This is a genomic window from Cerasibacillus sp. (assembly GCF_036516575.1).
In the GTDB taxonomy this organism is placed as follows: domain Bacteria; phylum Bacillota; class Bacilli; order Bacillales; family Amphibacillaceae; genus Cerasibacillus.
The window spans coordinates 1-57,671 of sequence record NZ_DATBTY010000034.1 but is presented as its reverse complement, the minus strand read 5'-3'; the positions used below and the strand labels follow the sequence as shown (position 1 = coordinate 57,671).

Genomic DNA, 57,671 nt, shown 5'->3' with positions numbered 1-57,671 from the left:
CAGCTTTATCTTCTGTTGCAATTAATACGCCGGAATGCTCTGTAATCACACCGTTCTCATCAAATGTGACATCTAATTTCCCTAAATTCTCTGCGTATTGTCCTGCTTGAACGATAACAGTTGGTTCTTTACCTTCAATAACAGTTGGCTCAGTTAATTTCGTATGGGAATGACCGCCAACAATAATATCGATTCCTTCTACTTGTTCAGCAAGGACTAAATCATTTCCGACTGCTGGGTTACTGTCATAACCTAGATGTGTGACGGCAATAATTTTATTAATACCGACTTCTTCAAATTGCTTTACAGCTTCTTTAGCTTCTGCTATATAATTGAGAAATTGTACTTGTACAGCACTGGAAATCGCTGGCGTATCTTCTGTTGTCAAACCGAGAATACCAATTTTTTCTCCATCAATTTCTTTAACGATACTGTGATATGTTTTTCCGCCTTCTGGATTTTCGACGAATTTTCCTGGATTCTCAACGAGGCTTACCATATAAGGATCGCTTGAAAAGTCTAAGTTCGTCCCTAGTAATGGGAAATTTGCTCCTGCTACAAATTCCGCTAATGATTTATGACCACCTTCACTAGAACCTCTATCAAACTCATGGTTTCCATAAACCATCGCATCAAAGCCCATCAGGTTCATAAGGGCTAAGTCTGCTTGTCCACTAAATTCATTGAAGTAAAGCGTTCCTGAAAACACATCCCCTGCATGTAAAAGTACTGTGTTTTCTTTTTCAGCGCGAACTTGTTTAATGGCTGTCAACATCTTTGGTAATGCTTCAACATGTGCATGGGTATCGTTCATATGCATGACCGTTAAGTCAAACTCATTTGCCCCAGCTTCTTCTGCTAATGCATGAAGAGGCATGAACGATACAATGAGTAAAATCGACAATAGTAGATTGAGAGATGCTTGATAAATCTTGTTTTTCCTCACGAATGTTCCTCCTTGTTTTTATTATCCCTACTTCAGTCTAGCAAAGCTGTATTAAACAAAAGTCAATAGAGTGTAAAATCTGTGTTAACTTTCTTAAAATTATCATGATTATTTTTATATTTCAAGGCAATTTGGAGTGTTTTCTTATGATTCGAAATAAAGGTGTTTTTGTACTAGGACTATAGAAGTAGATATATAGATTGGAAATTAACGGCTCCATCTGTCACGTGAAGAAGTGAACGGTTCAAAGAAAAAATCGCACAATCTCAGATGCAAAATTGCGCGATTACTAGAATAAGCATATCTAATGTAGGCTATTTACTTCTTCGTTAAGAGTGCCGGGGCAGATTCATCGATGGAACTGATTTCGACATCCTTATAGTAATATTTGACTATCTCATCATAGGTTTTGCCTTCCTTTGCCATCCCATTTGCACCGTATTGACTCATACCGACCCCATGCCCGAATCCTTTTGTTTTAAAAATGAGATAGTCGCCTTTTTGCGTAACGGTGAAATCATTGGATCGTAAGTCGAGTCGTTCACGAACATCGCGACCAGTCAATGTTTTTTCGCCGATTTTCAAGTTTTTTACACGTTGGCTCTTTGTTCGGGTTACTGTAATCGGGAGGGGTGTTCCCAGTTGTAAAGGAATATCTAATAAACGCGATACTTCTTGAATTGAGATTGTTTTTTGGTCTAAAAATTTGGGGGAGTCTTTATCCCATGGACTTTTAACACTTCTCAAATATGGAAGTTTATTATCCCAGTAGTCTTCTGAATTCTCGGTGTAGCCGTTACTTGTGGAAAAATAGGCTGGAAAAATAGGTGTTTCATTATAAGTTAAAATTTTTCCTCGCGTTGCTTGAACAGCTTCATTAATTTTACTCATTTTTTCATGATAGGTGTCACCCCATCTCTCCCTTAGTTCTGTTTCATCTTGAAACACTTGGTCCGATGTCGTATCGGTTACATCCGCTTCTGATTGGTTATGTAACATTTGATTAACGACATATGTTCTTGCGGTGAGTGACTGAGCTTTTAGTGCTTCGAGTTCAAATTCTGCGGGCATTTCACTCGCGACGACATGTGAGACATATGTTTCTAACGGGATATTCTCAATATCTTTAGTCTGTTTACGCATGACAGAAACGGTGATGGCGTCTGCTTCACTATTTTTTATTGGTTTTATCTCAATATCTTCTTTAGCAGGTGTCACTTGCTCTTTTGATTGTGATGGTATGACAATGATTGTAGGGATGATGAGCACGATGGCAATAATACATAAAAACGCAAGAACAGGCATGAATGTAAATAAACGATTTGGCTTCGGACGTAGACTACGAATCTTTTTCGACTTTTTTGGTGACCATTGTTTCAATTTGTTCTCCTCCTTGTTTCGATTTTTCATTCAGTATGGTAGTAGCTCTATTATCTTTACTATTTAATGTATACAGATAGGACATTTAATAGAACAATTTTCTTGGAATTCGTCTCTTCCATATAGATGATTTCTAAAACTTAACTGTCTGTTGTTATTGAGGTATGTAATGGCATTACCCTTTAATTGGCACAAAAAAAGACGCCTGATTAGTCAACATTATCTAATCAGCGCCTCAACATATATTCTATTAAAAAAAATCATCAACTCTGCTTAATCATAACAAGTAAAGCACGATTTAAGCGAAGTTTTATCAGACAACGCTAAAATCCTTATCGTTACCTGTCTGTCCCTGAATCTTTACTTTAGGTCCATTTTCATTATATAAATGACAAGCGACAAAATGATTCGGTTTAGCTTCTTGCCAAGTCGGTGCTTTTTGAGCGCAAATATCCATCGCAACAGGGCAACGCGTACGAAATACACATCCACTTGGTGGGTCAATCGGACTCGGTAATTCACCCTCAAGGATGATGCGTTCGCGTTTTTCTTCAATGTCTGGGTCTGGTATTGGAATGGCTGATAAGAGTGCTTTTGTATACGGATGTAATGGGTCATCATATAATGTATGGCTTTCGGTTAATTCGACAAGATGACCGAGATACATCACACCAATACGGTCTGAGATATGTTTAACCATCGACAAGTCATGTGCGATAAACAGAAATGTGAGCCCTTTTTCCGTTTGTAAGTTTTTAAGGAGATTAACGACCTGGGCTTGTACGGATACATCTAAGGCGGAAATCGGTTCATCAGCAATAATAAATTCAGGGTCTAATGCTAAAGCGCGGGCAATCCCGATGCGTTGGCGTTGTCCGCCACTAAATTCATGGGGATAGCGATTAGCATGATTGCGGTTTAAACCGACTTCTTCAAGTAGTTGATCCACCCGTTCGTTTTGTTTGCGTTTATCCTTATACATTTGATGTACTTCCATCGGTTCTGAAATGATTTCTCGTACGGTTAACCGAGGATTGAGTGATGCGTATGGATCTTGGAAAATCATTTGCATTTCACTATACAGTGTTAATTTTTCCCGTTCATTTAATGCATGCACATTTTTTCCTTTAAACATGACATGACCTGCAGTTTTGTTGTATAACCCCATAATCGTTCGGCCGATTGTTGATTTACCACAACCTGATTCACCGACTAAGCCAAATGTTTCTCCTTTATATACATGGAATGTGATATCATCAACGGCTTTTAATAGTTTGCCTCGGTCCATTGGGAAGTATTTTTTTACATGATTGACTTGTAAAATTTTTTCTCGATGTATGTAATCGGACATATTATTCACCTATTCTGTTTATATTTCTATAAAATGAAAACAAGGAGATTGTCAAAAGTAAGACAATCCCTTGTTTTGCGTATTAATTTTTATCAGCATATTTTAAGTCAAGATAGCCCACTGGATGACGGATAAGCCCTGTGACACCATCGGCTTCTAATGCGACGATGTTATAGTAACGAATTGGCATGGCGATCATTTCGTCAGCAAGCATTTTTTCTGCTTCATGTAAATACTTCCAACGCTTTTCTTCATCGGCTTCTGTTTTTCCTTTTTGGATGAGTTCATCGTATTCTTTGCTAGAAAAACCTGTCCGGTTCATGTATGAGTCGGTTATAAAGCTTTCTAGGAAGTTGACTGGGTCACTATAGTCATTGATAAATGAACTTCTTGAAAATTGAAGCTCTAGATTCATCTGTGCTTCTGAAAAGACGTTCCATTCTTGATTTTCTAGTTTAACTTCAACGTCCAAATGTTCGCTGAGCATATTTTGGACCGTTTCAGCGACCGCTTTGTTTGTATCACTCGTGTTATAGCTTAACGTAATTTCTGGTAATTCATCATATCCTTCTTCTTTCATACCTTCTTCTATTAGTTGCTTCGCTTTGTCTGCATCAAATGTCACAAGATCACCATTTCCTTCTCGGAAGTCTTTTCCGTCTGGACCGGTAAACCCAGGTGATACAAAACCATAAGCTGGTTTGACACCATTTTTGACAACAAATTCAGCAATTTCATCACGATTCACAGCATATGCAAATGCTTGGCGAATTTTTTTGTTTTGGAATGGCTCTTTTTCAATATTAAATCGGTAAAATTCTAATCCACCTTGGTCACCGATATAGACATTATCCCCACCAATGAGTTCATCAGATAGTTCTGCTGGTATGCCAGTGACATCTAATTCACCACTAACGAACATTTGATATGGTGTATTTTCATCATTGACCATTGCCCAATGTATTTTATCTAGTTTCACAACATCTTTATCCCAATAGTGGTCATTCTTTACGAAGACCATTTCTTCTTCATGTTTCCATGATTCAAATGCGAACGGTCCATTTGATACAAATGAATCTGCTTCAGCATGCCACTTCGGATTTTCTTCGGCTACTTTATGGTTAATTGGGAAGAAGGCTGGATTCGTTAATAAGTCTAGGAAAAACCCTGTCGGTGCTGTTAACACAACTTCTAACGTTTTCTCATCTTTCGCGCTTACCAACACATCATCTGCTGAACCTTTTCCATCGTTATACGCTTCAGCCCCTTCAATAAAGTAAGCTAGGAATGCGGCTGGTGATGCGGTATCTGGATCTAACATATGCTTCCATGCGAATGCAAAGTCTTCCGCTACAACAGGGTCACCATTCGACCATTTCGCATCTTCACGAATATGGAAGGTATATGTTTTACCATCTTCTGAGATATCCCATTTTTCAGCGGTTGCGGCTTGAGGTTGGGAATCTTCATCGAGGCGTGTTAATCCTTCCATTAAGTTGTTTAATGGTGTCCATGATACCGAGTCAAACCCGATTGACGGGTCTAATGATTTCGGTTCTGTACCGTTGTTCAAGCGGAGTACCTTTTCCCCTTGTTCATCGTTTTTTCCTTCGTTATCATCTTTCTTACCGTCGTCTGTCTGTTTTGGCTTATCTGGTTCACCAGAATCTGTGGCTGTTGTACACGCTCCTAAACCGAAAGTCAACACAACTGCTAATAAAAGAAGTACCCATTTCTTCATTATGATTTCCCCCTTTGTTTATTCATTGGCCATCATAGCCAATAATGGTTTTGCGCGTTCATCTTGAAGCCAGCAATTCACGGTATGTGAATCGGTACGCTTCGTCTGAACAGGAAATACTTTATTACACACCTCCATGGCATATGGACATCTTGCTGCAAACGGACATCCAATTGGAGGTGAGAATAAATCTGGTGGTGTGCCATCAATTGGTTCGAGTTTTTCGCCTGCTAAATCGAGGCGTGGCACAGAACGGAGTAACCCTTTCGTATATGGGTGTTGTGGGTGATAAAAAATATCCCGTTTTTCCCCGGTTTCAATCATCTTACCAGCGTACATGACTGCAATGCGATCCGCTATTTTAGCAACAACACCTAAGTCATGGGTAATTAATATAATCGATACACCTGTTGCTTTTTGAATTTTTTCAAACAACTCAAGAATTTGCGCTTGAATCGTAACATCAAGTGCTGTCGTCGGTTCATCGGCAATGAGAAGTTCTGGTTCACATATAAGTGCCATTGCGATGACGATACGCTGTCTCATCCCACCACTAAATTGGTGTGGATACTGTTTTAAACGTTCTTTTGGATTCGGTATCCCGACAATTTCCATCATTTCGAGTGCTTTTTCAGTTGCCTTTTCTTTTGAAATGTTTTGATGTTGGCGTAACCCTTCTGTTAGCTGTGTCCCTATCGTTAGCGTTGGGTTTAGCGCTGTCATCGGGTCTTGGAAAATCATCGATATATCAACACCACGGATGGAGCGCATCTTTTTTTCTGAGAGCTTTGTTAAATCAACGCCTTTAAAATAAATATTACCGGCTGTTATTTTTCCAGGTGGATTGGGGATTAAGCGCATGATTGCGTTAGAGGTGACGCTTTTCCCACAGCCTGATTCCCCAACAATCGCTAATGTTTCACCTTTATTTAAATGAAAATCAACACCACGCACCGCTTTTACAGTACCACCATAAGTTGAAAAGGTGACATGGAGGTTGTTTACTTTTAGAATAGGATCTTCTGTTTTCGTCATGGTGCCACCTACTTTCTTAATTTCGGATCAAGAGCGTCTTGTAGCCCATCCCCTAATACATTAAATGCAAACATTGTAAATGATATGAAAAATGCTGGGAAAAATAAGGTCCACCAATTCCCTGATAGAATAGCACCTAATGAATCGTTTGCCATCACACCCCAGCTCGCATATGGTGCTTGAATACCTAATCCTAAAAAGCTAAGGAAGGCTTCGGCGAATATAGCTGATGGAACTGTGAGTGTCATTTGGACGATGATGGGGCCCATTGTATTTGGTAATAAATGTCTTCGTATAATACGAGATGTCTTCGTCCCATACGATTGTGAAGCCATCACAAATTCATAGTTTTTAATTTGTAAGACTTGACCTCTTACAATTCGCGCCATTCCGACCCAGCCTGTAACAGTTAAGGCGATAATAATCGTTGTTAAACTTGGGCCTAAGACGACGAGTAATAAGATAACGACTAATAAGTAAGGTAGGCCGTATAGAATTTCAATAATACGCATCATGATGTTATCTGTACGACCGCCTTTATATCCAGAAATACCACCGTAGACAATGCCGATGACAACATCGATGAGCGCTGCCATTAAACCGACAAACAAGGAAATCCGCGCACCAAACCATGTGCGAGTGAAGACATCACGCCCTAAAGCATCTGTTCCAAACCAATGTTTTTTTGATGGTGGTTGATACTGATTTGGTAAATCTGCTTGGTTCACTTCATACGGTGAAAAGATTGGACCGAAGATGGCCATAAAGCCTAATAAAATAAGGAAAATTAATCCAAGCATCGCGAGTTTATTTTTTAATAGACGGCGCCAAGTATCTTGCCAATATGATAATGATGGTCTGGAGACGGCTTCGGCTTTTGCTTTATCTTGTTTGACTGGTTTAAACCAAGAATCAGGTATATTGTTTGTTGTAATGGCTTGTTTGTTTGCTTGATTCACTTTATTCACCGTCCTTCTGATGTACTTTAATTCGTGGATCTAATAGGCCGTAAACGATGTCAACGAGGAACAACATAACGATTAAAAAGGCACTATAAAAGACAGTCGTCCCCATTATGACGGGATAGTCACGGTGGTTAATACTTTCCACGAAATATTTACCCATACCTGGGATGGCGAATATTTTTTCAATCACAAATGTACCGGTCAAAATACCTGCTAATAATGTCCCCATTATGGTTACAACAGGCATGAGGGCATTTCTTAACGCGTGTTTAAAGATTATTTTCCATGGTGATAACCCTTTGGCTCGTGCCATTTTAATATAATCTTGTGTAAGAACATCGAGCATGGTTGATCGTGTTAATCGTGCGATAATCGCCATTGGACCTGTTGCCAGAGCAATGACTGGAAGAACCATATATTCTGGTCCTGCCCAAGTTGCAACGGGTAGAAGTTCCCTTTCAACGGCTAGTTTTTGGATAAGTAATGTTGCTAAAATAAAGTTCGGAATCGATATCCCTAATACAGCGATTCCCATTGCTAAATAGTCGATGATTCCGTTATGCCTTAAAGCGGCCAAAATGCCGAGGATAATTCCCGATATAACAGCGACAAAAATCGTGACGATTCCTAGTTCAAAAGAAATCGGAAAGCCTCGACCTAGTAAATCATTGACCGTTTGATTTGGCTGTGATATTGAAGGGCCAAAGTCCAAAGTCACGATTGATTTTATGTATAGTAAATATTGAATATGGTACGGTTGGTCTAAGTTATAATGTTTTTCTAAGTTTGCTTGTACCGTTTCATTGGACGATTGTTCACTGTTAAATGGTGAACCTGGAATGGATACCATCAGTACAAATGTTAAAGTAACGATAATCCATAAGGTGATGAGCATAATGAGCAATCGTTTTAACGTGTATCGTAACATATTTCCCCACTCCTAATGATGTCGTAATTTTAGAGCGTATGTTGTTTTTTGAAATCGAATTGGTTTGTTAGGGATACGCATGATTTTTTGTTTTGAATTGTGATCGTGTGATATCCCTAGCGCAGTGCCTTTTCGGTTTTGGCTCTATATTGGTGCCGTACCCGTTTTTGACATGTAATTGTTCGGCTCTAAATTGGTGCTGTGCCTCATTGTCTTTCGTATGATGATGCGTGCTTTGTATTCTGTGCGGGTCTTATACTTTTTGCAGATATTGATAAATCGATTCTCCTACTTCCATCAAATATGTTTTTGCCGTAAAGTCATTCATATTCTTTGATAAAGCAGTAGCGATTAGTTGACGGTTCCCTACATAAAATATTCCCACATCGTGACGGACTTTCGTTATATTGCCTGTTTTATTAGCAAGTTGCCATTTCGGAATGGCACCAACTATATTTGTTTCTTGTGGCGATGGCAGTTTGCCCCGAAAACCATCTTTAATCTGCTGCTTTTTCATGATTTCAATCATTTGTTCACAGGCGTGCTCGGAAACGAGTGCTCCTTGAGCAAGCTGTTTTAGTAAATGTGACACATCCTGAGCTGTTAAATGGTTAGTCCCAATGCGATTCACAGGGACTATCATTAATTTGTTATAACACGCACTTTGATTCATCTCCATTCGTCTCATTGTTTCCTGGATATAGTTGATATTTAACAGATCGATTAATATATTGGTTGCTGTGTTATCACTTTGGATAATCATGAGTGTAATCAAGTCATTAATCGTCATATTTGTACCTGGTGTCATATGTTGCAAAACACCACTCCCACCAACAAGGTCATCTTGCAATAATTGATATGTATCACTTAGGCGTATAATTTTATCTTCTGCCGCTTGAAATGCTGCGACCATAATTGGCAGTTTAATAATACTTGCTGCTGGAAATTGTTCCTGCTCATTGTATGTCCATTTTTCTTTCGTTTGTAAATCTTCAAGAACGATGCCCCACACTCCATCAGAATCCTTGATGATTTTTTCGATTTGTTGAGTTAATGCTCTCATTGCTTTCCCCTTAATTAACTTTGAGTTTTGTATTTCTGTTACAACCGCATCTTTCGTAAGCGGTTTCATAATTACTCTAAAAAAATACTTCCTGTCCTAAATAAGATTTCTAATTTTCTATCAATAATACCATATAATTTAATAAAAATAAAGCTTAAAATGGGAATTGTTTTTATTATGTTATGTTTTGGAAATATTCGCTTATAAAATTGAGTGAACTTCGCTTTTGAACGCTCAATGCGGTGTCTCGTGGCGATTTTCTACGGCGAGAGGCTGTATTGAAGCTTCAATGCGGTGTCTCATGGCGTTTTTCTACGGCGAGAGGTTGTATTGAAGCTTCAATGCGATGTCTCATAGCGACTTTCTACGGCGAGAGGCTGTATTGAAGCTTCAATGCGGTGTCTCACGAAGATCTCTGTACGCGAGAGCATCTATTGAACGCTCAATGCGGTGCCTCACGAAGATCTCTGTACGCGAGAGCATCTATTGAACGCTTAATGCGGTGTCTCATGAAGATTTCTGCGGGCGAAAGCATCTATTGAACGCTCAATGCGGTGCCTCACGAAGATCTCTGTGCGCGAGAGCATCTATTGAACGCTCAATGCGGTGCCTCACGAAGATCTCTGTGCGCGAGAGCATGCATTGAACGCTTAATGCGGTGTCTCACGAAGATTTCTGTGCGCGAGAGCATCTATTGAACGCTCAATGCGGTGCCTCACGAAGATTTCTGTGCGCGAGAGCATCTATTGAACGCTCAATACGGTGTCTCACGAAGATTTCTGTGCGCGAGAGCATGCATTGAACGCTTAATGCGGTGTCTCATGAAGATTTCTGCGGGCGAGAGCATGCATTGAACACTTAATGCGGTGCCTCACGAAGATCTCTGTGCGCGAGAGCATGCGTTGAACGCTTAATGCGGTGTCTCATGAAGATTTCTGCGGGCGAGAGCATCTATTGAACGCTCAATGCGGTGCCTCACGACGATCTCTGTGCGCGAGAGCATGCATTGAACACTTAATGCGGTGTCTCATGAAAATTTCTGCGGGCGAGAGCATGCATTGAACACTTAATGCGGTGTCTCATGAAGATTTCTGCGGGCGAGAGCATGCATTGAACGCTTAATGCGGTGTCTCATGAAGATTTCTGCGGGCGAGAGCATCTATTGAACGCTCAATACGGTGTCTCACGAGGTTTTCAGGGAACGAGAGCATACATTGACGATTCACCAAAATATTAATATTAGTCCAAGAGTCCAATAGCTGTGGGGAGTGTACGACATGGCATAGCGAAGAAACTAAGAAGCACAAAAAGGGCTGCCACAATTAAATTTACCAATTTGTGGTAGCCCTTCTGCCTATCTCTTTCCTTATTCTACTTTCAGTTCGGTTAAAAAGCATCTACTTGTACTGTAATGCCATACGCGCATTTTTTCAGATTTCATAAAAAGCACATTTATGGTGCCACAAAACACTTCTATTATGATTCTGCGACGATTTTTGGTGTAACAGCTTTGACGACTTTACGATCATCTACTCGGACGATATCTGCACCGAGCGCTGACAGTTTTTCTACAAAATCAACATAGCCGCGATCAAGATGCTTCAGTTCTGTTACTCGTGTGTAGTTTTCGGCAGCGAGACCTGCTAAAATTAAAGCTGCTGCTGCACGAAGATCTGTTGCCGCTACTTCTGCTCCTTGGAGCTTACTTGGTCCTTCGATAATGACACTACGGCCTTCTATTTTCATTTGTGCGTTCATGCGTCTGAATTCTTCTACGTGCATAAAACGATTTTCAAATACGGTTTCGGTAATGACACTTGTTCCCTCTGCACAGAGCATTAATGCCATCATCTGTGATTGCATATCTGTTGGAAATCCTGGATATGGCAATGTCTTGATATCTGTTGCCTTAAGTTGGCCTGTACCGATGACTTGGATGCCATTATCTTTTTCATGAACTGTGACACCCATTTCGCGAAGCTTTGCGATAACTGGACGCAAGTGTTCACTCATTGCATTCTCAACAAAAACATTTCCTCCAGTGATTGCCGCTGCAACCATAAACGTACCGGCTTCGATACGATCAGGAATAACGGTATGTTCAGCACCGTGTAGTTCTTCTACACCATCAATGCGTATCGTTTCGGTTCCAGCTCCAACAATTTTGGCACCCATTTTATTGAGGAAATTTGCCAGGTCAATGATTTCTGGCTCTTTCGCACAGTTTTCAATAATGGTTTGACCTTCAGCCAATGCGGCTGCCATAATAATATTTTCTGTTGCACCAACGCTCGGCATGTCTAAATATATTTTAGCTCCTTTAAGTCGCCCATCAACTTTAGCTTCGACATAGCCGTTTCCAACATGGATTTCGGCACCCATTGCTTCAAAGCCTTTTAAATGCAAGTCAATTGGACGTGAGCCAATGGCACAACCTCCAGGCATTGCCACTTTTGCATGACCATAGCGTGACAATAATGGTCCGAGCACAAGGACAGATGCACGCATTTGTCGGACATATTCGAACGGCGCTTCTGTAAGCAACCGTTTTGATGCATCTACGGTTACCGTATTATTTTCAAATGTAACATCTGCATGTAAATTACGTAAAACCTCATTTATTGTATATACATCAGCTAATACAGGAACCCCATGAATGATACTTGTTCCTTTACTAGGTAGTAAGCTTGCTGCAAGTACAGGTAGTACTGCGTTTTTTGCCCCTTCTACTTTGACGGTACCATTTAATACTTTTCCGCCTTTTACAATGATTTTTTCCATATGTCAAGTCTCCTTCAGATCCAGTTTCACTATAATCATATTCAAATTTAAAGTTAGGTGTTCCAATGACACTTATTCATTTATTTCAGTTTTTTTAGCTTACCCGTACAATCGAATTTAAAACGCTGTAGAACAGCATTTTTCGACACTGATTTAAGTCTTTTTTTTATTAGAAAAGTGGTAGCCTTTTAATCATATGTAATTAAAATAAACATTTGCTAAACAGAATTTAGTTTATTCCATATAAAAAAGCAATCACGTCTCATTATAGCATTACTTAAGGTTGTCAGACAAGCTAATTTGCTTTGTTTGAACATTTGTAAACAATCGTTAAAATAAATGTCATAATTCATATCATATACCATAATTGTCTACAATTTCTATACAAAAATGGTTTCATTTTAGTTACAACTGAATGAAGTAAATACATATGTTTAAAATAAATAAATCAGATCTCCTGACCAATGTAAAAACTCTAAAAAGAAGCGACTTACTGCAGTACCAATCGCTATGGCGATAAATAAGAGGAAAATTCGTGCTTCAAAGACACGTCCTTTACGAACGAGCGGATCAAATTTAACTGCTTGCATAACCCGCCACGTTATTAATATAAATAATAAATGTGATACCATACTCATGATTGCTGTTTGACCGATTGAAAACATTATTATTTCTCCTATCCTTTAGTAATAACATAATTGTACTTTGCCATTACTCGATGCATTTGTCAAAGAATGTGTTAAGGAATGCTTGTCAAAAGAAGATGAAGGAATAATTAATAACCGTCGATGATTTATATGTATTAAATTATTTTGTCGATATTTCCCGGGTAATATTACATTTTAAATTATTTATTTCCGACAAATAATGTCATGAATTTAAGAATAATAGATTTTATATGTATTATTAAAATAAAAGAACTCCCGCATTAAGCGAGAGTCCTGTTATTATTTTTGAGCTACTCGTAATCTGTTCATCGCTCGTTTGAGTGATAATTCAGCCCTTTGGAAATCAACATGGTCTTGTTTGGACTGAAGGCGGTCTTCGGCACGCTTTTTTGCTCTTTCAGCACGAACAACATCAATATCTGCTGCTTTCTCTGCTGATTGAGCAAGGATTGTAACTTTATCTGGGCGCACTTCGAGAAAGCCACCATTTACTGCGACGAATTCGGTATCGTTGCCACTTTTTAGACGGACTTCGCCTATATCGAGTGGTGTCACTAATGGTATATGCTGTGGTAGTATACCGATTTCACCATTTTCAGCTTTACAGACAACCATTTCAAAATTGTCTTCCAAAACTGGGCCATCAGGAGTAACAACACTCACTTCTAGTGTTTTCAATGAAACCCCTCCTTAGACAGGCAAGAGTCCAGAAAGATGATACAACATCTTTCTGGGGCAGTCATCGGTTCCCATCATGGGCCAATAATTAGCCTTTCCGCCCTATATCAAAACTTATTGTTCCATTTGCTTTGCTTTTTCTACAACTTCTTCAATACGACCAACGAGACGGAATGCATCTTCTGGTAAGTGGTCATATTTACCTTCAAGAATTTCTTTGAATCCTTGAACGGTTTCTTTAACCGGTACATAAGATCCTGGCTGACCAGTAAACTGTTCAGCAACATGGAAATTCTGAGATAAGAAGAACTGAATTCGACGTGCACGTGCAACCGTTAATTTATCTTCATCAGATAATTCGTCCATACCAAGGATGGCAATAATATCTTGAAGCTCACGATAACGTTGTAGTGTACGTTGAACAGCTGTTGCGACTTCATAGTGCTCTTCACCAACAATTTCAGGGTCTAATGCACGTGAGCTAGACTCAAGTGGATCAACCGCTGGATAAATACCTTGCTCAGAAAGTTTACGATCAAGGTTTGTTGTTGCGTCTAAGTGTGCGAAAGTTGTTGCTGGAGCTGGGTCCGTATAGTCATCCGCTGGTACATAAATCGCTTGGATTGATGTAACAGAACCTTTGTTTGTAGATGTAATACGTTCTTGCAATTGACCCATCTCTGTTGCAAGTGTTGGCTGATAACCAACCGCAGAAGGCATACGGCCGAGTAGAGCTGATACCTCTGAACCTGCCTGTGTGAAACGGAAGATGTTATCAATAAATAAGAGCACGTCTTGGCCTTCTTCATCACGGAAATACTCAGCCATTGTTAGACCTGTTAGGGCAACACGCATACGTGCACCAGGTGGTTCGTTCATTTGACCGAAAACCATCGCTGTTTTTTCGATAACACCGGAATCCTTCATTTCAAAATAAAGGTCGTTTCCTTCACGTGTACGCTCTCCAACACCAGCGAATACAGAGATACCACCGTGTTCTTGAGCAATGTTGTTAATTAATTCCTGAATAAGAACGGTTTTACCAACACCCGCACCACCGAATAGTCCGATCTTTCCACCTTTAATATATGGTGCTAATAAGTCAACAACTTTAATTCCTGTTTCAAGAATAGTTGTTTCAGTTGTTAACTCTTCAAATTTTGGTGATTCACGGTGAATTGGGTCTTTTCTTGTATCTGCTGGTAATGGTTCATCAAGGTCAATATTTTCACCTAATACGTTAAAAATTCGACCTAATGTCACATCACCAACAGGAACAGAAATTGGGCTACCAGCGTCTGTTACCGGCATACCACGCTTAACTCCATCAGTGGATGCCATAGCAATGGTGCGGACAGTATTATCTCCAAGGTGAAGTGCGACTTCAAGAGTTAGTGTCCTTTTATCTTCACCTTCGTTATTTGAATCAAAGTGGACAGTCAATGCATTATAAATTTCAGGTAGCTTATCGTCGTCAAATTTGACGTCAACGACAGGCCCCATGACTTGAGTAACATGTCCTTTACTCATCCATTTCCCTCCTAACGAACTTAGAACTATCGATTATGGAGTTATTCTAATGCTGCTACTCCACCGATAATTTCGGTAATTTCTTGTGTAATTCCTGCTTGGCGTGCGCGGTTATATGCTAATGTTAAATCACCAATAAGCTCTTCAGCATTATCTGTAGCATTCTTCATCGCTGTCATACGCGCAGCATGTTCACTCGCTTTACCATCTAATAGTGCCCCATAAATAAGACTTTCTGCGTATTGAGGTAAAAGCGTTTTTAAAATTTCTTCTTCACTTGGTTCATATTCGTATTGACTTTCTACTGAACTCGTTTCGCCTGCTTCCATTTCTGTGACTGGAAGCAATGTTTTTGTTGTTACCACTTGTGAAATAGCACTCACATAATGGTTATAGAAAATAACTAACTCATCAATCTCTTCGTCTGTATACATCTGTACTGTTTCAGACGCGAGTTTTTTAATATCTGCAAAATTCGGTTGATCGGCTAATCCAAGAATGCTTTTTACAACTGGTAAATCACGTTTTGCACAGAACTCATAGCCAACACGACCGATTGCAATGATTGCATATTCATCTTTTGATGTGTGACGCTTTTCAACGGTTTGATGAAAAGCTCTCAAGATATTACTATTGTATGCACCTGCTAATCCACGATCTGATGTCACAATGACATAACCAGTCTTTTTCACATCACGTTTTTGTAACATTGGATGTGTTGCATCTGTGTTAGCAGCAATATGTGCAACAACTTCTTGAAGCTTCTCGCTATATGGAACGAATGAACGCGCATTTTCTTCTGCTTTACTCATTTTTGAAGCAGAAACCATTTCCATCGCTTTTGTTATATGCTGCGTTTTTTCAGTCGAATCAATCCGTTGTTTAATGTCTCTTAAAGATGCCAAGCTGTTCACCATCCTTCCTAACAGAAGTCTGTTCACCGTAACGGTTTAGTTGAAGGAAAGTAAAAGCTGCTTTCCTTCATAGACCGTTCGATTATTTATCTTAACTGACGTGCATTATTTTTCAGACGGCAAGAAAGTTTTCTTAAATGATTCTACTGCATCATTTAAATCTTTCTTATCTGGTAATTGGCCTGTCTCACGGATGCTAGCGAGTAATTCTTCGCGATTGTGTGCAAGCCATGTGTTAAATTCTGCTTCAAAACGTAGAATATCGTCAACTGGAATATCGTCTAAGAAACCATTTGTTAATGCATAGATGATCATGACTTGGTTCTCGACGGCTAATGGTTTATGCAAGCCTTGTTTTAGAACTTCAACTGTTCTTGCTCCACGATTCAATTTCGCTTGTGTTGCTTTATCAAGGTCTGAACCGAACTGAGCGAATGCTTCAAGCTCACGGTATGCGGCTAAGTCAAGTCGCAATGTACCAGCAACTTTCTTCATCGCTTTAATCTGCGCATCTCCACCAACACGGGACACAGATAATCCAGCGTTAATCGCAGGACGTACACCTGAGAAGAATAAGTCAGATTGTAAGAAAATCTGTCCGTCAGTAATGGAAATAACGTTTGTTGGAATATAAGCAGAGATATCTCCGGCTTGTGTTTCAACAAATGGTAAGGCTGTTAAAGAACCGCCGCCTTTAGCATCACTTAACTTCGCAGCACGTTCAAGTAAACGTGAGTGTAAGTAGAAGACATCACCAGGGAAAGCTTCACGACCTGGAGGACGACGTAATAATAGGGAAAGTTCACGGTATGCTGCCGCTTGTTTTGATAAGTCATCATATACAACAAGTACATGTTTACCGTTATACATGAACTCTTCACCCATTGAAACACCCGCATATGGTGCGAGATATAATAATGGTGCTGGGTCAGATGCAGATGCACTTACAACAATTGTGTAATCAAGTGCACCATAACGGCGTAATGTTTCGACTGTACCACGAACAGTTGAATCTTTCTGACCAATAGCGACATAAATACAGATCATGTCTTGGTCTTTCTGGTTTAAAATTGTGTCAACTGCGACCGTTGTTTTTCCTGTTTGACGGTCACCGATAATTAATTCACGTTGTCCACGACCGATTGGAACAAGGGCGTCAATCGCTTTAATCCCTGTTTGTAATGGTTCATGAACAGATTTACGATCCATAACTCCTGGTGCTGGAGATTCGATTGGGCGTGTTTTTGTTGTTTCAATTGGTCCACGACCATCGATCGGTTGACCGAGTGGGTTAACGACTCGTCCTAATAACTCCTCTCCAACAGGTACTTGCATAATACGGCCTGTCCGACGAACTTCATCGCCTTCTTTAATTTCTGTGTATGGCCCAAGAATAACGATACCGACGTTAGATTCTTCAAGGTTTTGTGCCATACCCATTGTGCCGTTAGAAAATTCAACAAGCTCACCGGCCATGACATCATCTAGACCGTAAGCACGCGCGATTCCGTCACCAACTTCGATAACTGTTCCGACATCGCTTACTTCAATATTTGAATCGAAATTTTCGATTTGTTGCTTGATTAACGTACTAATTTCTTCAGCATTGATGCTCATACCATTTCACCCCTATCTTCAATTGTTCTGAGTTGCAAATTGGCGCTCAAGTCGCTCTAATTTGCCACTTACTGAACCGTCTATAATTGTATTGCCAACGCGGACTTTTAAGCCGCCAATAATCGTTGGGTCGACAATATTATTAATTTTCACTTCTTGTTTTTGAAAACGTTTTGCGATTGCCTGTGCCATGCTTTGAAGTTCGGCATCAGTTAGTTGACGAACCGAATAGACATGTGCAACTGCGACTCCTTTTGCATCATTAACGAGTTGTTCTAAACGTTCAACCATATGTCCAATGATGGCGACACGTTTTCTTTCAACAAGTAACTTCATTGTGTGAATAACATGCGAATCCATCCCTTGGAACACTGTTTCAACAAGTTGTTGCTTCTTTTCTCGAGAAATTTGTGGGTGTTCCAATACAAGTCGGAATGATTGATTTGTTATTAAAACTTCTTTTACAGTACGGAATTGATCAACTAATTGATCTAATATATTTTTTTCAGTCCCAAATTGAAAGAGAGCATCTGCATATCGATTAGCAACTACAGCTTCACTCATCGCTCTTCTCCTACCTCTTTAATATATTCATTGATCAATTGTTCCTGATCCTGTGCACTGATTTCCTTCTCAATCACTTTGCTAGCAATAAGAACGGATAATGAGGCAACTTGGTCTTGTAAGGCTTGAATTGCTTTTTCCTTCTCATTTTGAATATCTGCTTCAGCAGCTTCTTTGAGACGGCTTGCTTCTTGTCGTGCAACCTCGATAATCTTCTGCTCTTCTTGTTTTGCCGTATTGCGAGCTTCGTCAACAATCTTTTGTGCTTCTTCTTTCATTTGTCTTAATTGGGCTGCTGCTTCTTTCGAGGCAGTTTCTGCTTCACGTCGGCTTTTTTCAGCCATTTCAATTTCGTTTTTAACATATTCTTCACGTTTCTCCATTGTTTCCATTAATGGACCCCATGCAAACTTTTTAAGTAAAGCAATTAAGATAATGAAGAATATGAGCGTGAAAATCATGTCACCTGCTCTAAGGCCTCCGACAGCTCCCAATGTCAAAAAGTCACTGTAAAAATGCACAGAATTCACTCCTTTCAATATCTAACATACGATCTTTCGATTAAGATATTTAAATGAATCATCTGAATTGTAGTCGTACATAAAGTAATGGCGAAGATTCATTCGGAAACGAACCCCGCCATATAAATTTTTAAGTAAAACGAATATTATCGGCCTTGTACCATGAATGCAATAACTACAGCCATGATAGGAATAGCCTCAACTAGTGCGATCGCCATTAACATTGTAATTGTTAACGGTCCACGTAATTCTGGTTGACGTGCAATCCCTTCAACTGTTCTTCCACCAACTAATCCAATACCAAGTCCTGCTCCTAATGCTGCTAAACCAATAGCAATTGCTGCTGCTAAAGCTCCCATTCTAAAGTTCCTCCTTTTATATTTACATAAAATTTTTTATTTTACATTAAGAAAAATGTTATTTCTTAAAGTTAAAACACAGATTTTAAAAAAGGTTTCGTAAATCAAACGATTCTTAGTGACTTGCTTCCACTTTGTGTGAGATATAAAGCATCGTTAACATTGTGAAAATAAACGCCTGAATTCCGGCAATAAATAAACTGTATCCTGACCAAATGAGCATTGGTATACCAGCCGCTAAAGCTCCACCAATACTTTTCGCTCCGATCCCAATAATAAGTGCTGTTAACATTCCACCAGCAAACATGTTACCAAACAAACGTAAACCAAGTGTTAACGTGTTCGTAAACTCTTCAATGACTTTAAACGGAAACATAAAGAAGACAGGTTCAAAAAATTTCTTACCATACTCTTTACCACCCCGAAGTTTAATGCCATAGAAATGAGATAACAAGACAACCATCATGGCTAGTGCTAACGTGACACCAGCATCTGCTGTTGGAGAACCCCACCAGGAGTAGTCATCAACAATGACGACTGTTACCATCCCAATCACGTTACTAAATAAGATGAATAAAAAGAGCGTTAGACCAAGTGGTAGGAAGGTTTTTCCGGTTTTCCAATCCATCGTGTCACCGATTAATCCTTTAATGAAGTCAACGTACCATTCCATGATATTTTGTGCGCCAGTTGGTTTCATTTTTAAATTTCTCGTTGCTGCGACACAAAGAATGAAAATGATAATTGAAACAAGGGTAATCATTAACACATTTGATAGGTTAAAGGAAAGCCAGGAAATACCAAACACATTCTCTACGATTGGTGCTTTTGTTTCCACATTCATCACCTCTTTTCAGGCAAAATTATAGCTTGAGAGAAGAATATTTTCATATTCAGGGGATTATCTCGAACGACTCTCTTCCTTAAGGTGATGGACAGCAAGATCTATGAAGATTATGACATATGCTGTACATAGTCCGATCGCAACACCGATAATATGAAAATGCTCTTCAAAGCGAAGTGCGATTAACGCAGCTAATGCAGCCCCTCCTAATCGGATAAACGTCCCCGTACCAGCTCTCTTCCCTTGATGGATAATCATAGCACCGAAGCGTTCCATATTTCGATGGAGTAACCATAAATGATAGAAACTAAACGCGGTACCTAATACGAGTCCACTGAAAAATCTGGGGTAAGGACTGAAACCAGCCCCTAGTACAATGACAGCTAAGAGGTAGAGCATCCATTTTCGTTGTCGTATGACCATCTTTCTATATTCCGTCATATTACTCTACTCCTCAATTATTCATCGGTAGCTACATAGTTGTTACTTCAATTAAATACAAACTGCTGATTTATCTTCATTAAAGAAGACTGTTATCGCATGCTATCACGAAACCTTCAGCGTTCCACACTAAGCAAGTTTACATTAGGGAAACCTCGTTGTCAATTAGTATCCTACAATTATCGTGATTTTTTTAACAAGGGGTTAAAACCCTGTCAAATCGCTCTATGTATGGTTATTTTCCTTATCTTTTTTATGGAAAAATTGTAGAAAATGAGAGGTTAATGTAAACATTTGTTAGCTAGCTTAATTCAAGCAAAATCAAAATCTATGATAAAGCACCTACACTCCATTATAATATTTATCCTTCGCGCTAATTGTAACATTTTTGTGAACGTTTTTGTTGAAATTAGCCAAGTTTCCCCATAATATCAGAAAATTCATTGTGGATATCGCTTCTCACCATCAGTTTAACCTGCTAAGGTGTGATGTAAACCTCTGTTTCGCTGTTCTCATATGTTCCATCAGCCAAACGAAGCGTGATTAATGCACGATATAAACCAGGTTCCTGAATCTGTCGACGGTTAATTTGCCCTTCATGAATCCCTTGTTTAACTGGATTAATTGTTAATAGATGCTGTTTATATAACAAACTATCTGCCTCATATAATGTAATATCAATTTGTTCAATCTCCTCTGCCGTGACATATAGCCGATAGACAAATGTTTCAGGGTCAAATGGTTTCAGTGTAAATTCAAAACCACTTGTCTTCGGATAATCAGCTGTTTTATGGATAAAGGTGTACGGAAGATGATATATTTCCTCTCCTTCATGAAGCTGTAAAAAGCCTTCATGGATTCCTTCCGCAGCGAGCATGGATTGAATATCTAACTCTAATGTCACATGTTTTTTTTCTCTTCCTTGCAGAGTGAAAGTACGTGGGAGTTGCCATCGTATCCCTCGTTCTTTTTCCGGGATGTTAAATGAATAGGTTTGTGGTTGGTTGGTCATATTTTCAATCGTTATCGTTTGTTGTTTACGAAAAGTCGGGCTATCTGTTTTCCCAAAAGTTAGATAAGGATTATGAATAATCGTCTTGGCATTTATAGCTTGTTCAATTTGTGCAAGTCCCGTTCCTTGTAAGCTTGGCTTTAAAAATTGTTTATGGTGTGATGTTAGTGGTCTAGCATTTGAAAGTAGAGCATGTTGAATTTGTTCATTTGTCCAGTTCGGATGTGCTTGCTTCATCAATGCGAGAAGACCGGCGATATATGGTGCAGCCATGCTTGTTCCATCAAAAGCTGCATATCCACCTGGTACCGTACTGATAATATCCTTTCCCGGTGCGACGATATTTGGTTTAATCCCCCAACTAACCGTCACAGGTCCACGGGAACTAAATGATGTCATTTGCTCGGCATATGACTGATATTTCGTTTCTAGCCATGTATATTCGGTTGCGATGTTTTCCTTTAGCCAATGACCCATTTGCTGTGATAGTGCTGCAACTGGAATGTTGATTCGCTTCTCTCCTTGTAAGGAGCCGCGAAACTGTCCTGATTCATTGTTATAAAAGAGCACTGCAACCGCACCGTTTTGTTCTGCTTCTCTCGCTAATTCATAAAAGGGGCGCTCCCCTCTTGGAATGAGAGCTATTTTCCCGTGAAGTGACGTTTTTTCTTGTAAGGTTGTGTAGACAACAGGGTAAGCTTTGGTTAAATCCCATGGGACAGAACTTAAAAGTAAATGAAGTGGGATTGTTGTTTCTTCTTTCCAATGGTAGAGATAAGAAATTTGTGTAGCTGGTTGATAGGCTCCGACAGCTATCGCTTTTGAAGCTGTCGCTGGTGCACCAACTGTCCACTGTTGTGGTCCACTGTTGCCATTAGCAATAACAACGAGCTTCCCTAACTCAACCGCTTTATTGACAGCTTGACTCGTTGGATAATCTGGACCATTCACTGTATTACCTAATGACAAATTAATAATATCGACATCATCTTTGACAGCATGTTCAATCGCTGCAATGACTTGAATCGATGTGCCAACCCCTCCTGGGCCAAGTGCTCGGTACGCATATAGTTCTACCTCTGGTGCCACGCCTTTTATGTAACCATTGGCACCGATAATGCCAGCAACATGTGTCCCATGTGATGTCGGCATCCCTTCAGATACTTTCGTTTCCATAGGATCTGAATCTAAATCAACGAGATCATAACCACCTTTATAATTAGTTTGTAAATCAGGATGTTCATAATCAACCCCTGTATCTATGACCGCGACTTTTATTCCCTTTCCCGTGTATGATGTGTGATTCTTCATGTTGTCTTCATTTGTAAATACAGGATTTTCTTTCACATCCGGGGACAACTGATATGTCTTCACCGGGTGAATACTATGAACAAAATCAAGCTCACCAATAGCTTGAAGTTTATCGGGGCGTCCTTTTAAAGCAAGCCCATTAAAAATTTGCTCATAAACATGGACGACTTCAATCGCTGGATAGTATGTTTCGATATACTCTTTATGTTCACTCGGTTCGCCATTCGTTTCTATTATAATTGCTTGTTCTTCATTTTGTATTGGTTGCTCACTCTTGTCATTTGGAATATTTAATATGGTTCCTAATACAAATATAATCGGAATAAGACGAAACATGTCAACCGCTCCTTTTAAAATAACTTGTATATGACTGCTTGTTATAGTGTTTGAAAAAAAAGGTAAAACATACGAAAAGCTATTTGAGGTTTCTATGGTATACAAGTCGGCGATTAGGCACGGAGTTATAGAGCGTCGAACATCTCCATTAGATAAAAGCAAAAAAATTTTAAACAACAAAAAAGAGCGTCCAATTGTCATATAAAGACAAATTGGACAGCTCCATAAAGCATTATTATTTTGTACCAAACAAGCGGTCTCCAGCATCACCAAGACCTGGAACAATATAGGCTTCTTCATTTAACCCTTCGTCTAATGCAGCTAGATAGATGTCAACATCTGGATGCTCTTCTTGGATTTTCTTGACACCTTCTGGAGCACCGACGATGCACATAAGACGGATCTGCTTTGCTCCACGTTTTTTCAAGGAGTGAATCGCATCAGCTGCGGAGCCACCTGTAGCAAGCATCGGATCAATAACGATTAATTCGCGTTCTGATATATCAGATGGTAGTTTTATGTAATATTCTACTGGTTCTAATGTTTTCGGATCGCGATATAAGCCGACATGACCTACTTTAGCGGCTGGTATAAGGCGAACCATACCATCAACCATGCCAAGACCTGCACGTAAAATTGGAATGAGACCAATTTTTTTACCAGCTAGTACTTTTGCTTTTGCTGTTTTGACTGGTGTTTCAACTGTCGTTTCGGCGAGAGGCAGGTTTCTTGTAATTTCAAAAGCCATAAGCATGGCAACCTCATTGACAAGTTCACGAAAATCCTTTGTGCCGGTATTTTTATCTCTAATATACGTTAATTTATGTTGTATTAACGGATGATCAAGTACGTGTAATGTTCCCATATGCGTTGCACTCCTTTTTGTTTTTTTACATCCCTTAAATTTTACAGAAAAACTCACTTAGATTCAAGTGGACTCCCTTTTTTAGTGTTAGTAGGAATTGCCATTGAATCTTTAAATGAATCCTTTTGCACACGGACTGTATGGATCAAATCGGATTGGAGCCTCAATATGTTCGGTGGATCCAAGGTTTGATCGTCAATCATAAAATGCTATTATTATCAACCCATGAAGCCAAATCCTTTTCCAATATCATTCCAGATGGAAAAAACAGGTGAAGAGAATCCACTTATTCTCCACCTGTTTCGATTATTAAGCATATAATGGGAATTTATCTGTTAATGCTTTTACACGAGCTTTTGCTTCTTCTAAAACCGCTTCGTTTTCATAATTTTTAAGAGCAAGCGCCATAATTGATGCAATCTCTTTCATTTCTTCTTCTTTAAAGCCACGCGTTGTAACAGCTGGCGTTCCAATACGGACACCGCTAGTGACAAATGGGCTTTCTGTATCAAATGGAATGGTATTTTTATTCGTAGTAATACCGACTTCATCAAGCACTTCTTCTGCTACTTTTCCAGTTAAATTCAGTGGTGTAACATCCAATAATAAAAGATGGTTGTCGGTACCACCAGATACGATGCGAATGCCTTCTTCAACAAGGGCTTCACCGAGAACTTTAGCGTTTTTAATAATTTGTTTAGAGTATGCTTTGAACTCATCAGATAGTGCTTCTTTAAATGATGTCGCTTTTGCAGCAATAACATGCATTAATGGGCCACCTTGCATCCCTGGAAATACGGTTTTATCAATTTGTTTAGCGTATTTCTCTTTACATAATATCATACCACCACGTGGGCCACGTAATGTTTTATGCGTTGTTGTTGTAACAAAATCAGCATATTTTACAGGGTTTTGATGAAGTCCAGATGCGACTAATCCAGCAATATGAGCCATATCAACTAAAAGATAAGCACCGACTTCATCCGCGATTTCACGGAATTTAGCAAAATCAATTTGACGTGGATAAGCACTTGCTCCAGCAACAATTAATTTCGGTTTGACTTCTTTTGCCTTCGCTAAAATAGCATCATAATCAAGTTGTTCTGTTTCTTTATCGACACCATAATCAACGAAATTGTACAGTTTTCCACTGAAGTTAACTGGGCTTCCGTGTGTCAAATGACCGCCATGACTTAAGTTCATCCCAAGGACCGTATCGCCTTGTTCTAAAACTGTGAAATAAACAGCCATATTTGCTTGAGCACCTGAGTGTGGTTGAACGTTAACATGTTCAGCATCAAACAGCTGTTTAGCACGATCTCTTGCTAAGTTCTCTGCAATATCAACGTATTCACAACCACCGTAGTAACGGCGACCTGGATAACCTTCTGCATATTTATTCGTTAAGACAGAACCCATCGCTTCCATCACTGATTCAGAGACAAAGTTTTCTGATGCGATTAATTCAATATTCTCCTGTTGGCGTTTCTTTTCTAATTGAATGGCTTCGTATAATTCGATATCTGTTTGCTTTACGTGTTCCATCATTGTTCCTCCCTGTCGGATGTATGTATAATAAAAAATCGTGCTTTTTTTCTTAGGTCATTCATAGCATGCACGGACACCACCAATTAGTTTCGGTCGTGTTTTAGCGATATTCACCCGTGCTTTACCAAGTGTTTGTTGCTTAAAGCGAACTGGGACAGCCACTCGCTTTAAATGCATCCCGATTAGTGTGTCACCGATATCCATAGCGGCATGTGCTTCGACCGTCTCAACGACTACGGGATCTTTAAAATGTTTATAAGCATAAGCAGCCATCGCACCGCCCGCATCACGTGTCGGTATAACGGTAACTTGTTCAAGATTGTACACATGCATTGTTTCTTTCTCAACGACAAGTGCGCGGTTTAAATGCTCACAACATTGAAAAATGAGTTGGACGCCAGTCTTTTCTTGTAATGTTTGCATTGCCTTAAAAATCTCTTCCGCAATCGCTTCACTACCTGCTGTACCAATTTTTTCACCGGCTACTTCACTCGTAGAGCAGCCGATAACGAGTAAATCGTCTTTCTTTAAAATGCCACTCTCTTCCCACTCATGAACAATGTTTTCCAATTCATTTTGCAACTGTTCCATAACCAATCACCTGCTTTTAAAATGGATTACTGTCCTTCTTCATAGGCTGAGATTTTACCAACACGACGTTCGTGACGACCACCTTCAAATTCGGTTTCAATCCATGTTTTAGCAATTTCGCGGGCCAATGCCGGACCAATGACACGCTCTCCCATTGCTAAAATGTTGGAATCATTATGTTGACGTGTTGCTTTAGCTGAGTACACATCATGAACAAGTGCACAACGAATGCCTTTTACTTTATTAGCTGAGATTGACATACCTATTCCGGTTCCACAAATTAAAATGCCACGGTCAAACTCTCCATTTGCAACTCTTTCGGCAGCAGGGAGGGCATAATCCGGATAGTCTACAGATGTTTTACAGCTACAACCGATGTCTTCATATTCAATATTCATTTCATCTAGCAAGCTTTTCACTTCATTACGAAGTGTCATACCAGCGTGATCACCTGAAATAATAACCTTCACGATTTTCACTCCTTTTCTTTTAAGGCTAAAATAAATATTCTGTTCAATAACACGTTTCATTTTTATTATAGGCTATTCTAGCATACAATTTCCAATCAAAAAAATAAAAATCTGGAAAGGTCTATTTCCTTTCCAGATAAAGGGCTTACACAGTAAATTGTTGAATTTGTTTTTTTAAATTTTCGGCTTGTATCTCAAGTTCATTAGCTAGTTCTTCTACTTCATCAATTGTTGTTGCTTGTTCATGAACAGCAGCATTTACTTCCTCTGTTCCTGCTGTCGTTTGTTCTGCAATGGCGGCTACTTCTTCAGATTGTGAAGCCGTTGCTTGAATCGCTTCTAGTTGTTCATCAACAAGCTCTGAAATACGTGTGATATCGCCAGCCATTTCTCCGACAGAACGAGACATGTCAGCTATCTTTTCGTTGGCATGTATACCTTTTGTAGCTTCTTCAGTTGTTGCCGTGACTTGTTCATTCATTTGTTTAACAACATGATTGATATCTATCTGGATAGCCTGAATGAGATTTGAAATACGATGTGCGGCTTGTGCACTTTGATCAGCGAGCTTGCGAATTTCTTCAGCTACTACCGCAAAGCCTTTTCCATGTTCACCGGCTCTAGCCGCTTCAATCGATGCATTTAACGCTAAAAGATTTGTCTGTTCAGCAATTTCACCAACCATCGTAATAATCGATTCAACTTGATAGGCATGATCTTTTAATTGGTCAACATCTTTGAGAGCGGCTTCTTGGCTTGTTGCCAAGTTTTGTGTACCGGTAATGAGGTGGTTCACCGCTGCCATACTACTTTCCAAAATATCTAACATAATGACAGATTTTTCTTGAGATGATGCGGCTTGTTCTTGTACTTGTTGTGCTAGTGTTGTCGCATGTTCAATCGCTTCAACTGTTTGTTGAATGGCTTCTGAAGATGTGATCGCACCTGTTGAAATATCATCTGTCGATTGACTAATCATATTTGAGCTCATACTTACTTGATCGGATGCTTGTTTCATTTGAATGACTGTCTGGTTCGTCTGCTTAAAATTATCATCAATATTATGTACCATTTCACGTAAGTTATTTAACATCGCTTCAAAAGCAAGGCTTAATGCACGGATTTCATCATCTGACTTGGGAATATGTACGGACTGCTTTAAATTACCATTAGCTGCTTCTGTGGCAACTTCTTCTAAATCTTCCAATGGTTTTGTAATAAAACGCCCCGCTACATAAGCTAAAATACCTGACCAGATAATTCCGAGTAGTAATGTAATAATAGTAAATAATTCAAATGACATATGAAACCATTGCCATTTATTAACGATCAGTTCATACACATAATACAAGAAAAAAGCACTTGTCGAATACGTAATGATCGCTAAAATAGTCGTAAACAACATGAGTTTTACACGTAGACTAAACCGGTATGTTTTTTTACTTTTCATAAGCATCCCCTGTTTGTATTTTTTGTACGAGTAAATCAATCTGTTCTTCTAATTCTTCTAGTGTCGCTTGGTAGACAGATAAATGGCCTCCGAAGGGATCTGAAATATCATAGCTAATTAGATTTTGTTCAAGTTCTCTAATTTCGTGTAATTCTTTTTGCAGCAATTGAGCAAGATTCTGTTCAAGAACATGATAATCTAATTTATGTTCATTTTCCTTAATATACTTTGAACGTTTCAATTCAAATTGAGCATATGTTTGCTTTAATTGATCCCATATCTCTTTATCGGCTTGTGAAACATATTCTTTAAGTGTGTAGTATTTTTCTTGAAAATTCGGATACTGCATGATTAATGTTTGTTTATGTCCGGTTGTCATAGCTAATACAAGATCTGCCCATTGTAATAAACGTGGTGTCACGGGTTGAGAGTAATGTTTTGATTCAATTTGTCGTTCTTCGAGGGCTTTAATTGCATTTGTACTAATTCGTTCACCTTGATTGGCAAAAACACCGGCAGATTTTACGTCAACATCAGGGAGTTTAGTTTTTAATAGTGCTTCCGCCATCGGACTGCGACATGTATTACCGGTACATACGAATAATATCTTCATTTTCACACCTCAATATGATTCTAAAGTCTTATGATTAATATACCATATTATTCGTTGAACTGCTGATGAGATTTATCGGGTCATGAGTGAGCTAAATATGATAGTGAGCCCAAAAATCATTAAAATACTACCACCTAATAACTCACTATAGGTTGAGAGCATGCCGCTTATTTTTCTACCTATGAGAAGACCAAGTAAAGTGAGAAAACTACTTACGAAGCCAAATAAGAGTATCATTATAAAGGAGTGAATGCCTGACATGCCAAAGCTTAACCCAACTGAAAAACTATCAATACTAACAGATAAGGCTAACAGGATAAAGCCAAATCCAGCTAGTTGAAAGGCTTTCCTCTCATAAGACGAAAATGCGCCTATAAACATATGTATTCCGATACCAAATAATAATAAGCCACTTAGAATAGTTGTTACATGTCCGATATTGTTTAACAGGGCTTGCCCTAATACAATTCCAATGGCTGGTAAAATCATATGACAAGTACCAATTAATATTGATAATAGGAGTGCTGTTTTGAGCCGTATGTTTTGAATGCCAAGAATAAGGCTAATAGAAAAAGCGTCCATCCCAAGTGCAATAGCGATGAACAAGAATGAACCAATCTCTGATAACAGATTGACAGGCACAAGAAAACCCCCTTCAGATATGCTTGTACACTATATGTCTGAATAAGGGGGTTTATGATTAGGGCGAGATGATTTTGTGTGCTGCTTTTTTTAGCCGATTCATGATTGCTTGCCCGATTCCAGTTTCTGGGACTGTCTGACAGATGATAATGTCTGTATCCTCCCTTTTAAAGGAGCGTAGTGCGTCATATAAATGTTTGGCGATATCTTGTAAGCTAGTCCCAAGTGGGTAATATTGATCGACCTGAATCTTATCGATATCGTCATTTTTAATTAATACGGCAACTCGATGTCCTTCTTGTTGGGCTTGGGCTACGATTTCATTTAATTTTTCAATCGGACCGTCAATTAGCAAGAGAGGAACTTCTGGTGTATAGTGTTTATATTTCATTCCGGGTGCTTTTGGTTTACTCTGTTTATCTTTAAGGGCGGGATCGACGTTGACAGGACCGACAACTTGCTCAAGCTCTTCCTGTGAAATACCACCCGGTCTTAAAATGACCGGTATATCCTGTGTACAATCAACCACAGTTGATTCAACGCCCACACCAGTCAATCCACCATCAACAATACCTGCAATTTTACCATTTAAATCATCCCAGACGTGTTTAGCTGTTGTTGGACTCGGTTTTCCTGATAAATTAGCACTTGGTGCTGCAACCGGCACATTAGCTTCTTGCAATAACTGTAAAGCTACCGGATGATCAGGTATCCGTACACCGACCGTATCGAGTCCTGCTGTCACATTGATTGCACATGTATCATTGCTCGGTAAAATATACGTAATCGGACCTGGTGAAAATACATCAATTAATTTATCCACATACGGTTTATAGTTATCCACAATATCCACAAGTTGTTTTTTTGTCGCGACATGGGCGATGAGCGGATTATCTTGTGGCCGTCCTTTTGCTTGGAAAATTTTCCTGACGGCATGTTCATTTGTTGCATCAGCACCTAGTCCATAGACAGTTTCAGTTGGAAATGCGACTGTATGGCCTTCTATTAATAATTGTGCCGCCTCTCGGATTGCTTCAATCTGTTGTTCATCATCTTCCGTTACATGCCAATAAATTGTCTTCATCATATCTGTTACCTCTTTTCTCTATTCTATTTTAGAAGAAACGAGTAAATTTCGCTATTTTTTTAACAATTTATTGGTCATCAACATGTTATGCACAGTTTTTGATTGAGTTGTCCACAGTTATAGCTGTTTTTGTGGAAAAACTCAATGGATAAACATGTTTTTTACAATTTATTAACATGAAATAAACGTTTTACACAGGTTGTTCACATGTGTTTGTGGATATTGTGAATAAGTCTGGAAATTCTGTTAAGAAATTGTGCAATAATGCCACCATTTCCCAGACTGCTTTTGAATGTTTTCAAGTGCAGATGGTATATCACGCGTTTTTTCAAAATATAAGGCATCTAAAATGATATCTAATAGGACTTGATGACTGTGAATATATAGTTTCCTTCCATTTAACTCTCGCGTCATCATGATAATTGTTTCAAGTAAGATTGGTAGATTTCGTGTCATTTCTGGATGAATAAATAACTGTTTTAGCCAATAGTCTTCATCTGAAACTTGTGTTAAAATAAAACATCCTTTAATACAATCGTTTGTTTGAATGACATAACCCTCTTTAATTAAATGACCTTTATCCAAGGATGTAGCTGTTTTGATAAAAGATTCTAGTAAAGGGCCTTGAACAGTATGGGCTTTTGCTAGTTTCATCAGACTCTCTCCTTTCATATTACTTAAACATATGATAGAAGAAATGTGTTTATGCTATTCAAATAGATTAACTAGCCAATCCAAAAGGAAGAATTTGACTTCAACTTCTTCATCTTCTGTCTCCGCTTCATCTAAAGGCTCTGTTGCTGCTTCAACTTCAGTAGCAAAATCAAGAAAACAAAGCGGCGGAAATAAGACACACCACCAATTTTTACCTTCCCCAGAGCCAAGAGTAATAAGCACTGCTTCATACTCACCAGCAGGATAATGTATGTTACCATATGTTTTATCGGGAAATAAGACCTTTTCCTGGTAAGAAACTTGAAAATCATATGTGACATTGTATTGTCTTAAAGTGTTTTCTATTGTTTGCTCAATGGCATCTATATTATTAGAAATGAGTTGTCTTGCTGCTTCAAGATCAGTTAAATGTTCAACCCAAGTTGAAATTTGCTCGTTAACTTCATCACGAATATGCAATTTTATTTCTTGGTCAAATGGTGTATCACTATTAGCCAATATCCTTAAACGAATCGCTTCATCTGGAATGATTAATGGTTCTGACGGATTCCCTTCACCTACGCCAGGGTGGCTAAATATTAAAAAGACAATAATAAAGACAAAAAATACTAGTTTATTTCGCATCATCTTGGACCCCTTTAAAATTGATTTGTTTACATTATGGGCAAGAGATGAATCTTTTAAACTAGTATTTTTAAATAATTTATGATTAATGGAAGACTCTCACTTCAAACTCTTTAGTGCGTTAAGTGGTGAGTCGTTCAAAGTTGGGCATGGATGATTCGGTCTTTTCCGTTTATATCTTGATGGACAGATACTTGTGCGATTGGAAATGATTGGCGGATAATCTTAGCGACGGCTTCGCCTTGATTATAGCCGATTTCAAAAAATAATTGCTTTGGATGATTGTTTAATTTGGTTATTTGGTGAACAATTGTTTCGTATGCTTTTAAGCCGTCGTGATCAGCAAATAATGCTAAAGCGGGATCAAAGTCTTTTACCGTGTCTGATAAATATGATGCATCTTTTCGGGCGATATAGGGTGGATTTGAAACGATAACATCCGGACAGATATCTTGATCAATTATCGGTTGTAAAAAATCCCCCTGATAAAAATGAATAGTTGCTTCTAATGATGCAGCATTTCTTTGAGCGATTTCGAGTGCTTTGTCTGATAAATCAGTAGCAAAGATTTGATGTGGCGACTCTAATGCGAGTGTTATCGCAATGACACCACTTCCCGTACCGAGATCAACAATCGTTAGCGATTCTTCAGTTTGTGTTTTTTTCAGAACGCATTGTACAAGTTCTTCTGTTTCCATACGGGGAATGAGAACATCTTTTGTCACATGAAATTCCCGTCCGTAAAAAAAAGTCTTTCCGATGATATGCTGGACTGGGATACCCGTTTTCGCATGTCGATAGATGGCCTGTTTATATTTCTCGAAGATTGCTACGGGAATTATGTCTCGCATATTCGCTAGGAATTGGGCACGTGATATATTTAAATAATGTTGTAATAAGATCTCTGCTACATATGGTTCGCGCTGATGTTCTTTTAAAAAAAGAGAAGCCCATTTGAGGACTTCATATTGTTTAGCATTGTTTTTCATACATTCCACCGTTTTCGTTATATCATTTACTTCCTATTTCTTCAAGACGTTTCGTTTGGTCCTCAACAAGTAATGCTTCGATAATTTCATCTAATTTTCCTTCTAAAATTTGCTCGAGCTTTTGTAATGTTAAGCCGATGCGATGATCTGTGACACGGCTTTGTGGAAAATTATACGTCCGAATCCGCTCTGAACGGTCACCGGTTCCAACGGCTGATTTACGTGTTTCGTCATACTCAGCTTGTGCTTCTTGCTGGAATTTATCGTATACACGTGCGCGGAGAACTTTCATTGCTTTTTCTTTGTTTTTAATTTGTGATTTTTCGTCTTGACAGGAGACGACAATCCCTGTTGGAGTATGTGTTAATCGAACAGCAGACATCGTCGTGTTAACACTTTGGCCACCTGGTCCACTTGATGCGAAAGTGTCGACTCGGATATCCTTTTCATGAATATCAACTTCGACATCTTCCGCTTCTGGTAAAACAGCAACCGTCGCTGTTGATGTATGGATTCGTCCGCCAGATTCTGTTTCTGGAACACGTTGGACACGGTGTGCACCATTTTCATATTTTAGCTTGGAATAAGCGCCTTTCCCATGGATCATGAAAATGATTTCTTTATAACCGCCAACTCCTGTCGAATGGGATTCAATCACTTCCGTTTTCCAACCTTGGCTTTCGGCGAAGCGTGAATACATCCGGTATAAATCACCAGCAAATAATGCTGCTTCATCCCCACCAGCAGCGCCACGAATTTCCATGATGACGTTTTTGTCATCGTTCGGGTCTTTTGGTAAGAGGAGAATCTTCAGCTGTTCTGCTAATTGTGTTTCTTGTTCGGATAATTCTTCTACTTCCATTTTAACCATTTCTTGCATTTCTTCGTCAAGATCGTCCTCTATCATTGATTTAGCATCTTTCAATTCTTCAATGACCGTTTTGTACTGACGATACACTTGGACAACCTCTTGAAGATCGGATTGTTCCTTTGAATATTCACGAAGCTTATTTGGATTATTGATGACTTCTGGGTCACTTAATTTTTCATTTAATGTATGATAACGGTCTTCAATCGACTGTAATCGTTCTAACATGTTTTGTTCACCTCACTATGCTTAACAGTATAATTATAGTATATCCAATAGCGTCTGGTCAAAGTCGGAATGGCGTTTCTTAAGAAATTGTGCTTTTTTGAAATAAATAAGATGCCATTCCTATGATGATTAATTTTAACGCTAGCTAATCGGAAGAATCTTGAGGAGATTATATCGTACCGGAGGCTCAATGAAACCTTATTGGATGAACGAGAAGCGAGATTGGATTGCATTAGGGATAAAATGAGCCCTTTTCTGATGAATGAGAAACGAGGTTACGTCGCATTGAACGCGGCAGTCGTGTTATATTCTATGATAACCCTTAGTCATAATTAATTAAAAAAGCCCCGTCGTGTTGGGGCGTGGATTCTAATTATATGTTGTCACAAGTGCGTATTTTATTTTATTCAGGCGTATTCGGGACTTCATGGTGGTGACGGCATCTTGGTTCATATGATTCTGACGCACCAACCATGATGACAGGGTCATGATACGATGCAGGCTTGCCGTCAATTAAGCGCTGTGTACGACTAGCTGGTGAACCGCATACGGGACAGATAGCATTGAGCTTTGTGACCGATTCTGCTAACGCCATCAGTTTTGGCATTTGCCCGAATGGTTCGCCACGGAAATCCGTATCTAAGCCTGCCACGATGACACGAATCCCTCGCTTAGCTAATTGATCAGCGACTTTAGTGATTTTCTCATCAAAAAACTGGGCTTCATCTATACCGACAACATCAATTTCGCTAGTAGCAATGTCAAGAATTTCCATTGATTGGCTAATGGGATATGCCGTAAAAGATGTTCCATTATGAGAAACGATATGCTCCTCCGAATAGCGATCATCAATGGCAGGTTTAAATACGATGACTGATTGCTTTCCATATTTCGCTCGTCGTATACGACGAATCAATTCTTCAGATTTTCCTGAAAACATGCTTCCACAAATCACTTCAACCCAACCATTTTGTTGCATAACGTACATACTGGGTATCTCCTTTCACCAGTTAGCGGACAGTAAACAGATAATACACGTAAAAAAAACAGGCAAGCGACAGTGGGTTTGCCTGTTTTTATTTATTTTGCTTACTTAAGATTATATTTTTTCTTGAAGCGATCAATACGTCCACCGGCTTTATCAGCTTTTTGCTTACCTGTGTAAAACGGGTGTGAAGCTGAGCTGATTTCCACACGAATAAGTGGATACGTATTTCCATCTTCCCACTCAATTGTTTCGTCAGAAGTTTTTGTTGAACCACTCAAGAATTTAAAATCCGAGCTTGTATCAAGAAATACAACTTTTCTATATTCCGGATGAATACCTTTCTTCATGTCTTTCCACTCCTTTTTGCCCTGAATCCTTTGGAAACAGAGTTATTGTAAAGAGCCTCTTTAGGTTCGCACACCTTTTCTAAACTCACGTTAAGATTATACCAATGTGTCGTTCTTAATGCAATAGATAGATTGTAAAAAATATTTTTTAGCAATTGATTATTTCATCTTACGGCGTTTCATCTCTTCTTCCATTCTTTCTAAAAACTCTTCATTGGATTTAGTAGCTTTTAGACGACGAAGGAAACGTTCGAGGAAGTCTTGCGAATCTTGCATCGTTTTACGGATGGCCCACATTTTCTCTAAATGAGACTTGTCAACGAGTAATTCTTCTTTTCTCGTGCCGGAACGTAAAATATCAATCGCAGGGAAAATTCTTCTTTCTGCTAGATGACGATCAAGATGTAGCTCCATATTCCCGGTTCCTTTAAATTCTTCATAAATCACATCATCCATACGTGAGCCTGTATCAACTAAAGCGGTTGCTAAGATAGTAAAGCTACCACCTTCTTCAATATTTCTTGCCGCTCCAAAAAATCGCTTCGGACGGTGGAATGCTGCTGGGTCAATTCCACCTGATAAAGTACGGCCGCTTGGCGGTATGACTAGATTGTATGCACGTGCTAGTCGTGTAATACTATCCATCAGAACAATAACATCTTTTTTATGTTCAACTAATCGCATCGCTCGTTCTAAAACAAGCTCTGATACTTTAATATGGTTCTCTGGTAGTTCGTCAAATGTTGAACTGACGACATCGACATCTGGGTGAACAGATCGTTCAATATCAGTGACTTCTTCCGGGCGTTCGTCTACTAATAGAATAATGAGTTTAGCTTCTGGGTGATTCACAGATATACTATTAGCGATTTGTTTAAGTAAGATTGTCTTGCCAGCTTTTGGTGGTGCAACGATTAAGCCACGTTGACCAAACCCAACTGGTGTCATTAGATCGATAATTCTAGTCGATAATTGATTTGTAGTCGTTTCTAATTGCATAAAACGATTTGGATAAAGTGCTGTTAAAGCAGGAAAGTGAACTCGTTCTTTCGCCGCTTCTGGGTCATCCCCATTAACAGCATCAACATGTAATAAACCAAAATAGCGTTCATTTTCCTTCGGTGGGCGGACTTTTCCGGATACTTTGTCCCCATTTCTTAAATCAAAACGACGAATTTGCGATGCTGATATATAGATATCTTCAGCACTTGGCGAATAATTAATCGGTCGTAAAAATCCAAATCCTTCAGATGGTATTATTTCCAAAATTCCGTCCATAAATGAGTAGCCGTCTTTTTCTGCTTGGGCTTTTAAAATAGCAAAAATAAGTTCCTTCTTTGTTAACTTTGCATAATATGAAATTTTATACTCTCTTGCTAACGTGTAGATTTCTTTCAATGTTAGCTCTTCTAATTGTCCAATTGTTAATGACATTCAATCACCACACCTATAACATTTATTATGACTTACGAATGAGACGGAAATTTGTTTGAAGCTAGAGTTGAAGTTTTTGGTATGTACTCATAGTCGTTACTTTTCTATTTCACATCTTTTCTATATGTAATTATTTTTTGGATTACTCTATTAATTAGAACTGGAGAAGTAGATACGATGTTTGATTTTTGATAGGGATTGTTATCTAGATAACAATCTTAATCTTACTCTGTTTTGATTTGAGAAGCAATATCTTTTTAAAAAATTTTGCGAAAATGTTCTCTTTACTATTATAGTCTAATGAAGGACACATGTCTATGTATCGCTAGAATTGCATAAAAACGATGAACAATAAATGGAAGAGGGCGTATTGAAGATTCAATGCGGTCTCTCGTTGTGTTTTTCTCCGGCGAGAGGCTGTATTGAACATCCAATGCGGTGTCTCGTCCCGTTTTTCTCCGGCGAGAGGCTGTATTGAAGCATCAATGCGGTGTCTCGTCGCGTTTTTCCACTGCGAGAGGCTGTATTGAAGCCTCAACGCGGTGCCTCGTCGCGTTTTTCTCCGGCGAGAGGCTGTATTGAAGTCCCAATGCGGTGTCTCGTTGTGTTTTTCCCCGGCGAGAGGCTGTATTGAAGCATCAATGCGGTGTCTCGTCGCGTTTTTCCACTGCGAGAGGCTGTATTGAAGTCCCAATGCGGTGTCTCGTCGCGTTTCATCCACACGAGAGGCTGTATTGAAGCATCAATGCGGTGTCTCATCCCGTTCTTCCACTGCGAGAGGCTGTATTGAGGCCTCAACTCGGTGTCTCGTCGCGTTTCATCCACACGAGAGGCTGTATTGAAGCCTCAACGCGGTGCCTCGTCGCGTTTTTCCCCCGCGAGAGGCTGTATTGAACATCTAACTCGGTGTCTCGCCATGATCATCTTGGGTGAAAAGTTATATCGGGATTCCAATGTGATGCTTTGTTCGCACAATGAAAAGAAAAAGAGAATGCCTTACTAGACATCCCCTTTCTTTATATTTATGGTTTTAACACGAGGTTTGGTTTTTTCTTTAAACTATGTTTACCATCAATAAAACGAACTGTTCCACTCTTTGCTCGCATAACAACCGTTTGCGTTGTAGCAGTTTGACCTTTATATTGAACGCCTTTCAATAATTCACCATCTGTTACACCTGAAGCAGCAAAAATGGCATCGTCTCCGCTACAAAAGTCTTCCATATAAAATACTTTATTTAAATCTTCAATACCCATTTGTTTACAACGTTTTCTTTCTTCTTCATTTGAAGGTACGAGTTGACCTTGAATCTCACCGCCTAAACATTTTAAGGCAACAGCTGCTAAAACGCCCTCCGGTGCGCCACCTGTCCCAAGTAGAATATCAACACCTGTATGATCGAAGGCGGTGTTAACAGCACCGGCAACATCACCATCAGGAATAAGCTTAATACGAGCACCTGCTTGACGGATTTCTTTGATTAAATCAGCATGGCGCGGGCGATCTAATACGACGGCAACAATATCTTCAATCGCTTTGTTTTTCGCTTTAGCTACGGCTTGCAAATTATCGTACACAGAAGCATTAATATCGATTTTACCGACTGCTTCTGGACCAACAGCAATCTTCTTCATATACATGTCTGGTGCATGTAATAGGTTTCCACGATCTGCCATGGCAATAACAGCGAGTGCATTCCATGTTCCATTCGCTACAATACTCGTTCCTTCTAATGGATCAACCGCGACATCGACAACTGGGCCTCCACCCATGCCAAGTTTCTCACCAATATAAAGCATAGGTGCTTCATCCATCTCACCTTCTCCAATAACGACGGTGCCGTCCATTGGAATGGTATCGAAAACGGTGCGCATCGCTGTTGTTGCGGCATCATCTGCTTCTTCTTTTTTACCTCTACCCATCCAACGCGCAGAGGCGAGTGCCGCAGCTTCCGTCACGCGGACTAATTCCATTGTTAAACTTCTTTCCATTCATTTCCTCTCCTTTATTAACAAATACCCTCATCCCAAGCTGGTATTTAAAAAAGGTGAGACTTAAGTGTTGTGGAGTTGCGTTTTTTCTTCACTGGTTAAGTCTTCTCGCCAAACATTGGCACCTAGTTTTAATAATTTATCAGTCATGTGTTCATAACCACGATCAATATGGTCTAGACCAGTGACTTCTGTTACTCCTTTTGCCATGAGACCTGCAATCACAAGAGCCGCACCAGCACGTAAATCAGATGCTTTCACGCGTGCTGCCTCTAATTGCACTGGACCTGTTACAATAGCTGAGCCACCTTCTGTCTTAATCATTGCATTCATTCGCCGTAATTCATCGATATGTTTTGTTCGTGCACTATAAATCGTATCGGTCACAACAGCAGTACCAGTTGCTTGTGTTAATAGAGACGTAAACGGTTGTTGTAAATCGGTTGGAAACCCTGGATAAACCAATGTTTTAATATCGACGCTTTTTAGGATTTTTTTCGGGGCGATATATAGTTGCTCATCACTCTGTTCAACCGTTACATCCATCTCACGTAATTTCGCAAGCAATGATTCGAGGTGCTGTGGAATGACATTATCGATAATGACTTCACGTCCCGCACCAGCTGCTGCGATAGCATATGTTCCGGCTTCAATTCGGTCGGGAATAATGGTGTGACGACAGCCATTTAATGTAGATACACCTTCAATCCGAATAATATCGGTACCGACTCCTTTTATTTTAGCTCCCATATTAGTGAGTAATGTTGCGACATCAATTATTTCTGGTTCTTTCGCAGCATTTTCGATAATGGTTGTGCCTTTAGCTTTAACGGCAGCTAACATAATATTAATCGTCGCTCCTACACTAACCACATCCAAATAAATACGTGCCCCAACCAGCTCTTTAGCTCGAAGGTAGATCGCGCCTTGTTCATTCGTTACTTCAGCCCCTAATGCTTCAAACCCTTTAATATGTTGGTCGATTGGACGTGGACCGAGATGACAGCCACCTGGAAGCCCAATGACAGATTGCTTGAATTTACCTAACATGGCACCCATGAAGTAATAAGAAGCGCGAAGTTTCTTCACTTTACCATTAGGTAAGGGCATTGATATCATGCGCTCTGGGTGAATATGTACTGTTCGATCACCATCCCAGGTCACTGTACCACCAATTTCTTCCAATAAGTCTGCCAGTATACCAACATCAGAAATAATCGGTAAGCCTTCTAATACAACTTCAGAGTCAGCTAATATCGCTGCGGGCAAAAGCGCAACAGCACTATTTTTAGCGCCGCTAATTCGAACGTTTCCGTTTAGCTTGTGGCCACCTTCAATGAGCATTTTTTGCATTTATAAAACCCCACTTTATTATGAATAGCGTCCATAATTCACAGTAATTTCTTATGTGATTTATCTATAGTATGTTCCAACCGAGCAAAAATGATAAGTATTTTTATTTCATTTGTTTCCAGTCTTGCAAAAACTTCTCAATACCCTGGTCTGTTAGTGGATGCTTAACTAACTGTTCAAGCACTTTGTATGGCACGGTTGCGATATGCGCTCCATTGAGTGCTGCTTCTGTTACATGCAATGGATGTCTAATCGATGCGGCAATGATTTCTGTCTCAATCTTGTGCCGGTCAAATATATCCGCAATAGTCTTAACAAGTGTCATCCCCGTGTGCCCAATATCATCTAGGCGACCCAAAAATGGTGACACATATGTCGCTCCTGCTCGTGCAGCAAGCAATGCTTGATTCGCATTAAAAATCAAGGTCACATTTGTTTTAATCCCAAGTTGTGTTAGTGCTTTAACTGCTTTTAATCCTTCAAGGGTCATCGGGATTTTCACCGTAATATTTGGTGCAATCTGTGCGAGCTCTTTACCTTCTTTAATCATCCCGTCAGCATCTTCTTTAATAACTTCAGCACTCACAGAACCTGATACTTCTTCTGTTATTTCTTTGAGCCGATCGTGGAATGAGACGCCTTCTTTGGCAACTAGGCTTGGATTTGTCGTTACACCCGAGAGAACACCGAGTGTATTCGCACGTCGAATGTCTTCCATATTCGCGGTATCAATAAAAAATTTCATTCTTATCCCTCTTCATTACGCTTTATTTGAAGAACCGAATTCACGCATTTTGCCAATGACAGTTTCTTTAATAACGTCACGGGAAGGACCTAGATATTTACGTGGGTCATAAAGTTCTGGTTTTTCAGCTAGGACTTCACGGACCTTATTCGCTTGGGCAATTTGGTTTTCTGTATTGACATTGATTTTAGCTGTTCCAAGAGAAATAGCACGTTCGATATCTTTCGTCGGGATACCTGTTCCACCGTGTAATACAAGAGGTACGCCTGTTAAATGCATGACTTCCTCCATACGGTCGAAACCTAAATTCGGTTCTCCTTTATATGGTCCATGTACAGAGCCTAATGCTGGCGCAAAACAATCGACACCTGTCTCTCGTACAAGTTGTTCACACTCAGAAGGAATCGCATACATCGCTTCAGCATCTTCTACAATTAAGTCATCTTCCTGTCCACCAACACGACCCAATTCCGCTTCAACAGAAACACCGTGTAAATGAGCTAATTCAACGACTTTCTTCGTAACGGCAATATTGTCTTCTAAAGGTTGGGCGGATGCATCGATCATCACAGAAGTAAATCCTGCATGAATCGCTTTTGCACATTCTTGAAAGCTTGAACCGTGGTCTAAATGAATAGCGACTGGTACGGTTGTACCGTATTCTTCCATTAATGATTTAATCATTGCTACCGCAACTTTATAACCACCCATATAGCGTGCTGCTCCTTCTGATACTCCGATGATGACTGGAGATTTTTCTTCTTCAGCAGCTTGCAAAATGGCTTGCCCATACTCTAAGTTATTTAAATTGAATTGACCAACTGCATAACCATTTGCTTTTGCCTTTTCAAGCATTTCTTTCATCGAAACTAATGTCATGATGAAAATCCTCCCTTTTCTTTTTACTTCTAAATAATATAAACCTCGTGTATCAATGTATACACGTTAATTATAGAATACCAACTCAGCGAATAAGTAGCAAACATTATCGCTGTATCTTTCGTACTAGCTTTTCGTCTCACAAAGCGTGCCACGTACGAGTTTTAGTAATTCATGGACATGAAAAGGTTTAGCGATAATACCGGTCACAAAATCCATTTCCTCTAACTCGTCGACAAGCATCTCAAACATACCCGTCATAAAAATACACGGAAGATGAATTCCTTTTTCTTGAAGTTGCTGAAGGACGGCTACCCCATCTAATATAGGTATATGATAATCAATGATTAATAAATCGAATGGGGCTGCTGTCATTTTATCCAGGGCTTCTTTTCCTGTTTTTGCTTGACAGATATGATGACCGTCTTGTTTTAGTATTTCTTTAAGTAACAATCGTATGCCCGCCTCATCGTCTACAATTAAGATTTTTTTCGCCACATAGTCCCCCCTCGTCTATGATTTCTCCATTCTTATGAAGGCTTTATTTAGTTTACTTCTACATAATATCTCATTATTCCTTTAAATCAGAACTTATTTCTATATTTTAGTCAAAATGCACTACTACTTTATGATATTAAAAGGAATAACAGAAAAGAGATGACCCCCATCTGATACAGGGGTCATCTCTTTATAACGATAAAAGGATTTTTTTATTCTATTAAACAGTCTGAAATCCCATAATTATTTTGATATCGCGCCAATAAAACCTAAAAATAAAGCCTGTGGTCTAGTTGGACGTGATTTGAATTCTGGATGGAACTGACTTGCGACAAACCATGGATGATCTTTTAATTCAATAATTTCCACCATTTTGTCTTCTACACTAACACCAGAAACGAGTAATCCATGTTCTTGGAGCTTGTCGACATAAGCTTGATTTAACATAAAGCGATGACGGTGGCGCTCATGGATGATACCTTGATTGTTATAAGCTGCTTTGGATTTTGTATTGTCGATTAGTTGACATGTTCTGTTTCCTAGTCGTAATCCAGCATTCTCATCATCTACAATCACATCTACGATTGGGTGCGACGTACTTGGATTAACTTCTGTTGTATGAGCATCATCTAAACCAAGTACATGGCGGGCAAATTCAACAGCAGCCAATTGCATACCTAAACCAATACCGAAAAATGGAATCTGATTCACTCTTGCGTAGCGAATAGCTTCAATTTTCCCTTCAATACCACGTTTACCGAATCCACTCGGTACGATGATCCCATCGACATGAGCTAACGCCTGATCGATTGTTTTATGATCCAATGTTTCGGAATTAATCCAATGTATCTCAATATCAGCACCATAGACGTAGCCTGCATGTTTTAGTGCTTCGACGACAGAAAGATATGCATCAGGAAGTTCGACATATTTGCCGACTATACCTACATGGATTGTTTTAGATAACTGATTGACTTTGTCAATGAGCTGGGACCATTCTTTCATATCAGCTTCACCACATGTTAAATGTAAATGATCACAGACTAGTTGATCAAATTGTTGCTTCTGTAATTCAACTGGAATCTGATATAAATTTTCTTGATCCTGCATTTCAATCACAGCATTAAGGTTGATATCACAAAACAGAGCAATCTTTTCCTTATTTTCTTTACTAATTGGGTGTTCCGTACGTAAAACCACTGCATCCGGTTGGATACCTAATGAGCGTAATTCTTTCACACTATGTTGTGTCGGTTTTGTCTTCATTTCACCAGCTGCATGGATAAATGGAACGAGTGTACAATGAATATACATGACACTCTCACGACCGACGTCACTTTTTATTTGGCGAATCGCTTCTAAGAATGGTAAGGATTCGATGTCCCCAACCGTTCCGCCAATTTCTGTAATGACAACATCAGCCTCTGTCGCTTCACCTGCACGAAAAACTTGCTCCTTTATTTCATTCGTTATATGTGGAATGACTTGAACCGTTGCTCCCCCAAATTCTCCGCGACGTTCTTTGCGGATTACTGATGAATAGACTTTTCCTGTTGTAATATTACTGTACTTATTCAAATTAATATCGATAAAACGTTCGTAATGACCTAAATCTAAATCTGCTTCTTTTCCGTCTTCTGTCACAAAAACTTCACCATGCTGGTATGGACTCATCGTTCCTGGGTCCACATTAATATAGGGGTCAAACTTTTGTAATGTTACCTTTAATCCACGGCTTTTTAATAAACGGCCAAGTGAGGCAGCCGTGATGCCCTTTCCTAGTGATGAAACGACACCACCTGTGACAAATATATACTTAGTCATCCAGTCATCCCTCTTTCTAAAATTGTAGAGTTTATCTTGGAAAAGCACTGTTAAAACATACTTTAAATGGTGAAAAGTATGGAATCTCCCTATCAGTTAACATACTTATTCATAAGAAAAGCGCCTCCCCATTAAACAGGGGAAACGCTTATTAATTGAACTTAACGTGCCCAATAAAAATACTACCCATCTGCCAGAAAAAAGTCAAGTTCTCTTACTTAAAATCTTCTTCCTCTTCATCAAATTCCTCGTCAGCGAATTCTTCATCATCGAGAAGATCGTCATCAAGGTCTTCATCAAGCTTGTCGTCAATATTAGTGAATTCATCGTCATCTTCATCTTCGAGTACATCGGAATATGTCTCATCGTCCTCTTCTTCGTCATCAAGAAGTTCTAAATCATCATCGTCTAATTCGATGTCATCATCTAATAAATCATCGTCGTCTTCTTTGCGACGTTTTTTCTTTTTCTTCGGTCTAACTTTAATTTCCTCATCAATTTCATCGACAGGGTACCAACGTTTTAATCCCCACACATTAGAGCCTAATGTCATAAAACGTCCATCTGTATTTAAATCTGTGTAGAATTGGGCTAATTTATCGAGTTCCTCTGCTTTAGAAAACCCTTTTATTTTACTAATTTCGTTAAACATTTCTTTAAAATCTAATGCTTTCCTTTGATCCATTAATAACAAGTTAGCCAAATCAATCATTGACAAATGCTTTAATTTGTCCGGGCTAGCATCTTTCAAAGTCATCAAACTGCACTCCCTTTTTCACATGTTATTAAGGCGACTTGCCTATTTAAAAAAGCGTTGTTTATGTGTAGTTTCTATTTTCCATTAATGAAGTATAAACTATAACATACATGATAATCAAATTATATTGAATGTTTTTTTGAAAAATGTTAAAAAAATAGATAGACAAGTCTTTTTTAAATTCCTTTTTCTCCTTGAGAGTGCATTATGGCACTTTAACGGCGAGAGCCTTCCTTAAATAGTGAAGTTGACGGTCAATATATGTTTCCAATGTGAATTGTTTTTGGAGCATCCAGCGTCGAAAACCCCACATTTGTCCTTTGACAAAAATGTTATTTGCTACTAATTCTGCGTCAGTTTCCGAGATTTTATACGGTAAATATTTATAGAGCATGGCTTTAAACATATCGACCATTTCACGTTCTTTTTGTAAGACATAGTCTCGGGATTCTTTTTGTAGGGACTTCACTTCTTGATACATAACGACGACCTCATCTTGCATGTCATCCATTAGTTCAAAATAGGCTCTGACCACATGACTTAATGTGTCATTTGTTGGCACCTGCAGCTCAATAACTGCTTCGAGGCGCCGTTTTACTTGTTCATAGATTGAATCACAGACAAGAAATAGAATATCCTCTTTCGTCCGAATATATTCATACAGTGTTCCAATACTAAACCCTGATTGCTTTGCGATTTCGCGTGTTGTTGTCCGATGAAATCCCTTTTCTTTAAATAGGGAGATGGCTGCTTTAATCATCTGTTGACGACGTTTTTCAACAAGTTGACGATCTTTAACCGAGGAAAGAATCTGTTTGTCTGTCATGACCCTAACCCCCTCATATACTATGTTTAGGCGTTACTTTTTTCGCCACTTCAATCTGACTCATTCATAAAAGGTATATCTGCCTGTGCACCCCGTTACTTTCCACTGCAGGCGGACGCTTTCCGTGGCATGACTTGAGCCTCCTCACTCGCAAAAAACTCGTTCTGGGGTCTCAAGACTCATGCTTTCCCGCGACGCACAGGACGTGCTAGTGTCGGCGTTGGTCCTAGGACGGGACCGCTTTTTGCCGACCAGGAGTCGTAAGCCCTCCGTTTCAAGTAACTTGGTTTGGACAATTTCCATGAATTAGTAACGACCTTAAATAATATGTCAATTGATATTATTTATTGGTTTAATGTTTTAACTCAATCTGAACCAAGTCTACTTTAGTAAAAAGGCATGTATGGCAATTGCCACACATGCCTCTTATGTTAATCTTCAACTTATTTCGTTATCATTCTACCGATAACAAGACGTTGAATTTCATTTGTTCCTTCATAGATTTGCGTAATTTTCGCATCACGCATATAACGTTCAACTGGATAATCTTTCGTATATCCGTAACCACCGAATACTTGTACAGCTTCTGTCGTCACTCTCATTGCTGCATCACCTGCAAATAACTTAGACATAGCTGATTCTTTTCCGTAAGGTAAACCATTTGATTCTAGCCAAGCCGCTTGATAAGTTAATAGTCGTGCTGCTTCGACTTCAGTTGCCATATCAGCTAATTTAAAGGAAATCCCTTGATTATAAGCGATTGGTTTTCCGAACTGTTCACGTTCTTTAGCATATGCGATGGATGCATCTAAGGCGCCTTGGGCAATACCCAGTGCTTGTGCGGCGATTCCATTTCGACCACCATCTAATGTGGACATCGCAATTTTAAATCCTTCGCCTTCTTCACCGAGTAAATTCTCTTTCGGGATGCGGCAATTTTCAAAGATCAACTCTGTTGTAGGAGATGAACGAATACCTAATTTCTTCTCTTTCTTACCGAACGAGAAGCCTTCTGTACCCTTTTCGACAATAAATGCACTAATACCACGATGGCGAGCATCTTGGTCCGTTTTGGCGAATACGATATAAATATCTGCTACCCCACCGTTAGTAATCCATACTTTATTTCCATTTAAAATGTAGTCGTCGCCATCTTTTTTAGCTGTCATGCGCATAGATACAACGTCACTACCCGCCCCTGGCTCTGATAAGGCATAAGCTCCAATAGCTTGTCCTGTTGCTAAACGATGAAGGAAGGTTTTCTTTTGCTCTTCGTTTCCGTATTTATAAATCGGCCAGCTTGCAAGTGATAAATGTGCGGACAATGTAACGCCAGTTGATGCACATACGCGAGATAGTTCTTCCACAGCAATCACATAGCTGACATAATCCGAACCGATCCCACCATATTCTTCAGGCCACGGAATACCTGTTAGCCCGAGTTCAGCCATTTTATCAAAAATTTCGCGGTCAAAGCGTTCCTCTTCATCACGTTCCGCTGCTGTTGGTGCGACTTCATTTTCAGCAAAATCCCGTACCATTTTACGTAACATTTCTTGTTCTTCTGTTAGTTGAAATTGCATTTAATATGCTCCTCTCTGCTTTTCAAAGATGTGTTCTTACAGTATCTAATATATCATTGCAGACACTTATTTTAAAAGATGTTTCCCAATAACGAGACGTTGAATTTCATTCGTTCCTTCGTATATTTCGGTTACTTTTGCATCTCTAAAGAAACGTTCAACTGGGTAATCTTCAGTGTAGCCGTAGCCACCAAATACTTGAACCGCTTCAATGGCTGTTTTAACAGCTGTTTTCGTTGAGTACATCTTAGCCATTGATGCTTGTTTACCAGCTGGAAGGCCTTTTCCTACAAGTTCAGCAGCTTGATAAGTTAATAGCTTTGCTGCTTCGACTTGAGTTGCCATATCAGCAAGTTTAAAAGATAGACCTTGCTGGTGGGCAATCGGTTTACCAAATTGTTCACGTTCTTTAGCATATGCTACCGCATGTTCTAAAGAAGCTTCAGCAATACCTAATGCTTGAGCAGCAATTCCAACTCGACCTCTGTCTAAATTGGACATCGCAATTTTAAATCCTTCGCCTTCTTCTCCAAGCATTTGTTCTTTACTGACGCGACAATTGTCGAAGCTAATTTCGACTGTATTAGAGCCGTGCAATCCCATCTTTTTCTCTTTCTTACCGATAATGAGACCTGGGGTGTCTTTCTCTACAATAAAGGCACTAATCCCTCTTGAGCGCTCTTCTTCATTTGTACGAGCAAAAACAACATATGTTTGTGCAACGCCGCCATTTGTAATAAACATCTTGGAGCCATTTAAAATATAGTCGTCACCATCTCGCTTTGCAGTCGTTCTGAGGCTTGCTGCATCTGATCCAGCACTTGGCTCAGTTAATGCAAAAGCGCCAATGTATTCACCACTTGCTAATTTAGGGATATATTTCTGCTTTTGTTCTTCTGTTCCAAAGTAAAGAATCGGATTCGTTCCAACTGATGTATGAACGGATAAGATAACACCGACAGATGCACTTACTTTTGATAGCTCATGAATGGCAATAATATACGATGTGAAGTCCATGCCACTGCCACCGTATTTTTCATCAATCGGAATCCCCATTAATCCGAGCTCACCCATTTTTTTAATGACTTCAATAGGAAAGCGATCTTCAACTTCCATACGTTCGACTTCTTTTGCGACTTCATTTTGAGCAAAATCCCGAACCATTGTGCGCATCATTTCTTGTTCTTCTGTAAATTTTAAGTTCATTGATTATCCCCCATATCACGTATTAAATTATTCGTATGTGTAAAAGCCACGCCCTGACTTACGGCCTAACCAACCTGCACTAACATATTTTCTAAGCAATGGACATGGACGATACTTACTGTCCCCTAACCCTTCATGGAGTACTTCCATGATGTATAGACATGTATCTAAGCCGATAAAGTCTGCTAATGTAAGTGGACCCATCGGGTGGTTCATACCTAGTTTCATAACGGTATCAACGTCTTCTACAGAAGCAACGCCTTCATATACTGTATAGATTGCTTCGTTAATCATCGGCATTAACACACGGTTAGCGACGAAACCTGGGAAGTCATTTACTTCAACAGATGTCTTATTTAATTTCTTTGACATCTCTTCGACTGCTTTGTATGTTTCATCACTTGTTTGTAACCCACGAATGACCTCGACTAATTTCATAACTGGAACCGGATTCATAAAATGCATTCCGATTACTTTTTCAGGTCGATTCGTTACAGCGCAAATTTCTGTAATAGGTAAAGATGATGTATTTGATGCTAAGATTGCATGTGGTGGTGCAACTTTATCTAATTGTTGGAAGACGGATTGTTTTATATTCATATCTTCAATAACCGCTTCAATCACGATATCGCAATCTTTCGCATCACTTAAATCGGATGAAGGTGTTAGACGGCTCATTGTCGCTTCTTTGTCTTCAGCTGTCATGCGTTCCTTTTCAACAGAACGGGATAGTAGCTTTTCGATACGATTCATCCCTTTTTCAAGTGCATCTTTATTCATATCATTGAGTAAAACATCATAGCCTGATTGAGCGCATACTTGGGCAATTCCTGATCCCATTTGTCCTGCACCAACAACCATTACTTTTTTTATTTCCATGTTGTATCCCCCTAGTTTGTGTGATTATTGTTTAGGTACTTCAATTAAGACAGCGTCACCTTGGCCACCACCACTACAAATAGCAGCAATTCCTAAACCACCGCCACGGCGTTTTAGTTCATAAATCAATGTTAAAATAATCCGTGCACCACTTGCTCCAATTGGGTGGCCAAGAGCAACGGCACCACCGTTAACGTTTACTTTTTCTTCTGGTAGATCAGCTATTTTCATAGAAGCTAATGAAACAGCTGCAAACGCTTCATTGATTTCAAATAAATCGATATCGTCTTTCTTATAGCCTGTTTTTTCTAGTAGTTTATTAATAACGTATCCTGGTGTCTTCGGGAAATCTTGCGCCTCTACAGCCACTTCTGCATGTCCTAAAATGGTTGCCAATGGTTGTTTGTTCAATTCTTCAGCTTTTTTATCTGACATTAAAACAAATGCCGAAGCGCCATCATTTATTCCAGGTGCATTACCCGCTGTAATTGTTCCACCTTGTCCAAATACCGGACGGAGTTTTCCTAATACTTCTAGATTCGTATCTTTACGTGGCGATTCATCATGTTCCATTAAAATTGGGTCTTGTTTACGAACAGGTACTTCTACTGGAACAATTTCTTCTTTGAATTTACCTGTTTCAATCGCTTCAATCGCACGCTGATGGCTACGATATGACCATTCATCTTGTGCTTCTCTTGATAAATCTAATTCCTCTGCAGTCAAGTTGCCGTAATTACCCATATGCACCTGATTAAAAGAACAAGTTAAGCCATCGTGAACCATTAAGTCAACCACTTTTTGGTCACCCATTCGATAGCCCCAACGTGCATTAGGTAATGCAAAAGGTGCATTTGACATACTTTCCATTCCACCGGCTACAATGATTTCTTCTTCACCAAGACGAATGAATTGGTCTGCCATTGTGACACTGCGCATGCCAGACGCACACACTTTGTTAATCGTTTCCGTTTTAACTTCCCAAGGAATACCGGCATGTCTTGCTGCTTGACGTGAAGGGATCTGTCCTTGACCACCTTGAAGGACGTTCCCCAGAATCACCTCATCGACATCAGAGCCTTCAATACCTGCTCGCTCCAATGCTTCTTTAATCGCAAATCCCCCTAATTCTGATGCTGTAAACCCTTTCAGTTTACCCCCTAGTTTTCCAAATGGTGTTCTCGCACCAGATACGATGACTGTCTTTGTCATGAATGTTGACCTACCTTTCCTTATTTCGATTGAACGTTCAATCGTAGATATATTTTTTAAATAGGAAGGCGTTCGTAAACGAATTGTATGAGCCTTCCTATTTTAAAACTTAAGCCGTGACTTTTGCTTCTTCTTCCTCTTCTTCAAATACAGATAATGCTAGGATTTCAGCAACGTCCATTGTACTGATGTCTTCTTCTACTTCTTTCGCTTTTGTACCATCGCTTAACATCGTGAGACAATATGGACATGCACTAGAGATGACAGATGGCTCAACAGCTAAAGCTTGTTCAGTTCGAGCCACGTTAACCCGTGTACCTGTCGTTTCTTCTGCCCACATTAAGCCCCCACCTGCACCACAGCACATACCATTTTCACGTGTGCGGTCCATTTCAACTAATTCGAGACCTGGAATCGCTTTGAGAATTTCACGTGGCGGATCATATACGCCATTATAGCGACCAAGATAACAGGAATCATGATAGGTTAATCTTTCATTAATTGAACGAGTTGGCTTTAATCTACCATCCATCACGAGGTCGTATAACATTTGTGTATGGTGAACAACCTCTGCTTCATAGCCAAAGTCCGGATATTCATTTTTAAAGATATTGTAAGCATGTGGGTCAATCGTAACGATTTTTTTGACACCGTTTTTCTCAAATGCTTTAATATTTTTCTCAGCAATTTCTTGGAATAAAAATTCATTTCCAATTCGACGTGCCGTATCACCAGAGTTCGCTTCGCGGTTACCTAATATTGCAAAGCTAATCCCTGCTTTATTCATTAGTTTCGCAAAGGCAAGCGCAATTTTCTGGCTGCGGCTATCATATGCCCCCATTGAGCTGACCCAGAATAAATATTCGAAGTCTTTTCCTTCTTTTTTAAGTTCTTTAATTGTTGGAATGTATACAGATTCGTCTAACTCACGCCATTTAATGCGGTCTTTTTTCGACAATCCCCAAGGGTTACCTTGACGTTCGATATTCATCACCGCACGCTGAATATCAGAGTCCATCTTTCCTTCTGTCATGACGAGGTAACGACGTAAATCAATGATTTTATCAACATGCTCGTTCATCACTGGACATGCATCTTCACAGTTACGGCAAGTTGTACATGCATTTAATTCCTCTTCTGTAATGACATCACCAATTAAGCTAATGCCTTCCATTGAAGCTACTGCTTCTTCTCTACTTTGGTTAGCTAGCTCATTACCAGCAGTTCCCGAAAATGCATAAGCTGGAACCCATGGTGATTTTCCGGTGATGGCAGCTCCTTTATCTGTTAAATGATCGCGCAGTTTCAGCATTAAATCCATCGGTGACAATATCTTACCAGTTGTCGCCGCTGGACAAACCGATGTACAACGACCACATTCAACACATGCATATAAGTCTATTAATTGATATTCTTCAAAGTCTTCTATTTTACCGACTCCAAATGAGATTTCATCTTCACTTGCATCATCATCAAAATCGAAGTCTAGCTTTTTCAATTTCCCTGGAACACGCTTACTAAAGAATACGTTGATAGGTGCTGCAATTAAGTGCGCGTGTTTTGATTGTGGCACATAAACTAGGAACACAAATAATGTGATGGTATGAATCCACCAGAAGACATAGAACAACACCATAGCCGCTGTTGGTGATAGCCAGCTAAATGCTGAAGCTACTAAACTAGCAACCGGTTGGGTCCATGTCAACGCTTGTTCTTCCCAAATTAAGAGCATCCCATTTCCTGCAAGAACAGATAGCATTAGTGTCCCAATAAAAATTAAAACTAAACCAGCCTTTAATCCCCGCTTTAGGCGGACAAGCTTTTCAATGTAGCGACGATAGAATGCCCACATGACGGAAACTAGAATCATCAATGTAACGAGTTCTTGGAAAAAAGTGAACCCTGGATATAATGGCCCGAATGGTAGATGTTTACCAGGTGCCAATCCCTTTACAAACATATCAATCGCACCAAATTGGACGAGAATAAAACCATAGAACATCATCACGTGGATGATTCCCGATTTCTTATCTTTTAATAATTTTGATTGACCAAAGACGATTGTCCATATTTTACCTAACCGCTCTTTTACTTGGCCATCAAACTCGGATTTCTTTCCCAAACGAATGTAGCTAACCCGAGTCGCAACGACCTTAGCGAATAGATAAATCGCATAAATGGTCATGGCAATAAATACGAGTGTATTTACAAGCAAGAATCCCTTCACCATATACTCCCCCTCTTAAATATAGTAACAAAAAATGACACCGATTACATTTATCTAGTTTAATAGATTTGTCCTTTTTTGTTGTGCGCTTATATTATACTATAAAATATGAGCGACTGTTCAGTCAACATTCTTACTGTTCAGCGCCTTTTTTCATGGATTAGGTTACTGCTCATTCTGGATGAAGGGTCACTTCTAAGCGATGTCGGCGTGGATCTTGTCCATTTAATTTAACATCATATTCCAGAATTAATGACCCAGGTTTTGCATTTTCTGGGCGTTGATAGATGATTGCTTTCGTATATGTTTCCATATGGATGGTCCCATATGGATGTTGATACACGTTCTCTGTCCATTTTTTCAAACGAAATTGTTGATTCATCTCGATATGTCCGGAACGTTTAATATTGACATAATCAGCATGAATCGTCATTCGAGTTTGAACGGATTGTTCATCATGATGTTCTGTAAACATGAGAACATCAAAGTTTTTACGCTGAAAATATTGCCCTGTCTCTTTAAGTGTCGTCTGTTCGGTTTGACCACAGTCATCAATCACCATATCCAGCGTAATCGTGATTGTTTGCCCCATCTTATCGCCTCTATTCAACTTTTAACTACAATCTTCTCATTTATTATACCGAAAACGTTCATTTTTTTCGATTATTTGTTTATTTCCTTGCATTTTTTCCCATAATAGAGCCACATAATGAATTTTTTACAAACGGAGTTTATAACAATGACAATTCATATTCGACGTTTATTAAAAGTTTTAGCGTGTTTATTTTTGCTTGGGGTCCTATGTCTCATTGTGCTCTATTTCTTAGGCCCACCTCCTATTAATAGTGAAAGAAACACGGTCTATTTTGATACATTTGGTGATAAATTTGCAGAGGATTATGCCGATGTCAATCGTCATTGGGTCCATTTAGACGAGATGTCTCTTGATGTGATTCATGCAACTATTGCGATTGAGGATCAGCACTTTTTTAACCATTTTGGTTTTGATTTAAAGAGAATCTTTGTAGCAGCTCTAAAAGATATTCGAGCGGGTTCTTTAAAGGAAGGTGCTAGTACATTAACACAACAATATGCCCGTAATCTATACCTCACACATGAAAAAACATGGGCACGAAAGATAAAGGAAGCAATCTATTCTGTCCGTTTAGAAATGTTTTATACAAAGGAGGAAATTTTAGAAGGCTATTTAAATACAATTTATTATGGTCATGGTGCTTATGGGATTGAGGCAGCTAGCCAGGTGTATTTTAATAAAGGGGCAGATGAATTAACATTGGCTGAGGCGGCGATGTTAGCTGGCGTACCAAAAGGACCAAGTTATTTCTCACCATTTAACGATGAAAAACGTGCAAAACAAAGACAGGAGCTCATCTTGCAAGTGATGTATAAGGAAGGTTTTATCTCTCATGAGGCGTATCTAGAGGCAACAGATGAAACACTTCATTATGTCAATACAACAAAGAAGCCTGTTCCACGGAGTTATTTTCAAGAGGCGGTATTAGGCGAAGCACAATCTATTCTGAAACTAAGTCGCGAAGACGTTCAATCTGGTGGTTACCGTATTTATACAACGTTCAATCCTCATCTACAAGAAGAGCTTGAAAGTACAGTGATTAAAACAGTTAATCCAGAAAGTGATGTTGAAGTCGGTGCTTTAGCTATGGATTCGCATACTGGAGCGATTCAAGCATTAGTTGGGGGACGTGATTTCACCTCTAGTTCATTTAATCGAGCGACGCAGTCACAGCGTATGACTGGTTCAACTTTTAAACCGTTATTATATTATGCAGCACTTGAACATGGATTTACCGCAAGTACAACTTTATTAAGTGAGCCGACTGAATTTCATATTGCGGCAAATGATGTGTATAAACCGCAAAATTTTAATGGATATTATGCCAATGACCCAATCACACTAGCACAGGCGATTGCACTTTCTGATAATGTTTATGCTGTTAAAACCCACCTTTTCTTAGGAGAAGATACGTTAGTTAAAACAGCTCGTCAATTCGGAATCACGGAAGACTTACCAGCGGTGCCTTCATTGGCCCTAGGAACAGCTTCTGTTTCATTACAAGAAATGGTGGCCGCTTATGGCATGCTGGGAAATGGTGGCTATGAAATTAACAGTCATGTAATTGAGAAAATTACCGATCGACATGGGAACGTTATTTACACCCAATCATCGAGTAAAGACCTCATACTTGATAAGAAAAAGGCGTTTATCTTAACTGAGTTATTGACTGGTATGTTTGATGAGCAATTAGATGGTTATATGCCTGTTACAGGTACGCCCATTCTGAACCAATTAACAAGACCATATGCCGGAAAGTCGGGTACAACAGAATTTGATAGTTGGATGATTGGCTTTAGCCCTGAGTTAGTAACGGGTGTTTGGATTGGATATGATGATAATCAGCCGTTAACACGTCCAACTGAGAAACAATATGCTAAGAGAATATGGGCACAATTTATGGAAAAGGCCCATGCTACAATCCCGATGAGTACGTTCCTGCCGCCAAAAGGTGTCATTGGAATTCCAATTGACCCTGTGACTGGTAGACGCGCCACACCAGATTGTCCAACCAATCGCGTCATGTATTTTGAAATTGGAACTGAACCAACGTCCTATTGTACAAGGCATAGGCATCAGAATGAAGAAAGAGATTTAATGGATGAAGAAAAAGGGATCTTTAAAAAATGGTTTGATTTATTCTTTGATTAAATCATTCCGTAAATAGAAACCGACTCTAATTGTAGTGTCCTAGCTACAACAGAGTCGGTTTCTATTTGTCCTAGTAATCCAAGATTGCCCATGTACTGTATATTTTACAAATTTCTTTTAAAAAGTACAAGGGTTTGACGTTATCTTTGAGATTCTAAAAAGAAATATGAATAATTTATGACATTATTCATGACCTAAGTCTTTTTTCAGTTTATCTGATGAATGTTGCCAAAATTCCCCATTAAATGTAATTAAATAATCACGGAGCAATTTCTTCGATAAGTCATCCATATGCTCAACAATTATTTTCCCTTTTAATGATGCTTCCATATTTTTAACATGTTCTGGCATTGATTTGTAGGCTCGTTTATTCGGTTTATCAACGAGTAACTCACAGCCCGCCACCCCTGCATAGTACGGACCGTTTTCACCTTGTTCAACAGTGACCCAAACAATCCAATATTTCTTTGGGTTTGGTACGTCTTCTCGGTTCGGCATATATTTAACACGTCTTTCAATTTCACTACGTGCGTGCATCGCATCCATATCAAGATAGGCCTTTTCTTCATTCGGGTCGACAATAACAGATGACATGTTTTCTAAACTAATTGAACCCGCACCATAACCTCCGTGTCCATCAACAGAGTCATCTTTTATAATAGTAAATCGGTTCTTTTTATTAGAAGATTGATTTGAATTCATATGTTGGTCCTCCTTCTTATGTTTCATCTTGGCTTTATTGTAGCATAGATTATCGTTTCTAACATGAGCGGTGTAATAAAGTAACTCGTTTTATTTTAGGACGACATCTCACATAAAATGACCATATAATTAGAGTCAGCCACATAACTCACATCACGATTTGGCGGGATCATGTTTGTTTAAATAATGTCTTTTTCTTATTTTTCTGTTCTTCATGATATAATCCATAAAAATGGCCATTTTTGTGGATTATATCCATTTACAAAATTATATGGACTTAATCATGACTTTAATGATTTATATAACTTGAACGCTTCAATGTGAACTAATAGCAACTATCTTACATGGATTACATTACATTGAACACTTCATTCAATGTGATATTCCAGAAAAAACACATATTAATGCTAGAAAACTCCGGAAAGGCAATTGTAAATCTATTTTATAAAAGGTGTCAAGAAATGAAAACGGCCTTAGCCCTCTGGAATAAAGAGCTAAAACCGCTAGAGTTAATTTTTATCCTCTGTCTACTTAAAGGGAAAGTTCATTTTGCCAGTCTATTTATTGTTTCAACGTATGAATTAATTCCCATGCTTCTTTAAATTCGTCTGGGCTGTAGTTTTGTTTCGGCTTGACGTGATGGACTTTATGTTCAACTTCTTCTTTCGGTAAATCTTTGAAAAACAACATCGTTGCGACAAGCTCAAGGAAGCGTGAACTTTTATTTAATAAAAGGTGAGCTTGTGTACTGAAATCTGGCATATCCGTTTGGAACTGTTGCAAGAATTGGGCGCCCTGTTCTGTTACTTGGTAATGATATTGAAAATAATTGCTCTTCTCTTCCTTCTCTTCTTCGATAAACCCGAGATTACATAGTTCTTCGATACGTAAGGAGAGTTCTTCTGAATAGGGACCGTAAAAATGAAAGTGATATTTTTCTTCAAATGGTATACCACATGCCTGTAAAATATAGATCATTTTTTGGAGTTTTTTCCGCCCGGTAACTTTACCTACTACGGAAAAAAAGTGCATGATCTTTGTATGATTTGTCAACATGTTATACATCTCCTTGACCCTGTAAAATTCTCATGATCTTTTGAACCGTTTCGCTGTTCTTTTCCTTTGCCTTTTTTAAGCGGTCGAGTGGATAATACAATTTATGATCCGTCCTTTTTTTCCCTGAAATCGCCTCAACAACATCCGATTCACGTGACAGTTCTCGTAATTCACCGTTTGGCATTAATAAATGGATTGGTAAGCGTTCGCCTTCCTCTCCCGGTCGATAAAAATCGTACGGTAAGTCAGATGAAGAATCAACAACAAGATAATATTCTGGTTCTATACCGATATCTTTAAATAATTGCGTGAGCTTAACCCATGTATTCATCATCTTATTCGGGTCAAATTCGACATATTTGAATAAGCGGCGATTGATAAATCGTTCACATAAATCACTTAAGATATCGTCTTCCTCATGCTGCCACATTTGAAAATAGTAATGGACGATCGCTTCGTCTAAATTTAAGTAGTCCTGTAAATTTTCTTCCTTATTAAAAAAGGAAATAAAATGTGTCGGGTTTAATTTAAAGTGGTAGTCATTTTCGTATAAATACTTCGTCCGATCAAAGATCTTTGTCAAAATGACTTCAGCACTTCGCGTGACTGGGTGAAAATACACTTGCCAATACATTTGATAACGACTCATAATATAATCTTCTACAGCATGCATACCGGTGGACTTTATCACAACTTGGTCTTCTATCGGTCGCATCACTCGTAAGATCCGTTCCATATCAAAATGACCGTAACTGACACCGGTAAAGTAAGAGTCACGCTGTA

At 39.2% G+C, this 57,671-nt stretch carries 52 protein-coding genes and 1 pseudogene (1 of these 53 running past the window's edge); 1 reads left to right on the top strand and 52 read right to left on the bottom strand.

The window, feature by feature from the left end:
* The 49 genes from VIG73_RS06015 to VIG73_RS05775 form a co-directional block, all read right to left on the bottom strand.
* Positions 1–946, bottom strand: partial view of a 5'-nucleotidase C-terminal domain-containing protein gene (locus VIG73_RS06015; RefSeq protein WP_331639987.1) — the 5' portion only. 1,292 nt of this gene lie to the left of the window's left edge; only the first 946 of its 2,238 coding nucleotides appear in the window; its start codon is at positions 944–946; its stop codon lies beyond the left edge, outside the window.
* Positions 947–1,264: 318 nt separating this feature from the next.
* A complete protein-coding gene (gene spoIID / locus VIG73_RS06010; protein ID WP_331639985.1) occupies positions 1,265–2,326 on the bottom strand; it encodes a stage II sporulation protein D in 1,062 nt (353 codons plus the stop codon).
* Positions 2,327–2,639: 313 nt separating this feature from the next.
* Positions 2,640–3,677, bottom strand: a complete 1,038-nt coding sequence (locus tag VIG73_RS06005; protein WP_331639983.1) for an oligopeptide/dipeptide ABC transporter ATP-binding protein — start codon at positions 3,675–3,677, stop codon at positions 2,640–2,642.
* An 82-nt stretch (positions 3,678–3,759) separates the two neighbouring features.
* Positions 3,760–5,418, bottom strand: coding sequence for a peptide ABC transporter substrate-binding protein (locus VIG73_RS06000; RefSeq protein ID WP_331639981.1), 1,659 nt, complete (start codon positions 5,416–5,418; stop codon positions 3,760–3,762).
* A gap of 18 nt (positions 5,419–5,436) precedes the next feature.
* On the bottom strand, positions 5,437–6,453 hold the full coding sequence (locus tag VIG73_RS05995) for an ABC transporter ATP-binding protein (protein WP_331639979.1): 1,017 nt from the start codon (positions 6,451–6,453) through the stop codon (positions 5,437–5,439).
* An 8-nt stretch (positions 6,454–6,461) separates the two neighbouring features.
* Positions 6,462–7,388, bottom strand: a complete 927-nt coding sequence (locus VIG73_RS05990) for an ABC transporter permease (RefSeq protein WP_414648376.1) — start codon at positions 7,386–7,388, stop codon at positions 6,462–6,464.
* A gap of 25 nt (positions 7,389–7,413) precedes the next feature.
* Complete coding sequence (locus tag VIG73_RS05985; protein ID WP_331639974.1) at positions 7,414–8,346, bottom strand: ABC transporter permease; 933 nt, start codon at positions 8,344–8,346, stop codon at positions 7,414–7,416.
* 253 nt (positions 8,347–8,599) lie between these two features.
* Positions 8,600–9,409 carry a serine hydrolase gene (locus VIG73_RS05980; protein WP_331639972.1) on the bottom strand — a complete coding sequence of 270 codons (810 nt, stop codon included), beginning with the start codon at positions 9,407–9,409 and terminating at the stop codon, positions 8,600–8,602.
* A gap of 1,476 nt (positions 9,410–10,885) precedes the next feature.
* Positions 10,886–12,190: a UDP-N-acetylglucosamine 1-carboxyvinyltransferase gene (murA, locus tag VIG73_RS05975; RefSeq protein ID WP_331639970.1), complete on the bottom strand. Its 1,305-nt coding sequence runs from the start codon at positions 12,188–12,190 to the stop codon at positions 10,886–10,888.
* Between the two features lie 434 nt (positions 12,191–12,624).
* Positions 12,625–12,855, bottom strand: coding sequence for a DUF1146 family protein (locus VIG73_RS05970; RefSeq protein ID WP_331639968.1), 231 nt, complete (start codon positions 12,853–12,855; stop codon positions 12,625–12,627).
* Between the two features lie 282 nt (positions 12,856–13,137).
* Positions 13,138–13,536, bottom strand: a complete 399-nt coding sequence (locus VIG73_RS05965) for a F0F1 ATP synthase subunit epsilon (RefSeq protein WP_331639966.1) — start codon at positions 13,534–13,536, stop codon at positions 13,138–13,140.
* 114 nt (positions 13,537–13,650) lie between these two features.
* The gene (gene atpD, locus VIG73_RS05960) at positions 13,651–15,066 is read right to left on the bottom strand and encodes a F0F1 ATP synthase subunit beta (protein WP_331639964.1); all 1,416 of its coding nucleotides are present in this window, start codon (positions 15,064–15,066) and stop codon (positions 13,651–13,653) included.
* A 41-nt stretch (positions 15,067–15,107) separates the two neighbouring features.
* Positions 15,108–15,971, bottom strand: a complete 864-nt coding sequence (gene atpG / locus VIG73_RS05955; protein ID WP_331639962.1) for an ATP synthase F1 subunit gamma — start codon at positions 15,969–15,971, stop codon at positions 15,108–15,110.
* Positions 15,972–16,085: 114 nt separating this feature from the next.
* Positions 16,086–17,597, bottom strand: a complete 1,512-nt coding sequence (gene atpA / locus VIG73_RS05950) for a F0F1 ATP synthase subunit alpha (RefSeq protein WP_331639960.1) — start codon at positions 17,595–17,597, stop codon at positions 16,086–16,088.
* A gap of 18 nt (positions 17,598–17,615) precedes the next feature.
* A complete protein-coding gene (locus tag VIG73_RS05945; protein WP_331639958.1) occupies positions 17,616–18,161 on the bottom strand; it encodes a F0F1 ATP synthase subunit delta in 546 nt (181 codons plus the stop codon).
* Positions 18,158–18,682 carry a F0F1 ATP synthase subunit B gene (gene atpF, locus VIG73_RS05940; protein ID WP_331639956.1) on the bottom strand — a complete coding sequence of 175 codons (525 nt, stop codon included), beginning with the start codon at positions 18,680–18,682 and terminating at the stop codon, positions 18,158–18,160. Before atpF ends, VIG73_RS05945 begins: the two co-directional genes overlap by 4 nt.
* A gap of 146 nt (positions 18,683–18,828) precedes the next feature.
* Complete coding sequence (gene atpE / locus VIG73_RS05935) at positions 18,829–19,041, bottom strand: F0F1 ATP synthase subunit C (protein ID WP_331639954.1); 213 nt, start codon at positions 19,039–19,041, stop codon at positions 18,829–18,831.
* A gap of 115 nt (positions 19,042–19,156) precedes the next feature.
* A complete protein-coding gene (gene atpB, locus VIG73_RS05930) occupies positions 19,157–19,885 on the bottom strand; it encodes a F0F1 ATP synthase subunit A (RefSeq protein ID WP_331639952.1) in 729 nt (242 codons plus the stop codon).
* A gap of 57 nt (positions 19,886–19,942) precedes the next feature.
* Complete coding sequence (locus VIG73_RS05925) at positions 19,943–20,326, bottom strand: ATP synthase subunit I (RefSeq protein WP_331639950.1); 384 nt, start codon at positions 20,324–20,326, stop codon at positions 19,943–19,945.
* Between the two features lie 478 nt (positions 20,327–20,804).
* Positions 20,805–22,985: a S8 family serine peptidase gene (locus VIG73_RS05920; RefSeq protein WP_331639948.1), complete on the bottom strand. Its 2,181-nt coding sequence runs from the start codon at positions 22,983–22,985 to the stop codon at positions 20,805–20,807.
* A gap of 235 nt (positions 22,986–23,220) precedes the next feature.
* On the bottom strand, positions 23,221–23,850 hold the full coding sequence (gene upp / locus VIG73_RS05915; protein ID WP_331639946.1) for a uracil phosphoribosyltransferase: 630 nt from the start codon (positions 23,848–23,850) through the stop codon (positions 23,221–23,223).
* Positions 23,851–24,159: 309 nt separating this feature from the next.
* On the bottom strand, positions 24,160–25,395 hold the full coding sequence (gene glyA, locus VIG73_RS05910) for a serine hydroxymethyltransferase (protein WP_331639944.1): 1,236 nt from the start codon (positions 25,393–25,395) through the stop codon (positions 24,160–24,162).
* 57 nt (positions 25,396–25,452) lie between these two features.
* A complete protein-coding gene (locus tag VIG73_RS05905) occupies positions 25,453–25,989 on the bottom strand; it encodes a TIGR01440 family protein (RefSeq protein WP_331639942.1) in 537 nt (178 codons plus the stop codon).
* A 26-nt stretch (positions 25,990–26,015) separates the two neighbouring features.
* Positions 26,016–26,459 (bottom strand): ribose 5-phosphate isomerase B, encoded by a 444-nt coding sequence (gene rpiB, locus VIG73_RS05900; RefSeq protein ID WP_331639940.1) that lies wholly within the window; start codon positions 26,457–26,459, stop codon positions 26,016–26,018.
* 145 nt (positions 26,460–26,604) lie between these two features.
* Entirely contained in the window at positions 26,605–27,909 is a 1,305-nt protein-coding gene (locus tag VIG73_RS05895) for a methyl-accepting chemotaxis protein (RefSeq protein WP_331639938.1), read from the bottom strand.
* Positions 27,899–28,522 (bottom strand): low molecular weight protein arginine phosphatase, encoded by a 624-nt coding sequence (locus VIG73_RS05890; RefSeq protein WP_331639936.1) that lies wholly within the window; start codon positions 28,520–28,522, stop codon positions 27,899–27,901. Before VIG73_RS05890 ends, VIG73_RS05895 begins: the two co-directional genes overlap by 11 nt.
* Positions 28,523–28,594: 72 nt before the next feature.
* Positions 28,595–29,164 carry a manganese efflux pump MntP family protein gene (locus VIG73_RS05885; protein WP_331639934.1) on the bottom strand — a complete coding sequence of 190 codons (570 nt, stop codon included), beginning with the start codon at positions 29,162–29,164 and terminating at the stop codon, positions 28,595–28,597.
* Between the two features lie 58 nt (positions 29,165–29,222).
* Entirely contained in the window at positions 29,223–30,248 is a 1,026-nt protein-coding gene (locus VIG73_RS05880) for an L-threonylcarbamoyladenylate synthase (protein WP_331640013.1), read from the bottom strand.
* Positions 30,249–30,497: 249 nt separating this feature from the next.
* On the bottom strand, positions 30,498–30,905 hold the full coding sequence (locus VIG73_RS05875) for a hypothetical protein (RefSeq protein ID WP_331639932.1): 408 nt from the start codon (positions 30,903–30,905) through the stop codon (positions 30,498–30,500).
* A 54-nt stretch (positions 30,906–30,959) separates the two neighbouring features.
* On the bottom strand, positions 30,960–31,553 hold the full coding sequence (gene spoIIR / locus VIG73_RS05870) for a stage II sporulation protein R (protein ID WP_414648374.1): 594 nt from the start codon (positions 31,551–31,553) through the stop codon (positions 30,960–30,962).
* A gap of 134 nt (positions 31,554–31,687) precedes the next feature.
* Complete coding sequence (gene prmC, locus VIG73_RS05865; protein ID WP_331639928.1) at positions 31,688–32,539, bottom strand: peptide chain release factor N(5)-glutamine methyltransferase; 852 nt, start codon at positions 32,537–32,539, stop codon at positions 31,688–31,690.
* 22 nt (positions 32,540–32,561) lie between these two features.
* Complete coding sequence (gene prfA / locus VIG73_RS05860; RefSeq protein WP_331639926.1) at positions 32,562–33,635, bottom strand: peptide chain release factor 1; 1,074 nt, start codon at positions 33,633–33,635, stop codon at positions 32,562–32,564.
* A gap of 403 nt (positions 33,636–34,038) precedes the next feature.
* A complete protein-coding gene (locus VIG73_RS05855) occupies positions 34,039–34,623 on the bottom strand; it encodes a thymidine kinase (protein WP_331639924.1) in 585 nt (194 codons plus the stop codon).
* A 101-nt stretch (positions 34,624–34,724) separates the two neighbouring features.
* Positions 34,725–34,970: a type B 50S ribosomal protein L31 gene (locus VIG73_RS05850; RefSeq protein ID WP_146938453.1), complete on the bottom strand. Its 246-nt coding sequence runs from the start codon at positions 34,968–34,970 to the stop codon at positions 34,725–34,727.
* A gap of 159 nt (positions 34,971–35,129) precedes the next feature.
* A complete protein-coding gene (gene rho / locus VIG73_RS05845) occupies positions 35,130–36,404 on the bottom strand; it encodes a transcription termination factor Rho (RefSeq protein WP_331639921.1) in 1,275 nt (424 codons plus the stop codon).
* A gap of 1,022 nt (positions 36,405–37,426) precedes the next feature.
* Complete coding sequence (gene glpX / locus VIG73_RS05840) at positions 37,427–38,395, bottom strand: class II fructose-bisphosphatase (RefSeq protein ID WP_331639919.1); 969 nt, start codon at positions 38,393–38,395, stop codon at positions 37,427–37,429.
* Between the two features lie 63 nt (positions 38,396–38,458).
* Positions 38,459–39,748 (bottom strand): UDP-N-acetylglucosamine 1-carboxyvinyltransferase, encoded by a 1,290-nt coding sequence (locus tag VIG73_RS05835; protein ID WP_331639916.1) that lies wholly within the window; start codon positions 39,746–39,748, stop codon positions 38,459–38,461.
* 103 nt (positions 39,749–39,851) lie between these two features.
* The gene (gene fsa, locus VIG73_RS05830) at positions 39,852–40,493 is read right to left on the bottom strand and encodes a fructose-6-phosphate aldolase (RefSeq protein ID WP_331639914.1); all 642 of its coding nucleotides are present in this window, start codon (positions 40,491–40,493) and stop codon (positions 39,852–39,854) included.
* 15 nt (positions 40,494–40,508) lie between these two features.
* Positions 40,509–41,372, bottom strand: coding sequence for a class II fructose-1,6-bisphosphate aldolase (gene fba, locus VIG73_RS05825; protein ID WP_331639912.1), 864 nt, complete (start codon positions 41,370–41,372; stop codon positions 40,509–40,511).
* A gap of 126 nt (positions 41,373–41,498) precedes the next feature.
* Positions 41,499–41,870, bottom strand: coding sequence for a response regulator (locus VIG73_RS05820; protein ID WP_331639910.1), 372 nt, complete (start codon positions 41,868–41,870; stop codon positions 41,499–41,501).
* Positions 41,871–42,113: 243 nt separating this feature from the next.
* Complete coding sequence (locus VIG73_RS05815) at positions 42,114–43,694, bottom strand: CTP synthase (protein ID WP_331639908.1); 1,581 nt, start codon at positions 43,692–43,694, stop codon at positions 42,114–42,116.
* A gap of 214 nt (positions 43,695–43,908) precedes the next feature.
* Entirely contained in the window at positions 43,909–44,451 is a 543-nt protein-coding gene (gene rpoE / locus VIG73_RS05810) for a DNA-directed RNA polymerase subunit delta (RefSeq protein WP_331639906.1), read from the bottom strand.
* Between the two features lie 205 nt (positions 44,452–44,656).
* Positions 44,657–45,277 (bottom strand): TetR/AcrR family transcriptional regulator, encoded by a 621-nt coding sequence (locus tag VIG73_RS05805; RefSeq protein WP_331639904.1) that lies wholly within the window; start codon positions 45,275–45,277, stop codon positions 44,657–44,659.
* Positions 45,278–45,720: 443 nt separating this feature from the next.
* Positions 45,721–46,860: an acyl-CoA dehydrogenase gene (locus VIG73_RS05800; protein WP_331639902.1), complete on the bottom strand. Its 1,140-nt coding sequence runs from the start codon at positions 46,858–46,860 to the stop codon at positions 45,721–45,723.
* Between the two features lie 66 nt (positions 46,861–46,926).
* Positions 46,927–48,066 (bottom strand): acyl-CoA dehydrogenase, encoded by a 1,140-nt coding sequence (locus VIG73_RS05795; RefSeq protein ID WP_331639900.1) that lies wholly within the window; start codon positions 48,064–48,066, stop codon positions 46,927–46,929.
* Positions 48,067–48,093: 27 nt separating this feature from the next.
* Entirely contained in the window at positions 48,094–48,945 is an 852-nt protein-coding gene (locus VIG73_RS05790) for a 3-hydroxybutyryl-CoA dehydrogenase (protein WP_331639899.1), read from the bottom strand.
* A 24-nt stretch (positions 48,946–48,969) separates the two neighbouring features.
* The gene (locus VIG73_RS05785) at positions 48,970–50,157 is read right to left on the bottom strand and encodes an acetyl-CoA C-acetyltransferase (protein ID WP_331639897.1); all 1,188 of its coding nucleotides are present in this window, start codon (positions 50,155–50,157) and stop codon (positions 48,970–48,972) included.
* Positions 50,158–50,266: 109 nt separating this feature from the next.
* Positions 50,267–52,342 carry a heterodisulfide reductase-related iron-sulfur binding cluster gene (locus VIG73_RS05780; RefSeq protein WP_414648375.1) on the bottom strand — a complete coding sequence of 692 codons (2,076 nt, stop codon included), beginning with the start codon at positions 52,340–52,342 and terminating at the stop codon, positions 50,267–50,269.
* Between the two features lie 214 nt (positions 52,343–52,556).
* Positions 52,557–52,976, bottom strand: a complete 420-nt coding sequence (locus tag VIG73_RS05775) for a DUF1934 domain-containing protein (protein ID WP_331639893.1) — start codon at positions 52,974–52,976, stop codon at positions 52,557–52,559.
* A 147-nt stretch (positions 52,977–53,123) separates the two neighbouring features.
* Here VIG73_RS05775 and VIG73_RS05770 point away from each other — a divergent pair, with 147 nt between their 5' ends.
* Positions 53,124–55,130 (top strand): PBP1A family penicillin-binding protein, encoded by a 2,007-nt coding sequence (locus tag VIG73_RS05770; protein WP_331639891.1) that lies wholly within the window; start codon positions 53,124–53,126, stop codon positions 55,128–55,130.
* Positions 55,131–55,313: 183 nt separating this feature from the next.
* Here the strand turns inward: VIG73_RS05770 and VIG73_RS05765 are convergent, their stop codons facing one another.
* From VIG73_RS05765 to VIG73_RS05755, 3 genes and pseudogenes are all read right to left on the bottom strand, one after another.
* The gene (locus VIG73_RS05765; RefSeq protein ID WP_331639889.1) at positions 55,314–55,832 is read right to left on the bottom strand and encodes a YwhD family protein; all 519 of its coding nucleotides are present in this window, start codon (positions 55,830–55,832) and stop codon (positions 55,314–55,316) included.
* 561 nt (positions 55,833–56,393) lie between these two features.
* On the bottom strand, positions 56,394–56,888 hold the full coding sequence (locus VIG73_RS05760; protein ID WP_331639886.1) for a YwgA family protein: 495 nt from the start codon (positions 56,886–56,888) through the stop codon (positions 56,394–56,396).
* 1 nt (position 56,889) lies between these two features.
* Positions 56,890–57,671: pseudogene (locus VIG73_RS05755) on the bottom strand (HD domain-containing protein); the annotation flags it as partial.

Coding starts and splice junctions, on each gene's coding strand:
- VIG73_RS06005 (WP_331639983.1), bottom strand. CDS start 3,677: ATGTCCGATTACATACATCGAGAAAAAATTTTACAAGTCAATCATGTA.
- VIG73_RS06000 (WP_331639981.1), bottom strand. CDS start 5,418: ATGAAGAAATGGGTACTTCTTTTATTAGCAGTTGTGTTGACTTTCGGT.
- VIG73_RS05995 (WP_331639979.1), bottom strand. CDS start 6,453: ATGACGAAAACAGAAGATCCTATTCTAAAAGTAAACAACCTCCATGTC.
- VIG73_RS05985 (WP_331639974.1), bottom strand. CDS start 8,346: ATGTTACGATACACGTTAAAACGATTGCTCATTATGCTCATCACCTTA.
- VIG73_RS05980 (WP_331639972.1), bottom strand. CDS start 9,409: ATGAGAGCATTAACTCAACAAATCGAAAAAATCATCAAGGATTCTGAT.
- murA (WP_331639970.1), bottom strand. CDS start 12,190: ATGGAAAAAATCATTGTAAAAGGCGGAAAAGTATTAAATGGTACCGTC.
- VIG73_RS05970 (WP_331639968.1), bottom strand. CDS start 12,855: ATGTTTTCAATCGGTCAAACAGCAATCATGAGTATGGTATCACATTTA.
- atpD (WP_331639964.1), bottom strand. CDS start 15,066: ATGAGTAAAGGACATGTTACTCAAGTCATGGGGCCTGTCGTTGACGTC.
- atpA (WP_331639960.1), bottom strand. CDS start 17,597: ATGAGCATCAATGCTGAAGAAATTAGTACGTTAATCAAGCAACAAATC.
- VIG73_RS05945 (WP_331639958.1), bottom strand. CDS start 18,161: ATGAGTGAAGCTGTAGTTGCTAATCGATATGCAGATGCTCTCTTTCAA.
- atpE (WP_331639954.1), bottom strand. CDS start 19,041: ATGGGAGCTTTAGCAGCAGCAATTGCTATTGGTTTAGCAGCATTAGGA.
- atpB (WP_331639952.1), bottom strand. CDS start 19,885: ATGAATGTGGAAACAAAAGCACCAATCGTAGAGAATGTGTTTGGTATT.
- VIG73_RS05925 (WP_331639950.1), bottom strand. CDS start 20,326: ATGACGGAATATAGAAAGATGGTCATACGACAACGAAAATGGATGCTC.
- VIG73_RS05920 (WP_331639948.1), bottom strand. CDS start 22,985: ATGTTTCGTCTTATTCCGATTATATTTGTATTAGGAACCATATTAAAT.
- upp (WP_331639946.1), bottom strand. CDS start 23,850: ATGGGAACATTACACGTACTTGATCATCCGTTAATACAACATAAATTA.
- glyA (WP_331639944.1), bottom strand. CDS start 25,395: ATGGAACACGTAAAGCAAACAGATATCGAATTATACGAAGCCATTCAA.
- VIG73_RS05905 (WP_331639942.1), bottom strand. CDS start 25,989: ATGGAACAGTTGCAAAATGAATTGGAAAACATTGTTCATGAGTGGGAA.
- VIG73_RS05895 (WP_331639938.1), bottom strand. CDS start 27,909: ATGAAAAGTAAAAAAACATACCGGTTTAGTCTACGTGTAAAACTCATG.
- VIG73_RS05890 (WP_331639936.1), bottom strand. CDS start 28,522: ATGAAGATATTATTCGTATGTACCGGTAATACATGTCGCAGTCCGATG.
- VIG73_RS05880 (WP_331640013.1), bottom strand. CDS start 30,248: ATGAAGACAATTTATTGGCATGTAACGGAAGATGATGAACAACAGATT.
- VIG73_RS05875 (WP_331639932.1), bottom strand. CDS start 30,905: ATGAAACTAGCAAAAGCCCATACTGTTCAAGGCCCTTTACTAGAATCT.
- spoIIR (WP_414648374.1), bottom strand. CDS start 31,553: ATGATGCGAAATAAACTAGTATTTTTTGTCTTTATTATTGTCTTTTTA.
- prmC (WP_331639928.1), bottom strand. CDS start 32,539: ATGAAAAACAATGCTAAACAATATGAAGTCCTCAAATGGGCTTCTCTT.
- prfA (WP_331639926.1), bottom strand. CDS start 33,635: ATGTTAGAACGATTACAGTCGATTGAAGACCGTTATCATACATTAAAT.
- VIG73_RS05855 (WP_331639924.1), bottom strand. CDS start 34,623: ATGTACGTTATGCAACAAAATGGTTGGGTTGAAGTGATTTGTGGAAGC.
- VIG73_RS05850 (WP_146938453.1), bottom strand. CDS start 34,970: ATGAAGAAAGGTATTCATCCGGAATATAGAAAAGTTGTATTTCTTGAT.
- rho (WP_331639921.1), bottom strand. CDS start 36,404: ATGTCATTAACAATTGGACAATTAGAAGAGCTAACATTGAAAGAAATC.
- glpX (WP_331639919.1), bottom strand. CDS start 38,395: ATGGAAAGAAGTTTAACAATGGAATTAGTCCGCGTGACGGAAGCTGCG.
- VIG73_RS05835 (WP_331639916.1), bottom strand. CDS start 39,748: ATGCAAAAAATGCTCATTGAAGGTGGCCACAAGCTAAACGGAAACGTT.
- fsa (WP_331639914.1), bottom strand. CDS start 40,493: ATGAAATTTTTTATTGATACCGCGAATATGGAAGACATTCGACGTGCG.
- fba (WP_331639912.1), bottom strand. CDS start 41,372: ATGACATTAGTTTCGATGAAAGAAATGCTTGAAAAGGCAAAAGCAAAT.
- VIG73_RS05815 (WP_331639908.1), bottom strand. CDS start 43,694: ATGACTAAGTATATATTTGTCACAGGTGGTGTCGTTTCATCACTAGGA.
- rpoE (WP_331639906.1), bottom strand. CDS start 44,451: ATGACTTTGAAAGATGCTAGCCCGGACAAATTAAAGCATTTGTCAATG.
- VIG73_RS05805 (WP_331639904.1), bottom strand. CDS start 45,277: ATGACAGACAAACAGATTCTTTCCTCGGTTAAAGATCGTCAACTTGTT.
- VIG73_RS05800 (WP_331639902.1), bottom strand. CDS start 46,860: ATGCAATTTCAACTAACAGAAGAACAAGAAATGTTACGTAAAATGGTA.
- VIG73_RS05795 (WP_331639900.1), bottom strand. CDS start 48,066: ATGAACTTAAAATTTACAGAAGAACAAGAAATGATGCGCACAATGGTT.
- VIG73_RS05790 (WP_331639899.1), bottom strand. CDS start 48,945: ATGGAAATAAAAAAAGTAATGGTTGTTGGTGCAGGACAAATGGGATCA.
- VIG73_RS05785 (WP_331639897.1), bottom strand. CDS start 50,157: ATGACAAAGACAGTCATCGTATCTGGTGCGAGAACACCATTTGGAAAA.
- VIG73_RS05780 (WP_414648375.1), bottom strand. CDS start 52,342: ATGACCATTTATGCGATTTATCTATTCGCTAAGGTCGTTGCGACTCGG.
- VIG73_RS05775 (WP_331639893.1), bottom strand. CDS start 52,976: ATGGGGCAAACAATCACGATTACGCTGGATATGGTGATTGATGACTGT.
- VIG73_RS05770 (WP_331639891.1), top strand. CDS start 53,124: ATGACAATTCATATTCGACGTTTATTAAAAGTTTTAGCGTGTTTATTT.
- VIG73_RS05765 (WP_331639889.1), bottom strand. CDS start 55,832: ATGAATTCAAATCAATCTTCTAATAAAAAGAACCGATTTACTATTATA.
- VIG73_RS05760 (WP_331639886.1), bottom strand. CDS start 56,888: ATGTTGACAAATCATACAAAGATCATGCACTTTTTTTCCGTAGTAGGT.